At 56.4% G+C, this 52,587-nt stretch carries 54 protein-coding genes and 3 pseudogenes; 39 read left to right on the forward strand and 18 right to left on the reverse strand.

What is annotated here, in order from left to right:
• Positions 1-376 precede the first annotated feature (376 nt).
• On the forward strand, positions 377-1,066 hold the full coding sequence (locus tag NO877_RS17780) for an SOS response-associated peptidase (RefSeq protein ID WP_115864535.1): 690 nt from the start codon (positions 377-379) through the stop codon (positions 1,064-1,066).
• Positions 1,067-1,108: 42 nt separating this feature from the next.
• Here the strand turns inward: NO877_RS17780 and NO877_RS17785 are convergent, their stop codons facing one another.
• A complete protein-coding gene (locus NO877_RS17785; protein ID WP_115864491.1) occupies positions 1,109-2,134 on the reverse strand; it encodes a Cdc6/Cdc18 family protein in 1,026 nt (341 codons plus the stop codon).
• A 234-nt stretch (positions 2,135-2,368) separates the two neighbouring features.
• Between NO877_RS17785 and NO877_RS17790 the strand changes: the two genes are divergently transcribed.
• The 5 genes from NO877_RS17790 to NO877_RS17810 all read left to right on the forward strand — a co-directional run bounded on the left by NO877_RS17790 (position 2,369) and on the right by NO877_RS17810 (position 6,150).
• Positions 2,369-2,806 (forward strand): TRAM domain-containing protein, encoded by a 438-nt coding sequence (locus NO877_RS17790; protein WP_115864492.1) that lies wholly within the window; start codon positions 2,369-2,371, stop codon positions 2,804-2,806.
• 92 nt (positions 2,807-2,898) lie between these two features.
• Positions 2,899-3,729 carry a type IV toxin-antitoxin system AbiEi family antitoxin domain-containing protein gene (locus NO877_RS17795; protein WP_256397684.1) on the forward strand — a complete coding sequence of 277 codons (831 nt, stop codon included), beginning with the start codon at positions 2,899-2,901 and terminating at the stop codon, positions 3,727-3,729.
• 5 nt (positions 3,730-3,734) lie between these two features.
• The gene (locus tag NO877_RS17800; protein ID WP_010890439.1) at positions 3,735-4,538 is read left to right on the forward strand and encodes a nucleotidyl transferase AbiEii/AbiGii toxin family protein; all 804 of its coding nucleotides are present in this window, start codon (positions 3,735-3,737) and stop codon (positions 4,536-4,538) included.
• Between the two features lie 261 nt (positions 4,539-4,799).
• On the forward strand, positions 4,800-5,738 hold the full coding sequence (locus NO877_RS17805; RefSeq protein WP_115864494.1) for a ParA family protein: 939 nt from the start codon (positions 4,800-4,802) through the stop codon (positions 5,736-5,738).
• A complete protein-coding gene (locus NO877_RS17810; protein ID WP_115864536.1) occupies positions 5,731-6,150 on the forward strand; it encodes a DUF7970 domain-containing protein in 420 nt (139 codons plus the stop codon). The genes NO877_RS17805 and NO877_RS17810 overlap by 8 nt, the downstream gene beginning before the upstream one ends.
• Positions 6,151-6,235: 85 nt before the next feature.
• Here the strand turns inward: NO877_RS17810 and NO877_RS17815 are convergent, their stop codons facing one another.
• Together NO877_RS17815 and NO877_RS17820 are read right to left on the reverse strand one after the other, a co-directional pair.
• Positions 6,236-6,853, reverse strand: a complete 618-nt coding sequence (locus NO877_RS17815) for a class I SAM-dependent methyltransferase (protein ID WP_115864495.1) — start codon at positions 6,851-6,853, stop codon at positions 6,236-6,238.
• Between the two features lie 938 nt (positions 6,854-7,791).
• On the reverse strand, positions 7,792-8,148 hold the full coding sequence (locus NO877_RS17820) for a hypothetical protein (protein ID WP_115864498.1): 357 nt from the start codon (positions 8,146-8,148) through the stop codon (positions 7,792-7,794).
• A 489-nt stretch (positions 8,149-8,637) separates the two neighbouring features.
• On the opposite strand from NO877_RS17820, the gene NO877_RS17825 reads away from it, so the two are divergent.
• The 3 genes from NO877_RS17825 to NO877_RS17835 all read left to right on the forward strand — a co-directional run bounded on the left by NO877_RS17825 (position 8,638) and on the right by NO877_RS17835 (position 12,829).
• Positions 8,638-8,901 (forward strand): hypothetical protein, encoded by a 264-nt coding sequence (locus NO877_RS17825; protein WP_256397686.1) that lies wholly within the window; start codon positions 8,638-8,640, stop codon positions 8,899-8,901.
• Between the two features lie 656 nt (positions 8,902-9,557).
• Positions 9,558-10,640, forward strand: a complete 1,083-nt coding sequence (gene fni / locus NO877_RS17830) for a type 2 isopentenyl-diphosphate Delta-isomerase (protein WP_010904022.1) — start codon at positions 9,558-9,560, stop codon at positions 10,638-10,640.
• Positions 10,641-11,155: 515 nt separating this feature from the next.
• The gene (locus NO877_RS17835; RefSeq protein WP_379827622.1) at positions 11,156-12,829 is read left to right on the forward strand and encodes a transposase; all 1,674 of its coding nucleotides are present in this window, start codon (positions 11,156-11,158) and stop codon (positions 12,827-12,829) included.
• Positions 12,830-13,119: 290 nt separating this feature from the next.
• Here the strand turns inward: NO877_RS17835 and NO877_RS17840 are convergent, their stop codons facing one another.
• Positions 13,120-13,908 carry a TrmB family transcriptional regulator gene (locus tag NO877_RS17840; RefSeq protein ID WP_256397688.1) on the reverse strand — a complete coding sequence of 263 codons (789 nt, stop codon included), beginning with the start codon at positions 13,906-13,908 and terminating at the stop codon, positions 13,120-13,122.
• Positions 13,909-13,991: 83 nt separating this feature from the next.
• Between NO877_RS17840 and NO877_RS17845 the strand changes: the two genes are divergently transcribed.
• From NO877_RS17845 to NO877_RS17855, 3 genes are all read left to right on the forward strand, one after another.
• On the forward strand, positions 13,992-14,324 hold the full coding sequence (locus NO877_RS17845) for a DMT family transporter (protein ID WP_115864500.1): 333 nt from the start codon (positions 13,992-13,994) through the stop codon (positions 14,322-14,324).
• A 94-nt stretch (positions 14,325-14,418) separates the two neighbouring features.
• Positions 14,419-15,666: a digeranylgeranylglycerophospholipid reductase gene (locus tag NO877_RS17850; protein ID WP_115864501.1), complete on the forward strand. Its 1,248-nt coding sequence runs from the start codon at positions 14,419-14,421 to the stop codon at positions 15,664-15,666.
• 80 nt (positions 15,667-15,746) lie between these two features.
• Positions 15,747-17,183 carry a transposase gene (locus NO877_RS17855; protein ID WP_303647028.1) on the forward strand — a complete coding sequence of 479 codons (1,437 nt, stop codon included), beginning with the start codon at positions 15,747-15,749 and terminating at the stop codon, positions 17,181-17,183.
• Between the two features lie 308 nt (positions 17,184-17,491).
• Here NO877_RS17855 and NO877_RS17860 read toward each other — a convergent pair whose 3' ends face one another.
• From NO877_RS17860 to NO877_RS17870, 3 genes are all read right to left on the reverse strand, one after another.
• The gene (locus NO877_RS17860; protein ID WP_256397690.1) at positions 17,492-18,472 is read right to left on the reverse strand and encodes a DUF7983 family protein; all 981 of its coding nucleotides are present in this window, start codon (positions 18,470-18,472) and stop codon (positions 17,492-17,494) included.
• Positions 18,473-18,572: 100 nt separating this feature from the next.
• Positions 18,573-19,178 carry a site-specific integrase gene (locus NO877_RS17865; protein WP_256397691.1) on the reverse strand — a complete coding sequence of 202 codons (606 nt, stop codon included), beginning with the start codon at positions 19,176-19,178 and terminating at the stop codon, positions 18,573-18,575.
• A gap of 231 nt (positions 19,179-19,409) precedes the next feature.
• Positions 19,410-20,021: an HD domain-containing protein gene (locus tag NO877_RS17870; protein ID WP_010890466.1), complete on the reverse strand. Its 612-nt coding sequence runs from the start codon at positions 20,019-20,021 to the stop codon at positions 19,410-19,412.
• 373 nt (positions 20,022-20,394) lie between these two features.
• Between NO877_RS17870 and NO877_RS20040 the strand changes: the two genes are divergently transcribed.
• From NO877_RS20040 to NO877_RS17905, 7 genes and pseudogenes are all read left to right on the forward strand, one after another.
• Positions 20,395-21,198 carry a hypothetical protein gene (locus NO877_RS20040; protein WP_136361184.1) on the forward strand — a complete coding sequence of 268 codons (804 nt, stop codon included), beginning with the start codon at positions 20,395-20,397 and terminating at the stop codon, positions 21,196-21,198.
• Complete coding sequence (locus NO877_RS17880) at positions 21,195-22,439, forward strand: PD-(D/E)XK nuclease family protein (RefSeq protein WP_256397693.1); 1,245 nt, start codon at positions 21,195-21,197, stop codon at positions 22,437-22,439. Before NO877_RS20040 ends, NO877_RS17880 begins: the two co-directional genes overlap by 4 nt.
• Positions 22,429-25,908, forward strand: a complete 3,480-nt coding sequence (locus NO877_RS17885; protein ID WP_256397694.1) for a UvrD-helicase domain-containing protein — start codon at positions 22,429-22,431, stop codon at positions 25,906-25,908. Before NO877_RS17880 ends, NO877_RS17885 begins: the two co-directional genes overlap by 11 nt.
• A gap of 289 nt (positions 25,909-26,197) precedes the next feature.
• Entirely contained in the window at positions 26,198-26,407 is a 210-nt protein-coding gene (locus NO877_RS17890; RefSeq protein ID WP_256397695.1) for a hypothetical protein, read from the forward strand.
• Positions 26,408-26,899: 492 nt separating this feature from the next.
• A pseudogene (locus tag NO877_RS17895) lies at positions 26,900-27,082 on the forward strand (helix-turn-helix transcriptional regulator); the annotation flags it as partial.
• 107 nt (positions 27,083-27,189) lie between these two features.
• Positions 27,190-27,291, forward strand: a pseudogene (locus NO877_RS17900) (PadR family transcriptional regulator); the annotation flags it as partial.
• A 507-nt stretch (positions 27,292-27,798) separates the two neighbouring features.
• Positions 27,799-28,140 carry a hypothetical protein gene (locus tag NO877_RS17905; RefSeq protein ID WP_256397696.1) on the forward strand — a complete coding sequence of 114 codons (342 nt, stop codon included), beginning with the start codon at positions 27,799-27,801 and terminating at the stop codon, positions 28,138-28,140.
• A 65-nt stretch (positions 28,141-28,205) separates the two neighbouring features.
• Here NO877_RS17905 and NO877_RS17910 read toward each other — a convergent pair whose 3' ends face one another.
• The 3 genes from NO877_RS17910 to NO877_RS17920 all read right to left on the reverse strand — a co-directional run bounded on the left by NO877_RS17910 (position 28,206) and on the right by NO877_RS17920 (position 31,165).
• Positions 28,206-28,649 carry a pyridoxamine 5'-phosphate oxidase family protein gene (locus NO877_RS17910; protein ID WP_256397697.1) on the reverse strand — a complete coding sequence of 148 codons (444 nt, stop codon included), beginning with the start codon at positions 28,647-28,649 and terminating at the stop codon, positions 28,206-28,208.
• A gap of 480 nt (positions 28,650-29,129) precedes the next feature.
• Complete coding sequence (locus NO877_RS17915) at positions 29,130-30,533, reverse strand: sensor histidine kinase (protein ID WP_256397698.1); 1,404 nt, start codon at positions 30,531-30,533, stop codon at positions 29,130-29,132.
• A gap of 233 nt (positions 30,534-30,766) precedes the next feature.
• Positions 30,767-31,165, reverse strand: a complete 399-nt coding sequence (locus NO877_RS17920; RefSeq protein ID WP_256397699.1) for a hypothetical protein — start codon at positions 31,163-31,165, stop codon at positions 30,767-30,769.
• Positions 31,166-31,232: 67 nt separating this feature from the next.
• Between NO877_RS17920 and NO877_RS17925 the strand changes: the two genes are divergently transcribed.
• From NO877_RS17925 to NO877_RS17965, 9 genes are all read left to right on the forward strand, one after another.
• Positions 31,233-32,399 carry an ISH3 family transposase gene (locus tag NO877_RS17925; protein ID WP_211312975.1) on the forward strand — a complete coding sequence of 389 codons (1,167 nt, stop codon included), beginning with the start codon at positions 31,233-31,235 and terminating at the stop codon, positions 32,397-32,399.
• A gap of 379 nt (positions 32,400-32,778) precedes the next feature.
• On the forward strand, positions 32,779-33,156 hold the full coding sequence (locus NO877_RS17930; RefSeq protein WP_012289575.1) for a winged helix-turn-helix domain-containing protein: 378 nt from the start codon (positions 32,779-32,781) through the stop codon (positions 33,154-33,156).
• The gene (locus tag NO877_RS17935) at positions 33,153-33,434 is read left to right on the forward strand and encodes a DUF7521 family protein (RefSeq protein ID WP_049892643.1); all 282 of its coding nucleotides are present in this window, start codon (positions 33,153-33,155) and stop codon (positions 33,432-33,434) included. Before NO877_RS17930 ends, NO877_RS17935 begins: the two co-directional genes overlap by 4 nt.
• A 245-nt stretch (positions 33,435-33,679) precedes the next feature.
• Positions 33,680-34,906, forward strand: coding sequence for an MFS transporter (locus tag NO877_RS17940; protein ID WP_012289573.1), 1,227 nt, complete (start codon positions 33,680-33,682; stop codon positions 34,904-34,906).
• A gap of 315 nt (positions 34,907-35,221) precedes the next feature.
• Positions 35,222-35,602, forward strand: coding sequence for a hypothetical protein (locus tag NO877_RS17945; RefSeq protein WP_050033547.1), 381 nt, complete (start codon positions 35,222-35,224; stop codon positions 35,600-35,602).
• An 83-nt stretch (positions 35,603-35,685) separates the two neighbouring features.
• The gene (locus NO877_RS17950; RefSeq protein ID WP_006186968.1) at positions 35,686-36,123 is read left to right on the forward strand and encodes a DUF8025 family protein; all 438 of its coding nucleotides are present in this window, start codon (positions 35,686-35,688) and stop codon (positions 36,121-36,123) included.
• Positions 36,124-36,231: 108 nt separating this feature from the next.
• Positions 36,232-36,723, forward strand: coding sequence for a DUF7995 family protein (locus NO877_RS17955; protein ID WP_006186967.1), 492 nt, complete (start codon positions 36,232-36,234; stop codon positions 36,721-36,723).
• A 105-nt stretch (positions 36,724-36,828) separates the two neighbouring features.
• Positions 36,829-37,230, forward strand: coding sequence for a DUF6166 domain-containing protein (locus NO877_RS17960; RefSeq protein WP_006186966.1), 402 nt, complete (start codon positions 36,829-36,831; stop codon positions 37,228-37,230).
• Between the two features lie 23 nt (positions 37,231-37,253).
• Complete coding sequence (locus tag NO877_RS17965) at positions 37,254-37,532, forward strand: DUF7389 domain-containing protein (RefSeq protein ID WP_012289570.1); 279 nt, start codon at positions 37,254-37,256, stop codon at positions 37,530-37,532.
• Between the two features lie 126 nt (positions 37,533-37,658).
• Here NO877_RS17965 and NO877_RS17970 read toward each other — a convergent pair whose 3' ends face one another.
• Positions 37,659-37,910, reverse strand: a complete 252-nt coding sequence (locus NO877_RS17970) for a hypothetical protein (protein WP_012289569.1) — start codon at positions 37,908-37,910, stop codon at positions 37,659-37,661.
• Between the two features lie 184 nt (positions 37,911-38,094).
• On the opposite strand from NO877_RS17970, the gene NO877_RS17975 reads away from it, so the two are divergent.
• The 3 genes from NO877_RS17975 (at position 38,095) to NO877_RS17985 (ending at position 39,166) form a co-directional block, all read left to right on the forward strand.
• Positions 38,095-38,316, forward strand: a complete 222-nt coding sequence (locus tag NO877_RS17975; protein WP_256397700.1) for a DUF8129 domain-containing protein — start codon at positions 38,095-38,097, stop codon at positions 38,314-38,316.
• A 54-nt stretch (positions 38,317-38,370) separates the two neighbouring features.
• Positions 38,371-38,670 carry a hypothetical protein gene (locus NO877_RS17980; RefSeq protein ID WP_049892640.1) on the forward strand — a complete coding sequence of 100 codons (300 nt, stop codon included), beginning with the start codon at positions 38,371-38,373 and terminating at the stop codon, positions 38,668-38,670.
• A gap of 130 nt (positions 38,671-38,800) precedes the next feature.
• A complete protein-coding gene (locus tag NO877_RS17985) occupies positions 38,801-39,166 on the forward strand; it encodes a DUF7568 family protein (RefSeq protein WP_012289567.1) in 366 nt (121 codons plus the stop codon).
• A 27-nt stretch (positions 39,167-39,193) separates the two neighbouring features.
• On the opposite strand, the gene NO877_RS17990 is transcribed toward NO877_RS17985, so the two are convergent.
• Together NO877_RS17990 and NO877_RS17995 are read right to left on the reverse strand one after the other, a co-directional pair.
• Complete coding sequence (locus tag NO877_RS17990) at positions 39,194-39,328, reverse strand: hypothetical protein (RefSeq protein ID WP_256397701.1); 135 nt, start codon at positions 39,326-39,328, stop codon at positions 39,194-39,196.
• On the reverse strand, positions 39,325-39,945 hold the full coding sequence (locus NO877_RS17995) for an SDR family oxidoreductase (protein WP_012289566.1): 621 nt from the start codon (positions 39,943-39,945) through the stop codon (positions 39,325-39,327). The genes NO877_RS17990 and NO877_RS17995 overlap by 4 nt, the downstream gene beginning before the upstream one ends.
• Before the next feature lie 165 nt (positions 39,946-40,110).
• Between NO877_RS17995 and NO877_RS18000 the strand changes: the two genes are divergently transcribed.
• The 7 genes from NO877_RS18000 (at position 40,111) to NO877_RS18030 (ending at position 44,424) form a co-directional block, all read left to right on the forward strand.
• Positions 40,111-40,530, forward strand: coding sequence for a hypothetical protein (locus NO877_RS18000; protein ID WP_049987713.1), 420 nt, complete (start codon positions 40,111-40,113; stop codon positions 40,528-40,530).
• Positions 40,530-40,805 (forward strand): hypothetical protein, encoded by a 276-nt coding sequence (locus NO877_RS18005; protein ID WP_012289564.1) that lies wholly within the window; start codon positions 40,530-40,532, stop codon positions 40,803-40,805. The genes NO877_RS18000 and NO877_RS18005 overlap by 1 nt, the downstream gene beginning before the upstream one ends.
• Before the next feature lie 123 nt (positions 40,806-40,928).
• Complete coding sequence (locus NO877_RS18010) at positions 40,929-41,930, forward strand: DUF6610 family protein (RefSeq protein WP_012289563.1); 1,002 nt, start codon at positions 40,929-40,931, stop codon at positions 41,928-41,930.
• Positions 41,931-42,004: 74 nt separating this feature from the next.
• Entirely contained in the window at positions 42,005-42,352 is a 348-nt protein-coding gene (locus NO877_RS18015) for a DUF8013 domain-containing protein (protein WP_012289562.1), read from the forward strand.
• An 87-nt stretch (positions 42,353-42,439) separates the two neighbouring features.
• A complete protein-coding gene (locus NO877_RS18020; protein WP_049892639.1) occupies positions 42,440-43,366 on the forward strand; it encodes an ArdC-like ssDNA-binding domain-containing protein in 927 nt (308 codons plus the stop codon).
• Between the two features lie 131 nt (positions 43,367-43,497).
• Positions 43,498-44,037, forward strand: coding sequence for a hypothetical protein (locus NO877_RS19965; RefSeq protein ID WP_049892637.1), 540 nt, complete (start codon positions 43,498-43,500; stop codon positions 44,035-44,037).
• Between the two features lie 63 nt (positions 44,038-44,100).
• Positions 44,101-44,424, forward strand: coding sequence for a DUF6788 family protein (locus tag NO877_RS18030; protein WP_012289559.1), 324 nt, complete (start codon positions 44,101-44,103; stop codon positions 44,422-44,424).
• Positions 44,425-44,559: 135 nt separating this feature from the next.
• Here NO877_RS18030 and NO877_RS18035 read toward each other — a convergent pair whose 3' ends face one another.
• The 4 genes from NO877_RS18035 to NO877_RS18050 form a co-directional block, all read right to left on the reverse strand.
• The gene (locus NO877_RS18035; protein WP_012289558.1) at positions 44,560-45,954 is read right to left on the reverse strand and encodes a Cdc6/Cdc18 family protein; all 1,395 of its coding nucleotides are present in this window, start codon (positions 45,952-45,954) and stop codon (positions 44,560-44,562) included.
• A gap of 836 nt (positions 45,955-46,790) precedes the next feature.
• Positions 46,791-48,935, reverse strand: coding sequence for a type B DNA-directed DNA polymerase (locus tag NO877_RS18040; protein ID WP_012289557.1), 2,145 nt, complete (start codon positions 48,933-48,935; stop codon positions 46,791-46,793).
• Positions 48,936-48,940: 5 nt separating this feature from the next.
• Positions 48,941-49,258 carry a DUF8156 family protein gene (locus NO877_RS18045; protein ID WP_049892647.1) on the reverse strand — a complete coding sequence of 106 codons (318 nt, stop codon included), beginning with the start codon at positions 49,256-49,258 and terminating at the stop codon, positions 48,941-48,943.
• 2 nt (positions 49,259-49,260) lie between these two features.
• Positions 49,261-50,229 carry a hypothetical protein gene (locus NO877_RS18050; RefSeq protein WP_256397702.1) on the reverse strand — a complete coding sequence of 323 codons (969 nt, stop codon included), beginning with the start codon at positions 50,227-50,229 and terminating at the stop codon, positions 49,261-49,263.
• Positions 50,230-50,440: 211 nt separating this feature from the next.
• On the opposite strand from NO877_RS18050, the gene NO877_RS18055 reads away from it, so the two are divergent.
• The gene (locus NO877_RS18055; RefSeq protein WP_256397703.1) at positions 50,441-52,462 is read left to right on the forward strand and encodes a GmrSD restriction endonuclease domain-containing protein; all 2,022 of its coding nucleotides are present in this window, start codon (positions 50,441-50,443) and stop codon (positions 52,460-52,462) included.
• A gap of 19 nt (positions 52,463-52,481) precedes the next feature.
• On the opposite strand, the pseudogene NO877_RS18060 reads toward NO877_RS18055, so the two are convergent.
• Positions 52,482-52,587, reverse strand: a pseudogene (locus NO877_RS18060) (IS5/IS1182 family transposase); the annotation flags it as partial.

Genomic DNA, 52,587 nt, shown 5'->3' on the forward strand with positions numbered 1-52,587 from the left:
TAGCGTCTCGGTCTCCACGACATTGAAGAACGACTCTACCGAAGGATCATCTTGCAGGGTCGCTGAACTCATTCCACCTCAGCGTTCACCCTGCTCTTTGGTGTGTTACTCGTTCTATGACACCCTCAAGAGTACTAAACCACCTTCGGTTAGGGGCCGAAGAAACGCTCTCCAATATTCAGATTCTGACTCTCGGAACGTACCGTCTAGAAGCGGTTCAGGAACTGGATTTAGGTACACGGCAGCCACCTGTATTAACCAACACTCCGTAGGGTAACTCCTAACTGTTGGTTAACACTGTTGACGGCTTTCCTGCTCTCATTCTACGCCGCACAGCTACCATACTTTGATGCTCACTCTCCTCGAGAAGGGAGATATGTGTGGGCGAAACGCGCTGTTCGCCACCCAGGAGGACCTCGAGAAGCACCTTGAAGCGGAGGTCGTCACGGATGGCGGATACGTCCCGAGATACAATATCGCCCCTGGAGAGCAGCTGGACGTCATCACCAACCGGGCCGCCGACGAGATCGACCAGTATCATTGGGGCCTCCTCCCGTCGTGGGCGGACGACCCCGGCGAGGGAATTATCAACGCTCGCTCTGAAACGGCAGCCGAGAAACGAGCCTTCCGCGATGCCTGGGATTCGCGCCCCTGTCTCGTTCTCTCGTCGGGGTTCTACGAGTGGCAGACGCGGGACAGCGGGCCCAAACAACCGTATCGAATCTACCGCGAGGACGCCCCGGCGTTCGCGATGGCTGGCCTCTGGGAGGTCTGGGAAGGAGAGGAATCAGCCATCCCGTGCGTGACCATCCTGACGACCGAACCGAACGATCTGATGCAACCGATTCACGACCGGATGCCGGTAGTCCTCCCCGACGGCGCCGAGGAGACGTGGCTCACTGCTGGCTCGGATGAACGCGCAGATATGTGCCAGCCCTACCCAGACGGCGACCTCAAGGCGTACGAGATTTCGACGCACGTCAACAGCCCCGACAACGACGGTCCATCAGTAATCGAACCGCTGGGACACGAACAATCCGGATTGGGTGACTTCACATCTGGGTGAAGACTGGACGCACTGAAGATGTCTCTCTCAGCAAAGTAGTATTCACCCAGGGGAGGGTACGGCTGCATTGGCGAGCGCGTATTCCCGGTCACGACTCGTGCCCTCGGCAGTGAGGACGTTATATTGCGTCATCTTCGACAGATACGTGCGAATCGTACGTTTCGTCCGGGGATCATCGACTTTCCGCTTGTAGTGGTCGTGAATCTCGCTCGGCCCAAGGGGCCCGTGTTCCTGGACGACGTCGTAGACAATCCGCTGGTGCGGCGTGAGTGAGTCGAGATTCTTCTGCTTGATTTGTGCGCGAGCGTCTTCCGCAGCGTTGAGGAGGATATCATCGGTGATTCGCTCTCTGCTCTCGCGGTCGGCTTTGCTCGCGGCGGTCCGAAGGATGCCAATCGCGAGACGAGCATCACCAGCAGCGGCGTCGGCAATACGGTCGAGTTGGTTAGTCGTAATGACGTCCTGGTCGAGCCCTCCTTTCACACGAGCAGCGAGGATGTCGTGGAGTTGCTCGTCGTGATACTTGTCCATGCGGACGTGTTCGCTGGATCGAAGTCGACTCACGAGGCGGTCGTCGACGCGGCTGAAGAGGTCTTCTTCCTTGTTGGCGATACAGATCACAGCGAACTGCGGCAGGCTATGCAGGTCGTAGATAACGCCCGGATCTTCGAGCTGGTCGACCTCGTCGAGGATGATGACTGTCCGTGGCCCGTCGTACTGTTGGAGCCGATCGATGAGTTCGTCGTGGGGTGTCGACTGGCGGTGGATATCGATGGTTTCGCCGAAATCGTCGAGAATCTGGTAGAGTGTCCGATAGCGAGTATAGTTGCGCCAGCAGTTGACATAGGTAGCTTCGACGTCGAGGACCTCTTCGCGAAGGCGCTCGGTGACGAACTGCGAGATGCAGGTCTTCCCCGTGCCGCTCGGTCCAGTGACGATGGCGGTGTCGGCGGGCTCACCGTTTGTGATGGGCTCAAGGACGCTGGAAAGGTGATTGACTTCGGCGTCACGATGCTCGACTTCTCGAGGGACGAACCCGGCGCGGAGAACGCGAGCATCGCGTATCATGAAATTCGGTACAAAAGTGATTCTGCGGCAGGTCATATAAGAGTGACCGGGTCGTTTCCGGAAAGGAAGCACTTGTAATTGGGCTCTACCCGGATACTGTAACGCTGGCAGGCGATTCTGCTGGAATTGCACCTCATAGCTTTCCGGAAATTCCAGGAAACACGAGCCTTCCTGAATAGATACCTATCTTCGCGGAAGATAACCGATTAACTACTCGGGGCTGTAGGTCGGCGTATGGTTGAGGTTCCGGAGTCGCTCCAGAGTCTGTTTAGCGCAACTGTAGAAAAACAAGGCGAGACATATACGCTCGAAGTTCCGCAAACCGAGGTTGAACACGGCGCTATCTCTCCTGGTGAAACATATCGGATTGGCGTACTCACGCAACGACAATCCTCGACGAAGACAGCTGACGAACACACAGCACAGGAGCAGCCCGCTCCGTCCGAACGGAATTCTGGACCACCTACCCCACCGGTCACTGAAGGGGAAGTCCGTGACGTGACGATCGAGACAGTCGGCGATCAAGGCGATGGAATCGCGAAGGTCGAACGCGGCTATGTCGTTATCATTCCAGGTGCGCAGCCCGGTGACGAACCGACCATCGAAATCGATCAGGTCCAAGAGAACGTCGCATTTGCCAGCGTTGTCGATACCGGCCCTCAATCACTCTAACTAGGTTCATAATCCGGTGTCTGTCCGGCAGAGTGGAGGAGGCGCAACGTTGATGCCTGCCGGGCTTCATATTCTATGCACGAAACGCAGGTATGAGTTCCACACAAGAGACCCAAACTATACGGCAGGGACTTTCGACCCGTGAGAGCCGACTCCTCTCGCATCTCGCTGCTGAGGGCCACCAAATCATCTCGATCGACGACGTTGAGGCGACCCTCGAGGTCGCGCCGAATACCGCCCGCGAGATCGCCTCCCGCCTCATCGAGAAAGGGTGGCTGGATCGGCTGCTCCCCGGCCGATATCTCATCATCCCACTCGCTGCTGGCGAGGAGGCCGTGTACACGACCCACGAGTATCTCATCGCCTCGCACGTCGCTGAGCCGATGTACATCGGCTACTACAGCGCCCTCAGCCATCACGGGCTGACCGAACAGGTTCCCCGAACCGTGTACGTCATCACCCCGACGCGAGCCCAGAGTCGCGAGATTCACGGCGTCCCCTATCGCGTCGCGACGGTCACCGAGCGGAAGTTCTTCGGCTACGAGCCGACGTCCATCGAGGGAACTGTCGTGAACGTCGCCGACTTGGAGAAGACGCTCGTCGACTGTGCCGACCATCCCGAGTACTGCGGTGGCATCCGCGAACTCGCAACGGCGATGGTCGCGGCGGACGACCAAGACTGTTCGTGGGCGACGGTCGGCGAGTACCTCCAGCGGCTTGACAACGGCGCGGCGACCAAGCGAATCGTCTACTTGGCCGACCAGCTGAGTATCGACCTCCCAACGCGTGAGACGCTCGTCGAGTCGTTCACGAGCGGGTACTCGCTGCTCGACCCAACGCAGAGCGAGCAGGGATCATACGACAGTGAGTATGGCCTCCGAATTAACGTCGACCCGGGCACGCTCGGTCCGACGGAGTCCTGATTCTAATGATCAGTCAAAACCGACTCCGTGTCCTTGCCCGTGAGCTAGGTGTCCGCCAGGGCTATGCTGAGAAGAACTACGTCAACTCCTGGATTCTCTGGGGTATCTTCACGAGTGACTTTGGCGAGAACCTCATGTTCAAAGGCGGAACGGCGCTGAGCAAACTGTACTTCCCCCAGTCGTGGCGATTTTCAGAGGATCTCGATTTCGGCGTCGAAGGTCAGTACAACGGATCAGAAGACGACCTCCGTGATGTCCTTGACACAGTTACCGAGCGCTCCGGGATTGAGTTCACCATCAGCGAGCACCACGAGTCCCGCCAGCAACACTATCCGACACACTACGTCGACATGAGCATCCAGTATCGGGCGGTGCTTGACCATCCGAATACGACCAGTCTTGACGTGATGGTCGACGAGTACGTCGCATTCGACTCGGTTCACCATACGCACTCCTACGAGGATATCCCGGAGTTCGAACTGCAGGCGTATAGTGTCGAAGAGATCTTCGCGGAGAAACTTCGGGCGATCTTCCAACGGGGTGCTGCTAGAGACTACTACGATCTTTATCAGCTCTTAGAGACCGAATCTGTTGAGATTGAGTTCGACGTTGTCCTGCCTGCCTTCGAAGCAAAGTGCGACCACGACGACCTTGACGTCGATCTCACCACAGGTCTGCCGGGTGACCAGCGCGAGGACATTCAGCGCCAGTGGGAAACCTCACTTCCAGACCTGACCGGTGATCCACCGCTGTTCGATACTGTTTGGAAGAGACTGGACGAGGCCGTCATTGACAAAGGGACGGAGTAGGTACGAATCCTCTCGCCTGCGGCACGTACTAGCCCTGCACTATTAGGGGTATTCTGAAATCGGATACTATTCCAAGATAGCATCCTATTCATAGAGATTTTCTATCGATACTACTTATGCTATTCTAACAATTCAGGCTACCTTTGCTACTCATACTATTCATGCTATTCTTACTATTCAATCTATTCAGGCCATCTTGGCGATTTGGGCTATTCACTTCCCTTAGTTATAAGAGGGGATAGAGCACTATTCCAGAATAGCATGGCGGGAACGAATAGCGGGAATAGCATAGATAGCACGAATAGCCCAAATAGCCCGTACGAATCCGTGGATACAGCGGGGAATTCTCGGGCTGTCTCAGTCTGCATGCTGAAGGGTGGCGTTGGCAAGTCAACCATCGCAGTGAATCTCGCGCGTCAACTCGCCACCCACGACCATGATGTCCTCCTCATTGACCTCGATCCGAATGGACACGCTTCAGTCGGTCTCGGGTTCGATGACCACTATCACAATACAGACGAGGGCATCGGTGAGGTATTCTTCGATGAGGCAGATCCAACCTCAGTCGTCTACGATACCGAATATGAATTCGATATCCTTCCCTCGAGCGAGGATCTCGAGCAAGTCGAGCGAGAAATCGTCGTCGGTGACGTCTTCCAGCCGTCTGCTCTGTTGAAGCGCGAAGTCGTTGAGCCGCTGCTGGGCGACGAATACGACTTCATCGTCACGGACTCGCCCGCATATCGCTCGCGACTGACCGACAACGCTCTCGTCGCGACGTCTAATCTTGTTCTTCCACTAGCGCCCGGCAACGAGGCGATGTCCGGACTGGAACGCACTATCGAGCGCCAGATTGCTCCGCTGCGAAAGCACATGGACGTCGACGTCCTCGCACTCGTCCCGAATATGCTGGATGGGCGTATCGACCAGCAAACGCAAGATCGCCAGCTCCTCGAACGGCTGAACTCCCACAACAGCTTGCAGGACCGTATTCCGAACTTCGCTCGAATCACGGATTGGGAGGCTGTGGGCAGCGGCGACATTAGTCCGACACCAGGTATCCGAGACCGAACGAGTATCACGAAAGCGTACGGTGAACGCAAACCGCTGCTGGACTACGACGCCAACTGTGATCAACTGAAGAATTTCGACGAACTCGCGCACATCGTCGAGGCCGGTGAGGTGGTCCGGCATGGCTGACGACGGTGACCCGTTCGCAGATCTTAGTCAGACGCTGGATGACGATGCTGACGAGCAAGACGAGACGAAGAGTGAACAGGAATCGCGCGAGCCACCCGCCTCAGACACGACAACCGAACACGTCGACGAACCGGATGAGGGGGACGTTGAGGAACTGGACCCGATGACAGACACTGCCTTTTCATACGAGGCAGCCAATCAACGGCCGTTTTACGCACGCGAAGAGACTATCGAGAACTTCGATTCCTGGTTGAACTACGAATTAGAGCGCGAGCTCAGTACCCGCGGCTATCAGAATATCGTTGTCCGTGAGATGACTGACGCGTTGCTGCGCACGGTTGTAGAGGAAGACTTGGTTGACGAGGTTGCTGAACGGTTTGAGCAAGAACGAAAGAATGCGATTTCAAAATAGCTTGAATAGCATTCTATTTCCCTTTTAGGGAGGGGGACGGAGGGATGCCGATCTCTCTCCTCGGTTGTGGACATTCCAGGATCTGCTACTTCTGCGGAATTTCCAGTCGCTCGGCAACAAGTACGCCCACCTGGTCGTGAACGCGTTCGACCGCCGTCACCACGAATCCGGCGTCGGTGAGCTCGTCCACGAGCATGCCGACGGTCGTTGCGTCAACCCCGTGACCGAATAACGGCTCCTCGGGGTTGGGCGAGCCGAAGAACATCGCGTCGCCGAGGACGAACCGGCGTGGGCTGAGACTGGCAATGACCTCGATGGCCTCGCGTTTCTCCTCGTCGGGAAGGTGGTGCATGGCGAAGTTCGAGACGACGATGTCTACCTCGCCGTCGTACTGCGGATCGCGGAACTCGCCGTCGCCGAACTCCACGTTATCGATGCTGCCGTCGTCGGCCTTCGCGCGGGCCTTCTCTAACATCCCCTCGCTGATGTCGCGTCCGACGACGTGCTCAGCGTTCTCGGCGAGCGCGAGTGCAATCAGGCCCGTGCCTGTTCCGAGGTCAAGTACCACGTCGTCGGGACGTGGGTCGGCGTGGTCGATAACGAGCGAGGCGCATGCGTTGTACTCGTCGTTATGTTGCTTGTCGTCGTAGTCTGTGGCCATCTGCGAGAAGCGATTAGCGAGTTCCTTATGCTTCTTCTTCATATCTACGACATTCGACCCTTGGGGCGGTAAACGACTCGGATACCCGCTCGCAATTCCGGTCTGCGAGCCGACTCCACCTGCGGCATCCACACCGAACCTGTTCGGCCAAGAAACCGACGACTTTGTCGACCGCACGAGGACGAGTTCACTAGCTATCGCTCATTTCATTAGATCCACATGGTTCTTAACGGGGACAGTAGGTCAAACTTCCATCTATCGCTCAGTACAAGGGACTCAGGTATCGGTCAGTACAGGTGAAAGCTGTATCGTCCAATATAGAGAAAAACTATTATTTGGTAAAACGAATACACACGTATGCCCTCTACTCTCAAATCGAATTCACACGATGATCAGTCGATACTCTTCGGTCTTTTTACCATCATCTGTTTGAGCCTGTCATACAATAGTTCCCAACAAATATAATTCGCAAATTCTATTTTGAATATAACTATTGGGTGACGAGATTACGGGCTTAAGCGCGAAGTTGGGGATGGATAATCGTCATGCAGAGGGCGTGAGACGTATTCTATGACACGCTCTCTGTTTTGCAATTACTGGATGGGCTATCATAGACGGCCAAGCCTTGTTACGGTACTACTCTTGGGTGTGATGACGATGTATACACTTGGTAACACACTGCCTGCAGTCCAACGGCGTATTCCTCGGTTCGACCGACTCGCTGCATTGCCGCTCGGTGTCGTCGGTGCTATTGCGTATGCGATAGAGGTACCAACAGACCTTCCCATTTTCTTCATTTTTCTCGGTGTCGGGAGCCTTATTGACCTTCTTTGGGACCCAACTGGCAACGTGTACGAAGACGACTCGGAGTGACCCGCTATTCAGTTCGCACACATACTGAGCGGCTGTTTCACATCAGATCAGTTAGTAAGAACCCCTCTCGATGTGGTGAGTTGCTTCGGTAAGTACAGGGGATGTGTTTATCGGTCAAGTGCGGTGAGGAATCCGTAGAGAACGAATAGGCCCCCAAGGAGCACACCACCACCGAATCTGCCAATCGTAGTCGAGGAGACGACACCCAGCACCGCGAGACCGATTCCAACGAGTATCCAGAACAGACCAGTCCAGCGAGGCGAGAGACTCGTATACCACGGTAATACTCGGGGCGCAATGAGCTGTGCAACCCCAAGTGCGGCAAGGGCGACACTCGCTACAACGCCGCCAATGTTGATTGGGTCCGACGCGATCACGAACACGCCGACTGCCAGCACCGAGACGAGGATGGTGCTCAGTCCCTCCCAAATACCACCGAATTCGACTTCATCTTCCGTATGCATAGGAAGTAAACCCTCTACTGACAGCGGAGGCTACTCCAGATAATGGTTTACAACTAATGATTTTGAAACTGTGCGATAAGATGCTTATTGACCTGATGGTCGCTTACCCGTAAGGGAGAGGTAGGCCTCGCCAAGTAGGACAAAGGCAAGAATACCGACGGGGACGACCCATATTCCGCCAACATCTAATGTAGACAGTAGAACTACGACGGTAATTCCAGCGATAAAGAACAGAAGACGTGATTTGAGTGAATCGGGTTTGGAGGTTTTGTCGGGCATTGTGCTGGATATGGTGTTCAAGCATTAAAACGCTATGTCACATCGAAACCGAGGACCACATCCGAACTATACTTTCTGCGCTGACCGGGAACTACAGGGTCTGTACTGACGGTTCACTATGGAACCAAACGCTGTGACCGATTCTGTAACACGCTCCAGACTACAAGATGAGTACAGAACGCCCAAGGACGCCCGCCCCCGAGTATCCATATGGCCACGCCCTCCTCGCCCCCCGTGCTCGGCCTGTCGTTCGTCTTGTTGGCCGTGTTCGTCGCCTCCTGGCGCTACCAGTTCGGCGAACTCCCGCCGCTTCGCGCAACTGCGGTTGTCGGCCTCGGCGCACTCATAGTCGTCTACTCGCTGGCATCGATTCCAGAGGTTCTCGCTGACCCTCTGCATTACGCGGTTGTCATCGCAGGCATGCTCGTTCTGAGTGCTGTGTGGTCCCGGGTGCGACGACTGATACGCACGTAGCGTCGTCACCGCCAATTCATGTTCGTTTATTGAATCGCTACATTTTCTGAGGGATGACCTCAACAAAGACTGGTGTTTCTTTTCACTCTGTCTCACTTTCGATGGTGAGAGTGGCAGTCAAGCGCCAGCACGATTCATAAGCTGCGAGAGACGTCAGCATCACTGCTGTTTCCCTCCAACTCAGACCTATCACCTAAATTTTGATTTGTAGAAATCCAAACTGCGAAGTTGGGTCGCCAGAGCACGAGGACGTGTTGCGAAGATAGGGAATAATGCACAGGTCTGACGACGATCACTCGCAGGACTGAGTGGCCTCGCGTACCCCTGCTCACAAGTGGATAGCCTGATTTTATCAGAATAATGGGAGAATTTGTTTCCGCTAGCAGGGCTCTGTTGAAATCCTCTTCTTTAGAGAATTGTTCCCGTGAATGGCTCTGTTGAAATCCCATTCTTCAGATAGATTCTCCCCTGAAACAGCCGTTCGCTGAAGAGTGCGAACTTATCACTGGTATCTCTGTCAATTTACGTCGTATAGCAGCGCAATGCTGAATACAGACACATAGCGACCCCTGAATATTATCATTTCAAGAATAGTTAGGATGGGGGAGAGTCGATACAACAGTATTGTTTTCCCATCTCTTGTACAAACCCGACTAATGACGGCGCAGGACTCCACGCAGACTGAAGACCGAAAAGACGACCACCTTCAAATCGTCCAAGAGCGGGACGTCGAAACGACAGGCACGGGCTTCGACGACGTCCACCTCGTCCACAACGCGCTTCCGGAACTCGATTACGACGCGATCGACCCCTCCATCGACTTCCTGGGTCACGACCTCTCTGCCCCAATCTTCATCGAGAGCATGACTGGCGGGCACCACAACACGACGGAGATCAATCGGGCGCTGGCCCGGGCCGCCAGCGAAACCGGTATCGCCATGGGTCTCGGTAGCCAGCGAGCAGGCCTCGAACTCGACGACGAACGCGTCCTCGAATCGTACACCGTCGTCCGCGATGCCGCACCCGATGCGTTCATCTACGGGAACCTCGGCGCTGCACAGCTCCGAGAGTACGACATCGAAATGGTCGAGCAGGCAGTCGAGATGATCGACGCCGACGCGCTCGCGGTCCACCTGAACTTCCTCCAGGAAGCCACCCAACCAGAAGGCGACGTCGATGGCCGGAACTGTGTAGCTGCGATCGAACGAGTGTCCGAGGCACTCTCGGTGCCGATTATCGTCAAGGAAACGGGCAACGGCATCTCCGGGGAGACTGCCCGAGAGCTAACTGCGGCAGGCGTTGACGCTCTCGACGTCGCTGGCAAAGGCGGAACGACGTGGTCCGGGATCGAAGCCTATCGCGCAGCAGCCGCGAACGCGCCGCGACAGAAACAAATCGGCACCCTGTTCCGAGAATGGGGCATTCCAACCGCTGCAAGCACGATCGAGTGTGTTGCCGAACACGACTGCGTCATTGCGAGTGGTGGTGTCCGAACGGGATTGGACGTGGCAAAAGCGATTGCCCTGGGTGCCCGCGCCGGCGGGTTGGCGAAACCATTCCTGAAACCAGCTACAGACGGGCCAGACGCTGTCATCGAACGCGTCGGGGACCTGATCGCCGAGCTGCGAACAGCGATGTTCGTCACCGGCTCGGGGTCGATCGACGAGCTCCAGCAGGTGGAGTACGTGTTGCACGGAAAGACGCGCGAGTACGTGGAACAACGAACCAGTAGCGAGTAGTCCCGGATTCCCCAGTCTCAGCAGGACGGATAGAACAACAGCGGGAAAGAGAGAGCCGACTCCGATATCTGTCCAACCTGTACTTACCGAACTACGCACCACAACGAGGCGGGTTCTCACCAGCGAATTCGTCGTGAAATAACCGTTCAGTAGGTGTGCGAATGTACCGGGTATACGGAAGCAAGAACACCAGAATTTGGTTGTCAGGAACGAAGGTAGTCCCCGAGGAAATTTGAGAGATTGTACACAGTGTAAAGACCGTACCCGATTACGAGGACGGCGACAACAAGGAGAAGTGCCCAGCTCAGGTCCATGTGTCACAGAAGAATTTCTTGTAGAATAAGATTTGTCCCCTGTGACACAACGAATTTTCACTAACCGATATACTGTTCCTCTACATCTAACGATTAGCTGCATCACCCCTGCTCGCGATTGAGGAATCCAGCAGAGCCACAGAACTCTCTATACTGGTCGGTTGGACGAACTCTTGAGCGTCTCCGGGCTATTCTTCTGTAGTGGTCGCGACTCGCGAGTCTCGGCGCAGCGTCTTTCGACGAATCGCACACCAACATATCGAGTGGCCCGCATATGACTCGACACCGCTGTACGATCGCTCCTCACTCGGTGGGTTAGAATCGGACGTTCGAGTCGTCTCGAGTGTCTGGTTCACGCACCCAAATCATAACTCACTCGAACAGTGCGTCTGCGAACTTCCGATAGCCTACTTCAGATTCGAGGCCCACGACCGCTACGGAAATTCAACCCGTTATGAGATGGATACCCTCTTTCGCGTGTTCGTGCTGAAAGAACTCCACGGCTGGACGCACGAAACGCCTCTCTTCGAGTATCTCGATAGCCACCCCGCACTCTGCGAACGCCTCGAGTTGGGGACGGTTCCCAATCAGTCGACGCTCTGGCGTACCTGGAACAAGCGCTTCACGCGAGATCTTCGGGACACTGTCCAGAAAGCGGCTCGACTAATCTTGATCAAAGCGCAGAACGCGGGTGTCGCTGTACCACGCGAACCAGAACGAAACCTCCCGGGGCGAGGCGACGACGCTACTGAACCGGACCCTGACGACCAAGCCATCCTCGACAAGGCAGGGAAGATCACCGACCACATCAGTCGCGTCGTGTTCCCCGCGTTCTCGCTCAACCGGGGCGAGGGCTGTGAGATTCCTGAGAACGCCTACTGGGACTTACAGACCTATCTGGGGCTCCGTGAGAACTTGGCCGCCAACGAGGGCGCTCAGAGCTTCATCCACGAGTCGACGCGTGATCGAACACCACTCGGACACGGCCACCGCGACCAGATTCGTGACCTCCCTATCGAGCAGATCCGCGAGATGTACCGACAGGCCGTCCAGCAACTCACCAACGAACTTGCGGGGACGGAGGAGTTCTTCCGAGCTGGAATCGTCGCGATCGACATCACTGAGGACGATCCCTTCACGGGCGACCGAACCGGCCACGAGGACGAGATAATCGGAACGAAGGAGAAGAACGACGAGTACGCCTACCAATGGGCGACCGTCCAGCTGGTCGGCAACGCTGTTCCACTCGTGCTTGATGCCCGCCCAGTTCGACGAGGCGAGTCACGAAAGGAGATCGTCAAGGACCTGCTCAACTCCGCTGAAGAGCTCGTTCACGTCGATAACGTGCTAATGGACCGAGAGTTCGATAGTCAGCACCTCTTGGAGATGATTAGCCAGCGGGGACTCTCCTATGTTGTCCCAAAGCGGATGCAGGCTAGCGAGAAAGCCCAGGCAAAACGACTCCTCCAACGGGGGCAAGACCGGTACGAGACCGACCGCAAACTCCATCTCGGGAAGAACGAGTGGCACGAGACGACGCTGATCTACCGACGTAAAGAGAACTCTGAACACGACGATCACCGGCAGTACTCGGTGTTCATGTCCAACCGAGGTGGCGGCTTTCTCAGTGAGTACGGCCATCGGTGGGAGATTGAGAGTGGCTATCGGTCGATCAAGCGATTCATGGCTGCGACGACGTCGACGAATTTCGGGCTGCGGTTCTTCTACTTCGCGTTCGCCTGTTTGTTGTACTCCATTTGGCGAGCAGTCGACCTACTCGTCCAAGTCGAGTTGACGGGTGAGTACGAACACGCACCGATGGTGACTGCCGATAATACGCTGACGCTGCTGAAGAAGGAGACTGGAATTGGATAGGGCGGTACTCGGTCCGGGGCAATGCGGATTCCTGAGTGGCAACGCTGTCGGGGATCTCGGAAACTCACCGATCTGGTCGGTAGTACGACACGAGAAGATCCTCGAAAGAGGATTCGAAGCGTCCTCCCCTCACAAATTCGCCCGAAACCACGCATTACAGCCCCGCTAAACCCGCCGTAGTCTCACCTTCCACCCTAATCAGGAGTTGAGACTGGCCTTCTCAATGCACAGAGGCAATATCGGTTTGAGTCAATTACATCACACCACGTCTTCCTCCCATCATCACTGTCTCACTCAAGGAGGGGAACAGCATCGGTCCACAGTCGTTGGAAGTACTGCTCAAACTCGGAGACTACTTGCGAATCTTTGATCCCGATCACACCGATTCTGTCTTCACCAGATACTGGATGTAGCACATCGATCGTCGTCTCCACATTGTCCACGATATCAAACGAAAGCGCAATCTCAGGAGTCGTTCTGACAGTTATGTCTGCGGGCTGGTTTTCAATTAGATGTGGGAATCGGTCGGGGAGTACGGTAACTGCTTTTTCACTGAAGAGGAGGTCTACAGACAAATCCGTATTAGCACCCTCGAAAAAGCCTTCCACTTCAGATTGGAGTGTCTCCCACGTCGCATCCTCGTAGGGAGGCCCGACAGTTGCTTTGACAACATTCTCCGCGGTTCGCATATGCTGCTGGAGCGCTGTACTCATTTCGTCACTCCCGAGCGATCCAAGCCAGAAACTACTCTCTGTTGGTGGTGTCGGCAAAAGGTTCGAACGAACTGTTTCTGCTTTCTCGCGATAACGACCCCACTCTTGTTTCAGTTCATACGCTCGTTCAGCCAGAAGCCTGTCGACGACGGTTTCTGGCTGTACGGCCACGTACCGATTTGGGTCGCTTGACTGTCTCCAGATCAACTTGCGAGCTTCAAGGCCGTTTAGTACGTCGTAGATACGGCCTTTTGGGACTCCACTAGTATCAGAGAGTTCAGCTGCCGTCACTGCTCCTGTTACGAGAAGGGTTCGATAGGCCTTCTCCTCGTAACTTGAGAGTCCAAGCTCGCCCAATTCCGTCATGCTTTGTCATTGTGCCTCCAAACAAATTGTAAGTGCTGTTTTGTTTCAATAGTCGTATCTCGGGGGCTTCGAAACCTAACGATATGCATCCGTACGTACTGCTCGCTGGTGCAATACTCTCCGAATTATTCGGGACAACTGCCCTCAAACTCTCCGATGGATTTTCACAACCGGTTCCCAGTATTGGGGTTGTCCTCGGATATGGGGCAGCGTTCTATCTACTATCCCTGACGTTAGAAGAATTACCGATGGGTGTCGTCTATGGGACATGGGCAGCATTGGGTATTGTCGGTGTGGCAGGTATCGGGGCCGTTGTTTTTGATGAACCTGTTGATCTGGCAGGCCTTCTCGGAATTGGCCTCATTATCGGTGGCGTCTACTGCGTCAACGTGGTGTCACAGATGTCTGCCCACTAAGATGGTGGGCACTGCCCCTGTGTAGAAACAACCGAAAAGTGGCACTGTGTTCCAACATCTTGTTCGTCCGCTCTTGAGTAGTTGTTCTCCAACGATGTCAAACAGGTATGATGTAATCATCGCTGGGGCAGGTCCAGCGGGGGCGCAGTGTGCACGAGATCTAGCTGGCCGTGGGTACGATGTTGTCGTCCTAGAAACCGAAGCAGAAGATGAATTCCCAGCTCAAAGTAACAAATCTACCGGCGGAACGTTTGCGTCAATGATGACCTCCTTCGGCATCCCGGACGACGTCGTTATGCACGCGACTGGATCAGTCGTTCTTGAATCTCCAAATGAACACTTTATCCAGGACCAGCCGGGCTTTGTCTTGGACTTCGAGGCGTTCAAGAAGTTCCTTGTCGAGGATGGTCGTCACAAGGGTGCTGAGTATCGGTTTGATGCTCGTGTTCGTGACCCGATCGTCGAAGATGGTGATCTCGTTGGTGTCCGTTATAATCGTGATCAGGAGGTCTTTGGCGAAATCGTTATTGATGCTACGGGTCCGGCTGCGCCACTGGCTAAAGATCTGGGGATAGCCAATCTTGACCGGGAGAATCACGCGATTGGTATTGAATACTTATTCGAAGGCGTCGATCTCAATCATCCCGAGTTTGCTGATCTCACTGACGCGATGATGTTGCGGTTGGACCACGAGTACGCCCCTGGAGGTTATTCGTGGATCTTCCATACGGGTGACGACACAGCAAAAGTCGGCATCTGTTATATCCAGAATGAACGCTATCAAGAAAACGCCATTCACGATCGCACCGTCGACGGGTATCTCGAACATTGGCTTGATACTGACCCACGGTTCGAGAACGCCAGACAAATCGCAGAGAGTCCAGTTCGGGGATCAGCACATGTACAGCCCCCCGGATCGATGAGTACTGATTCGTTTATGGCGATCGGTGATACTGTCCCATCGGTTGATCCTGTCTGGGGAGAGGGAATCTACAAGTGTATGAAATCAGCTCGCGCAGCTGCAATGACAGCCGACCGCTGTCTGACGAGGACGAAAAACATCTCTGCTGAGGAGATGGGAGTCTACGACGACCTATGGAACGAGCAAGTTGCCCCCAGACAAGACCGTCGATTGATGATGACGAGGTTGCTATACCTTGCACCAAACGAACGGTACGACCGACTCATGCAAGATCTGAACAAGCTTTCTCGAGATACCCTTTCAGATATTAACGATGGGAGCAAGCGGGAAATTGTAAAACTGTTGTATCCTAGTGATATATCCTACCTCTGGAAATACTGGCGAGAAACACAGTTTGGGAGTGTCTCTTACTCCAGCTAACCACAACACTTCCGCTGATGAATCCAACTTCTATCAGATCTTGATCAACTGGTCTTGGACGTTTTGCTATCAGTACCCACATGGCTACGACCCCCGAGTCGCGTCGAACAGTCTTTCGCCAAATCGCTCATTGTTCCTATGTCGATTGGCCAACGTATGGGTCTAGCCCGCTGTTCGATCGTTCGTCGCTTCCCGCACTGGAGTCGGATGTCCGCGTGGTCGCAAAAACGTGGTTCCAACAAGACGAACACGAGGGCGTTGAACCATTCGTCCACACATTACCGCTTGCATACGTCCAGTTCGATCCCCACGACCGGTATGCAGGATCGACGAGCTACGAGATGGAGACACTATTTCGCTTGTTCCTGCTGAAAGAATGCCATGGCTGGAACCACGAGACTGCCCTCGTCGAATACCTCACCCAGCACCCTGATTTCAGCGAACAGATCGGCTTGGAGTCGGTCCCCGATCAGTCAACCCTGTGGCGCAGTTGGCACCATCGCTTCACTGCAGATCTCCGGAACACGGTCGAAACCACAGCGCGAACGATCCTCATCAAAGCCCAAAATGCGGGTGTCTCTGTTCCACGAGAACCAGAACGGCAGAGCCGCAGACACCATGACGAGAATGAAGAATCGGACCCCGCTGATCAGACCATATTAGAGCAGGCCGAGGCCGTCACTAACCGCGTCAGCGACGTTGCGTTCCCAGCGTTCTCATTGGACCGTGGTGAGGGCTGTGAGATCCATGAGAATGCCTACTGGGACCTTCAGACCTATCTGGGGCTTCGAGAGAACTTAGCTGTCAACGAAGGGGCTCGGAGTTTCATCCACGAATCGACCCGAGATCGAACACCTTTGGGCCACGCCCATCGCGAGCATGTGCGGGATCTCTCCATTGAGCAGATACGCGAGATGTACCGCCAAGCCGTGAGTCGTCTCTTAGATCGAGTCGCAGAGACCGAGGAGTTCTTCCGAGCCGGTATTGTCGCGATCGACATCACAGAGTCCGACCCGTTTACTGGCAATCGTGCGGGTCACGAAGACGAGATTATCGGCACGAAAGAGAACACCGATGAGTATGCCTACCAGTGGGCGACAGTCCAACTGGTCGGGAATGCCGTCCCAATCGTCTTAGATGCGCGCCCAGTCCGGAAGGGGGACACGCGCAAGGAGATCGTCACGGACCTCTTGGATTCGGCAGAGGCGGCTGTTCATGTCGATAACGTGCTGATGGACCGGGAGTTCGACAGTCAGCACATCCTGGAGATGCTGAGTCAACGCGGGCTGTCCTACGTCGTGCCGAAGCGGATGCAGACGAGTGAGAAAGCGCAAGCGAAACGGCTGCTCAAGAAGGGAAAAGATCGCTACGAGGCCGATCGGAAATTACACCTCGGCGACAACGAGTGGCACTCGACGACGCTGATCTACCGACGGAAAGAGAACTCCGAACACACCGATCATCAGCAGTATTCGGTGTTCATGACGAATCGAAATAGCGGGCTGAGCGTGTCATAGAATACGTCTCACGCCCTCTGCATGACGATTATCCATCCCCAACTTCGCGCTTAAGCCCGTAATCTCGTCACCCAATAGTTATATTCAAAATAGAATTTGCGAATTATATTTGTTGGGAACTATTGTATGACAGGCTCGCCTTAACTAAACACGACCGGATCTGCAGGCGGTGTTCAGATAAGGATTGAAAGGTGAGGTGGAGCGTTTTCCGTGTGTCCATAACCGAATGCGCTAGCCTCAGCCATTGTACGTAGCGATTCAACGGGAGTGTCCCCGCAGTCCGTGACCCGGTCTCGATCTCCTCGCGGTCACGAGAGCTCTGATCCGGTCCGGAAACTCGTCAGCTCATCGATCCGGCGTTCTAACTCCTCGATCTCCTCGCGGAGCCCCTCCGCGTCATCCTCCTCATTGTCTGTGGCCGCAAGTTGATCTTTGAGCCCCTGCAGACGACTCTCCTTCCGGTCCTCGTCTACCTCCGCCTTCCGGACGTACTCCGACTCCTCGACGTCGTACACGTCCGCTTCTGACAACTCCGTCACCTCCAGCACCTCCGCAACCTTCTCCCGGTCCACACCCACCACTCGCTCCCGCTCAATCCCCGCCTCCTCAACCAGTTCCAGAACCTCTTCGTCGTCTTTCAGTGACCGCCGTCGCCGCGTCGTCCGCTGGACGGAGCCGAACGGCCCGCTGACCGGCCGGTCGTGATGGAGCCGACCCAACAAGACATCGCCCACCGATTGGCGAAGTTCGTTGGCGTTCCGTTGCACATCCGAGAGCAGCGTATACAGATTCACCAACCCATCCGTCTCCAGCTCTTCCAATACATCCACCTCGTGGCGTTCGAGCGCGTCCACAAGCAATACCGCGTCCGCATACACGTCTAACTCCGGCTCCGTCCGTCCTTGGTTGTCCTCAACGGACGTGTCAGCGTCGACTCGCTGGCTGGCGGTCGATCCCTCTGTTTCGACGATCACACCCCGCTCCTCATCGATTTCAAACCGGGGATGCACGCTCAACACAGCCGAGTATGGGTCGGCGTCCGGCGGAAGTCGATCGAGGTCGAACCCGTCCGGCGCGTCGGTGACACGGGCATACAACGATTCGAACTGTTCCCGGTGGAGCGGCCGCGTCTCATCGATGTCGCGGTCGAGAAACTCGATGATGACACGGTGCTCCTGGACATCCGTAACCTGGAATTGGGTATGCGACAGCGGCGTGATGAGCGTTGCCTCAGCCGGCAGCGCGTCTAACTCATCCAAGAGCGTGTGCCACGAGACGCTGAAAGCCATACCTGAGCGTTAGCCCCCGGACCCAAAATCATCTGGGCTTCCCATCAGAGTCCGGAGTGACCACTCGGGCGTGGAGTCTCAAAATCGGTCTCGTCGTCAGTCATGCGAGGTCCGCGTTCTCGAACGCCTCATTCACAACCTCCGGTGTCGGCGCGTTCAGGTACGGCTCAATTGCTTGGAACGAATCCCAACCTCCAACCTGCATCACGACCCGGGGGTTGACTTGTTCGTCGACGAGAAGCCGCTGGGCGAACCGCCGCCGGAGATCGTGGCTGGAGACGTACTGGAAGTCGTCGTCGCCGGTCTCCTCAGCAGCTCGCTCGGCGGTGCGCTTGACGACGTCCCGGACACCACGCTCGGAGAGATCGACGAGTGACTCGTGGCGGTCGATGTTCTCGGCGTTGGTGTAGCGGTGGATGTCGCCCTCGACGTCGGCAGGTAGATAGGCGTCTCGCGGCTTGCCGCCGTTCCCGGTGGTGTCTTTGCCTTCGGGAACGCGGAGGCGGTAGTGGTCGCCGTCCTCGGTACGCTTGACGTGCTTGGGGCAGATCTGGGGGATCTCGAAGGCGCGGAGGCTGACGTAGCCGCCGAGTTGGATGACGAGATCGTCGCGGTGACTCGCGGCCGCCCGCCGCAACTCGGTGAGCTCCGCGTCGGTCATCCACACCTTGTACTCGTCTTCCTTTGCGGTCGCCTCAAGTCTCATGCAGACTTCTATAACAACCTTGCACTTAGTGGTGTGGGTGACACCGTGATCGAGGCGCTATAGGCCCGAATATCGGGTAATCGTTTCCGAGTTGTCCGACAAGTCGTCACTGAATCCTAGTTGCGTACTCAACGCACATTCCTTGGCCAGTTTCCAATTAGAGTGAACGGGTTGAGATGCTAAGTATAGGGTGTACACTGACCGAGGAACCTGTAAGTGACAAAGACTAATTCATAGTTGGCAAGGTCGTCCGATTTCGCTTTCGTATTCCGATTTGATTTGCTTAAACAGGTCCTGGCCGAATTCTGTCTGGAAGCGTGGCGCGGCGGTAGCAAAGAACTCGTCTAGATTCTCGAACTCGGTGAAGTGGTCAGTTGTTTCGGCTTCATCGTACCTATTTTGGCGCTCATACTTGAGCGCCTGGAGACAATTATCAACAAGATCCATGTCTTTGACGAACTGTGCCGTCGGGGTGTCACGGGCTTCGTACTCTTCCCAGAGCGACAGCAGTTCGGAATCGTTGAAGGGCCCGACGAGATCGGTTACCGCGCTCCGTTCAGCCGTCTCTTTCTCGGACGTGGGAATGGTCTGGCGTCCGTCCTCCGCACGGGTTGCAATATCGCCCGTGCGAGCTTCGCCGAGGTCGTGAATGAGGGCCATCGTCACTGCTTTCTGGCGGTCAACATCTTCTTGGTCGGCATAGAGCAGACAAAGCGCCGCTGTCCCCCACGTGTGGGCTGCGACCGATTCAGGCGAGTCGACATTCCGGAGTTCCCATCCCGTCCGAAGTTCGTCCTTCAGGTCGAACCATTCGAGCAAGGATCCGAGTTCGTCTGTCATCATATCGGGGAAACAGCAAGCGGCCAATTCAAAATATCGAGATGATTCCGCCGAGCACCCACACTCAGTCAATAAGTTCGCAACCCTACTGAGCGGCTGTTTCACTCCTAATCCGCGCTATGAAAACTCCGCTCGATGTGGTGAGTGGCTTCAATACATATGGGGGGTTAGTGAATCCACCCCCACTTGCGAAATATCAGACAAGTCGGTAGTAGAATGTTAGACTTGAGGGGGTCCAGCGAAACAATATTACTAGCGGGCTTTGAAAATATTATAATACAGATCACATCCTCCAATCACAATACGTGGCAAGGATTCGGTGAGTAGCGAGCTAGTCCCTCTTGGCCATCCCTCTTCCACTAACTCTGACACCTCAATGACTCAGACACAGCAAGAACAACTTCCGAAGAATCTGACTCTCCACGTAGGAAACGAAGCATCTCTCTTAGAACGTGCAGACCACTCAACCCAACAGACGGAGTTGGTGTTGGCTCCCGTGGAGCTACACCGTCGAAACATCCAACGCAGACTGCGAGAATCCCAGACCCCAAAAACAAGTTTCCAATTCAGCGACCCGACAACAGTTGGGAAACAGCTCCTTGACGTCGCTGGCCTGCCGACAACGACGGTCGACCGCATCGATCGTTTATCGATGATTCGCTCCATACTGTCGGACGAGGATGTGTCGATCGCGTCACCGGTTGTGCCGTCGGAGCCACAGAGTGTTGAGCAGATTCGGACGGAGATTGAGGCTGTGACCGGCTTCCATCCGGAGCGACTCGACATCGTCCAGGATGTCGTTGGTGGGCTTCAAGCGCCGATCGATGCGGATGGCGCTGAGTTGCTTGACGCCGCAGTCAGTATCGAACAGGCACTCCGCCAGGTGACATCGACATCGACGTCGGTCTCTGACGTGGCGTTCGTTCGCCGCGCGGCGCGGGAGGTTCTTGCGACTGATGGTGCGATTTGGGAAGACGCGTTTCCAGACGTCGAGCGTGTATCACTAGTTGGTGTGAGCAGTGTTCCCGCTGCCTACATTGACCTCCTGCACGCCGTCCTGGCGTCGGTGGCCGTGCCGGTGCACGTCCATTTCCGGCGTGGGACTGGCTCATACCTCACTCAGCGGGCCTCGGAGTTGTTCGACGTCGCCAGCCCAGGAATGGTGGTGTTCGAGTCGTGACCGCGTCCGGTCGGCTCGCCCTTGCTGAGCCACTCGATGGCGCTGATGTCCCAGTTGCGGAGGTGGTGACGACGACGCGCCGTGAGGAGGCGCGAACCGTGATGGCGACTGTAGCCGCGTTACGTGATGTTGGCGTGCCGGTCCGTGACATCGCTGTGGTTGCACGCGACATGGACCAGTACGAGGAGCCACTGTATCGGGCTGCGATCCAATACGGGATTGCGCCCGTGTTCTGGGTGCAGCTCAGAGTAACCCAGACGCGGCCATACGCACTCATTGAGTCAGTCTGCGACGTACTGGGCGCGGAGGAGGTGTCTCGGGAGGTCCTATGTCGCCCACTCGAACATCGCTGGTGTCCCCCATCGGAAACATCGCCGTCATCATCGTGGCCACTTGATTCACAGACAGTCCAGCGGTTGATGCAGGAGCTACCAGATGAACCACGAACACTCGAAGCGTGGCGGGACGATCTTGCCACAACTCAGGAGAGAGATGACTGTCTCATGACGTACATTACGTGGCTCACCGACTGTCCAGAGCCAACGCCGACTGTAGTCACAGATCGCCTCCTCAGTGTTGTTGACCGGTATGAGGAGCTCGGGCTGCCGGTGACGAAAACGCGTGATTGCCCGGCGCTTATTGAGACAGAACGGGACGCGCGAGCAATCATTCGCGTGAAAACGCTCATCCAGCAACTTCGCTATAAGTACGCTGACCGCCTCGATGAAGGATCGCTTGACCAGTCATGGAGTAGCGTCGCGGAGTTGAGTCAGTTGATCGCAACCCAGCGACCCGGTCGACGAGAACACTCGAACGCACATGCCGTGGATGTCTTCGAAGCGAACGACATCTGGCTGTTGGACATCCCGTACGTCATCGCCGTTGGATTAGTGGACGGTGAGTGGCCGGCGCAACCCGAAAGCGTTGTGCCCCCAGAACTTCAGGAAGAAATCCTTCGGGGAGAAGGGCGTACAGGAGCGCTTGCACCGCGGACGGCGTGGACGACTGGCCGAGACCGTGACCAGTTTGGGGACACCGTGCAGGCCGCTGGAGACGGGTTGGTCGTGACTCGCCACACCGAATCCACGTCTGGTGACGAGCGACGACCATCTCCGTTACTGGACCAGTTGAACACCACAGTCGTTCCAGCCGATGAGCGACGACAACTGGTGAGTCCCAGTCGAGACCTCCCAGACGCTGTCGAAGCGATGCTCAACGAGGAGGAGACCTATGCCAAGTGACGAGCCGATTCGACTGCGGAACGCACAACGAACCATTCGTGATGCGTACTTCCAACATGAGTCTGGATTGTTCACGCTCAACTGCGTTCCGGGCGCAGGGAAGTCAGAGGTCTCCGACCACATCGGTGCAGAGGACATCCTTCGTCGGTATGTCGCGGGGGATCCAACACCCGAGCAGCGAGTCGCAGTCATCTCATTCAACCGCAGCGAGGCGGAGAATCTCATCCCGGACATCTGTACCCGGCTTCGAGAACTCGTCGAACACGATCTGATCCCCGCCGCGAACGATGTATCTGACGAGGAACTGGAATACCTGATTCAGCGAATCAGACACGCTCCTTTCGTCGGAACGATTGACGGTGTCCTTCGGGACGTGCTGAGTGATATCGCTCCCGACATCGGTTTCGAGGAGATGCCAATCGTCGGAAACCCCGCTCGACAGAAACAGCTGCATGCCACCTGTTACCGGCGGATTCAGGAGGACTCCGACATCGTACAGCGGCTGGCGCGGCTGGAGGCTGCGTACCCCGCTGGTGAGCACGGTGACGACATGACCGAGATGCTTGAGACTGCGGTCACGTACTGCCGAAGCCGCCGACTCTCAACCGATGAGTTCCGGACTGGTCTTGAACAGACCGTTGACGACACCTACCCGGACGGCGCTCCAGACTCGTTCGGTGACATCATCACCGCAATCGAACGCTATGTCGGCGCAGACGTTGACAAGAATGCCTACGACGATATTGGCGGTGAGGAGCGCGACGCGATCTGTGACGCAGATGCGCGTCTCTACGACGCCTGGCGTGCTAGAGTCGACGACTTCTGCGCGGTCCTTGAGACGTACCGGCGAACGTACCGGCATGCCATCCGTGACGAGGAGGTCGTGTCACACACGGATGTTGCGTACCTCGTCGACGCGTACTTTGCTGGCCGACTCGATGACATTGATGACGCTCAGCGATCCCGCGTCCAACAGCGGTATCACACGCGGATTCGGAGCCTGATTATCGACGAAGCGCAGGACGTCTCTGCGATCCAGCACGCGGCACTCTCGCACCTAGTGACATCCAATACGCGGGTGTTTTGCGCTGGAGATCTCCTCCAGAGCATCTACCGCTGGCGGCACGCTGACCCAACTCTCTTCGAGACCGCGGCAGACGAAGGCGAGTATTTAGGAGTTGATTGGGATATTCACGAGCATCGGACTGCGACAACAACGTACCGATGTGTTCCGGACATCGCTAGTGCGATCAACGAAATCTCCGAGGCGACACTCACAGATCCTGCCCGTGGAAACCTCGGCGACGTAAATGTCCGATATCCGGGGCTCGAAGCGAGTCGGGACTCAACGACTGGTTCGAGTATTCATATCGCGGCCTTCGACCCAATTCCGGCACATCCTGATTCAACTACCTGGGTCAATCCTGACGAGGAGAGCGGGGAAGCGGCGAAGCTGGCAACGCTTATTGCCAATGGGCTCGCAGACGGAACGTTCACTGACGACAACGATGCCCCTCTCGGAATCACCGTGTTGTTCCGGTGGTCGGCGAAAATGGACGAGTACGAGGACGCGTTTGACGAGGAAGATGTGAGCGTGCGGACAGCGAGTGAGAACCTCTTCGAATGTCCGGTCGTGAATACGGTACTCGATGTGTGTGAATGGTTAGTCGAGCCGGCTGACCCTGAACAGACTCGCCAGCTTGTCACGGAGTCGAGTCTCGGACTTGAGTCGCTCAAACCTGCCTTCGAAACACATTGTTGGAGCCTTGATGCGGTGCTCAGCGACTGCGAACTCACGGACGCCCACCAAGACATCCTTAACAGTCTCATCGAGCTCCGCAACCGGCGTGAACGGTTCTTCTCGCAGCCTGCTGGAACATACGTCGAGGACATCATCAAGGCGCTTGCTCTCCGGGCAGACCCCCACGAACGCTTCGACATCACCCCGGCACAGCGAGTCGCCAACCTCGATGCACTCGTTGATACCCTCCAAGAGTGGGAAACGGACGACCACATAGACCTACGCGAACTTTCCGAGCTGATCGACCCGTTCCGCCAACAGGCCCACTTGGGCCCGAACCAGCCAAGCACCGCTGACACAAGCCACGATGTGGAATTTCGGACAATCCACGACGCAAAAGGCGACCAAGACGACGTCATAGTCGTAGCGAATCCTGGCTTCGACCTCTGGAAGCACGGGCCACAAGCGCAACGCTTCATTTCTCAAGGCAGTATCAACGCCCTCAGGCCACCAACAAACACCGACACCCCCGAAGACGTGTCGCTCCCACCGTTCACCAACGGACTGTACGAGCCAGAAAACCAGTGGGACCGCGACGTCGGATTACGATGGACGACAAGTCACTGGTGTAATAATATCGAGGACGCTGCAGACCCGACATCGTTGCTCGGTCCCGACCGACTCGTCCGAGCGGCGGCGAACAAGCGAGCAGAAGCATGGCGACTGCTGTACGTCGCTCTCACACGGGCACAAGACCACCTCGTTGTCCCACTCCCACGGTCACGCCCCTATGAACCACGGCCACGTGACCGGTGGCTCGACACGATTCGAGACGCCCTCAACTTCACCGGCGATCAGACAGGGACGTACACGGTTGATACAGAACCGCATTCCTTCGACGTCGGCGTCAACGACGTCGCCCTGGATGCAACATGGCGGAATACGTCCCGTTCCCGGGATGACGACGTCGCCGTGAACCCCCCGTGCCGCGCGGATCTCGCTCCCTGGGTGCCACGGTTCGTCAACCCGAGTACGATGTACCCACTCACCGAAGCCCCCGACACACACGTACTCAACCACCTCCTCGGGAACGCCCTACATACAGACGCGAACGACGTTCCGGACCACGTCCCCCTCCGGTTCGACACCCTCGGCCCAGACGACATCGGCTCCTGCTTACACAAGGTACTGACCACACTCGTCGACCGTGACGTACCGGAACCCACACTCCGCAACGCCGGCGACGAGGTTCGACACGTGTTCGACGACATCCTGAACGACCATGCTAAACGGATCGGCGACGATGAACGCGACGAACTGTTCACCTTCTTCGAAGAGGAGGTACTGGACGACTTCCTCGCGTCAGATCTATGGGCGCGAATCCAGCGGGCCGAGCGAGTTACCGTGGAGAGACCAATCGATGGCCTCGTGACGAACAACGACGTTGAGATTGAGGTCCACGGAACGAGCGATTTCGTCGTCGAGTCACCCTCAGGCGAGCAGCATGTGTCCGACGTGAAGATCACACTGACGAAGCCAACGGCAGAGACCCAACGGCGGTACAAACTTCAAGTAACGGCCTACTCGTACCTGTTTGAGCAGCAAGAACACTCGACAACCCCCGTAGACGGGACAGTGGAAACCTTCGGAGTTGCGCGTGACACGATCGACCCATCTTGGCCGGCTGATATTGTCGAACGGAGACTTTCAAATCTCATTCGACAGTAGCCGGCAATCGCATTGCAACACCCAGATTTGTAAAACGCTTTTTGTAGAGGATTGTTGGTGGAGAGCCTTCCGGCGATTTCGCTGTCGTTGTGTCTCACTGGTGGACGGGACCGAACAGGGGTGTCACCGTTTCTACCGAAGGTTCGATTGACCCAGACCGAGACGAGAGTTCGCTACCAACAAACTCCGCCACAAGAGCGGGGGTGGAAACAGATTTGACTGGCGACGGGAAACAGGAGACACGATGGCAGAGCGAGAGGCAGACACCGCGGACAGTGGAGCGTTGCCAGTGGACCCGAGGGACCTGCTAGCGGTGGCAACTGACGAGTCCGTCGACCCGTACCGACGGGAAGCCGCTATCAAACGCCTCGGGGAAGTCTCTGGACCCTCAGAACGCTATCTAGAGGCGTTGGCTAGCGGTGAGGCGTTGTCGCCGATTGAGCAGTCGTTGGCGACGACCGTCCTCGACGAGCGGTTGCGTGCGCGGACCAACGAGTAGCCCTAGGTGGGCCACCGTCGAGACAGTAGTGAGAACCCCGACCAGTGTTATCAGGCGTAATAGCTGCCCCAGTACGCTTATCTGTGCGGGTTGATGGGTCGTGATTGGTGGCCGCGGAGGTTGTCACACGCTCCACACCCGCCACCTGATACCCCTTCCTCACGTACCTACTGAGAACGGGAAGCCAGCGACCACTACGTTGGCGTGGATGCGTACAGCTGGGGGGAGACGAGAGTGCTCCGGGCCGCCGGCTGCTGGCAGGAAACATCCACGCGTGTGGGAATAAGTGGCAGTCATCTGACGGCGAGTCAGGTCGCTAATCTCCCAAGAGGCTATCTGGTACCAGCGACTGCCAACAGGCGTGTCGTCTGTGGCTGATCTAGGTAGACGAGGGCTCTGAGCAGTCTTCCTGTCTAGTTGCGCCGCTCATAGCAAAGGTACTACGGTCGAGGTGTTCCGAAGGCCTATATTTTCTACCGTGAACTAGGGTGTATGCACGATTTGACGGGGTTTCAGCGTGATCTGCTGTACGTCATTGGCGGGTTAGATGAGCCACACGGGCTTGCTGTGAAGGCTGAAATGGAGGAGTACTACGAATCCGAAATCCATCACGGGCGGCTCTATCCGAATCTTGATACACTCGTTGACAAGGGCTTGGTTGAGAAAGGCGAGCTATAGTAATCTCCAGAAGTGTCTACTCACATCTCTCACCAGATCCTCAAGAACCGACTAAGCTCGCCGATCTACGATGGGTGCCACTACAAAGACTTCCAGATTCTACTATAGACCAGCGCACAAACTCCTATGCGCTCACCCGGCGTGGACGCCGCGAGCTTACTGCTCGCCGCGAGTGGGAACAGCAATACGTGACACCCGAAGAGTAACTGTTCGCACGGGCTCGTCCTCTCTGCAAACGCTGGGGTGTCCTCTGTCTGGCCGACAGCAACGTCAACCAGAAATTGAAGGCTTAGTCGAGATTGCCGTCAGCCCCACTCACAAACAGATGAGTTCTGTTGATGCTCACTCCAAACGAGGGGTGGGGTACCGAAAAATTACGGAGCGATCTGAATATCGAGCCAAATCCTATATTGCCTTATTCTAGAGTATTAGCCAATAAGAACCCTCTCTCCATTTCGCACACGGGGGGTGTGGTCCAAACTGTTCTCCATTCGAAAGTGGGGACTGTATATTGAGTACGCCAGGGTATCATAGAACAGTTCGCACACTCCTTTGTTCTCCTGAATCGCTCAGTACAGACAAGCTACTAACCAAGTCAGCGTGTTTCGAGTGGCGAGAATCCTGAAACGGTATGTCTGGTCCCGTCGGGATGGGGTGATGGTAACGATAAGTTTCTTCGAATTGTTATGCTGCTATCGACTCACCACGTAAATATGACTGAATCCACGGCAATCAGGATAGCTGCCCGAGACCGGATGCTAGCCGTAGACCTGCTCGACCCTGATGAAAACCGGGTCGAAACAGGAATGTCCAACACGATTGACGGCGACACGAAAATTACCTATCAGGGGACGAGAATCCAGAAAGGAGTTGGCGGCCCCGAGATATCCGAATGGGTCCTACAATTCGGCACTAGTGTATCTGCAGGTCTCTTAGGGAACTGGATTTATGACCAACTCACCGGTCGGGACGTGGAATCTTTGGAGATTGGTGGTGAGGAAGTGGATGTGGACGAAGACTCGATTCAAACGAAACTGGAACAGTATCTCGATTAGCAGTAGTTGCCAATACGGGTTCTTTATTCAGTGGTAGCGATGAAACGCCCGTTCAGTATATCTGCTTATTGGTCTTCGGAGTTGGGGGTGAAAATGTTGAACTGTCGGCCGGTGATTGCGGTTGGCGTTAAGCGGTAGTAGTCCACTGTGAACTCATCGGGTGCCGTGTCGGGGTAGATGTTCAGGGTTGGAATAGAGGCGTTTTCCGTGATTGCTGTGGCGGCCTTGGTTTCCTCGTCTTCAAGAACCGGTTCGAGTGTTCCACTTACAGTGACGCTCTTTGCCGGCTGTTCCTCGTAGACCGTGAACGTCGCTGTCTCTGTTGTTTCGAGATACGCTATTTTCTTGCTCTCCGGTGTATAGACGAATTGGAAGTACAGTGCCTCACCGTCGTAGCCAAATGACATGGGCGTTGAATACGCTTCTGTCCCGTCAGTGAGCGCTAAAACACCCACGCCCGACTCGAAGAGTAATGTATCACTTTCTGCCCGTGATAACTCTGTAGTCATATCAGTACGCACTCCTTATGGACTCGAATATGTTTCGGTGCATACTTCAAGTTATTGAATGATAGTTCACCTGTATTCACTGATTCAACATCCAATATAGTCCGCTCCGACCCCTCCTCTGACCCCTCCAATTTCGACAACGGAGACTGCGGCGTTGACGGTCTACGACGAACAGCCAGCATAGAGCGTCCTTGTGCACGGTTCGATTGAGGCTGTCCTCAAAGACGACGAAATCAAGGCCACCACAGCAATCACGGAAAACGCCTCTATTCCAACCCTGAACATCTACCCCAAAACAACACCTGGCAAGGTCAGAATGGACAACTACCGCGTAACGCCAACCGAAATTATCGGTCGCCAATTCAACACATTCACCCCCATCTGGCGACCATTAACATCCTCTTCCTGCCGAAGCCGAAGGAATCCCAAGCGTTGGCACTGACGGTCGCTGTTCTCCCGTAAGGATTCAACCGTCGGTATCTATTGCACGCCGGTGATTTCGAATCGGGCACCGCCTTCGCTACTGTCGGTAGCGGATACAGTCCAGTTGTGGGCGTCAGCAATCTCTTTGACGATCGATAGCCCGAGCCCGGTCCCGGTTTCCGAGCTTGTGTGGCCGGCCTCGAAGACTTGGTCGCGCTCCTCGGCGCGGATTCCGGATCCATCGTCGGCAACATAGAAGCCGTTATTGAGGTCGCCGACGGTGATTGTGACGTCGTTGCCGCCATGTTCGATAGCGTTCCGGAAGAGATTTCCGAACAGTTGGCGCAGCCGATTCTCGTCGGAAGCCACTGTTTGCTCTGTCTCAATCTCTAAGTCCGCCCCCTGTGTCGCTACTGTCTTCCAGGTTCGGGAGACACAGTCGTCAAGCGACACAGGCTCCGTCTCATCGATGGTCTCGCCTTGGCTCGCTAGCATCAAGATGTTCTCGATGAGCTCTTCCATTCGTGCGTGTGCATTCTGTATCCGCTCAATTTGGGGGTTGTCAGACTCTGCAGCGATTAAATCGACGTGCCCCTTTGCCACATTAAGTGGATTGCGGAGGTCGTGGCTAACGACGTTCGCAAAGTCCTGTAATTCTTCAGTCCGATCGCGAAGTTCATCCTCAAGCTGTTTCCGATCAGTGATATCAATATATGTGGCTAGCAGTTCGTCTCGTTCTCCATCGAGCGGCGTCGCGTTCAAAATAAACGTCCGGTACTCGCCATCTGCAGCCTGACGCGTGACTTCCCGTCGAGCACGTTCCCCTTGGGTAAGCCGGTCGTTAATCTCCTGTGCTTCCGCCGTATCCGCGTCATCGACAATTAACCGATCAAGGGATGCACCACCTAATTCACGCCCCGTAAATCCGAATTTGTCTCGAAATGCCTGATTAGCTTGTTTGATTACCGGGTCGTCCTGTTCAAGATGGGTGAGCACGAGTGGAACAGGAACAGCATCGAAGAGGTCCGCAAAGCGATCGCGTTCGCGCTCAACTCGTTCTTGGGCCTCTCGAAGATCGCTGACGTCCTCGTTGACAGCGACGAACCGGGTGATGTCCCCCTCGTCGTCTGTAATCGGGGAAATCGTTTGTTTGACGACGTACCGCTCGCCGCTCTTTCGCTCGTTGATGATTTCGCCTTGCCACACGTCACCGGACAGTATCGTATCCCAGAGCCGTTCGTAGAACAAGTCACCGTGGACGCCAGACTGCAAGATGTTGGCGTTGCTGCCGATTGCTTCCTCGGCACTAAATCCAGTTTGCTCCTCAAATGCTGGGTTGACGTACTCGATTGTCCCAGTGGTGTCCGTCCAATAGATAGAGTGGCCCGTACTCTCGACTGCCGCGCGAAACGGCCGCATTACAGTTTGATCTAAATGCCTCTCCTTCTCCGACGCACACATAATAGAGACTGGTATTGACTTACGTTTAACAGTATCGCTGGCCCCCATACGCTGGTTCACTCAGGATTCGCTGGTAAGAACCCGCTTCGATGTGATGCGTAACTTCGGTAAGTACAGGAAATATACTGACAACAGCCAGCCGGAATGTGCCACTTCTTGAGAATTTCAACAGAGCCGCTTTGCTCAGAACAGCATTTCCTGGGCAGTTTCGCTGATTGGGGCAGTTGTGCCCGCTAATAACTCGTTACAGTATAGTTAGGGTTGACCCCCTCCAAGAGTTCATACAAAATGGCCTCTATTCGGTTGGCCTGATTCCTTCCACTAACTGACACCGTCTGAGGCTGTTGCGCGGCTACCTTTACCGTAATGCTATCTCTGAGAGTTAAACCGCTCCAAGATTCTACTCTTACTTCCGCATCAGTAGCGGTTGTGTTAACGGTGAATTCAACATTAATACTTTGGCCTGGTGGACCTCCACCCTGGCCCTGACCTCCACCCTGGCTTGTGACACTGATTATCGATATGTCCCCTTCTTTATTGACCCCACCGCCGTTATCCCTGCCACCGTTCATGGCTTTTCCACGGAAGATAACTCTGTGTTCTTCTCCACCACCAGGGATTGAGACATTCACATCCTCACCAGACCCATTATCAGTACATCACAAAGCCGCTTAGTTAGAACGTCTGCTTGCTGAAGGTGTGTCTACGACCCAGCAAGCAGACAGTGAGATTCACGAGGACCAGCTCCTTAACTTCCTCGTCAACTGCCTTGACGAGGAAGTTTCTCTGAATCTCGCCAACAACGCTGAAATCGATGCAGAGGACATCTACGAGGTCCTCGTCGGCGCGACCGCCGACGGGACCTCGATCTCCACGCTGTGCAACTCCAGTGAAGACTCGCTATCGGCGAACACGATTCTCTATCATCTACGGACGAAGTTCGAGCCGGAGCGGCTCGAACGAGTCGCTAACACGCTTCTTCGCCGAGACATCGTCGAACTGCTCCCCGAGCAGGTGGAGGTCTGCGCAGACCTCCACCTGCGGCCCTACTACGGTGATGAAGACGACACGGAGAACCTCTATCACTCCGAGGCGAAGCGTGGAACCACCGCATTCCACGCCTACGCCACACTCTACGCGCGTGTGAAGAACAAACGCTACACGCTGGCGGTGCGCCGTCTCGAAGACGGCGACACCGCCAGCAGCGTCCTCGCTGAGTTCCTCGGTGTCCTAGACGGCCTTGACACCGAGGTCAAGGCCGTCTACCTTGATCGCGGATTCTACGACAGCAAGTGTCTCACGCTGCTTCAGGCGCACAACTACGCCTACGTAGTCCCGATCATTCAGTGGGGAAAGACGATTCAGCAGGAACTCTCGGAAGGGTGGAGTCGCGTCATCCAACACGATCTGACAGGGAAACTCGACGGTCACAGCTGGACCGTCGAGTTTCCCGTCTACATCGACTGTACGTACCTGAACGGGAAGTACGACGACCACGGCGTGGCGCGTCACGGCTACGCCGCTGACGCGCCGTTCATCGAGAGTCCACGCGACGCTCGATACCACTACAGCAAACGGTTCGGTATCGAGTCGAGCTATCGGTTGTCCGAGCAAGCGATAGCGACGACAACGACGCGAGATGCAACGGTGAGACTGCTGTACGTCGTGGTGAGTCTGCTGTTGCAGAACGTCTGGCGGTATCTGCACTACGAATACGTGGCGACGCCGCGCCGAGGCGGGCGTCGCCTGTGGTGGTGGCCGTACAAGGAGTTCGTGAATATGGTTCGACGGGCCGCGTGGACGGCCCTCGCGGTGCGTCGGGCCGTCCCCGCGAACCGGCCACCGGATGACCGGTTCTACCGGTAGTCACCGACCGAGCAAGCGTCGTCGCAAGTGGCAACGCTGTCGCGTCGGCGGCTGAGCGCCGCCGACAGCGACAGCTCCGCCTTCGATCAGCGTTGCTCAACCGTGATCGACGACTCACCACAACAAAACAGGTGGCTCAGGTCACACTAACTGGCAATGCTTTGTGAGGTACTGAACCTGTGCTCGTCTACACGAGAAGGGATATATCCATTCACGCGGCCGAGGACGCTATGAGGTCACTGAGAATGGAGTCAGACAGATTTGAGATGGATGCGATTGATACTCTCGAGGAGCCGATTTCTGTTCCAGACTACGTCCACTCTCCATTGTTTGAGTTGTAATCGGATGCCATATCCCCAATACCGTCTAAAATTAGAGTATGGTGAGCGATCCCGCGTCATCTGAGGACTCTCCATCGTTGCAGAATGTCCTTGATGCGCTGGACGACGCCAACTGTCGAGCTATCCTCCGTGAAACAGCTGAACCCATGACCGCGAACGAACTCATCGACGCCTGTGACATACCCAAATCGACGTTGTACCGGAAACTAGAACTCCTTAGTCGAGCCTCCCTCGTCCGCGAACAGGACACAATCAATCCTGGTGGGGGTCGAACTACGCGATACGAACGAGACTTCGACGATGTGACCATCTCTATGGACGACGAAGACGACTTGTCGGTAGCCGTGAAACGCCCACCACGGAGCCCCGACGAACGCCTCGAAGATATTTGGTCGAAGATGGGGGATGAGTTATGATGTGGACAGGACCGGCCATTGTCGTCGTGAAGACGGTGATCCTGCTGTTGGGGAGCGGTATCACGTATATCGCGTACAAGGCGTATCGACGAACAGGCACGCCCTCACTGCGAGCGCTCGGGATCGGGTTCGGTGTTATCACGTTCGGCGCGCTGCTCGCAGGAATTGCACATCAAATCCTCTCCGTCTCACTCGAATTGGGCATTCTAATCAATAGCGTCCTTGTTGCGATAGGATTGGCTATCATCATGTACTCACTTTATCTCGAACGCAGGTGAAGACAGCTCCGCGACTACGAAGGCGAGTACGTAAGTTTGAAACTCAGTCTGACCCATTTTGGAGAAAGTACGGTGTATCGAGTATGCAACTGCGTTGGCACGCGGTTTCTGTCGGCCCGCCAGTACGCTGATTGTGGACCGGATAACGCTGACCGTTGCCTCGGCGGTATCTCACTCACGCCCCACTACCGTACACAGCGCTATTCGATGTAGTATCGGCAAGCGAATTTCGAACGACAACATCCATGAGAACAGCTCTATCCAACCCACTCACAGACATCCAGCAATCACAGACAGTCCTCATCATCTTTGCGAGTACGCTCGTGAGTGTGATGGGCGTCTCCCTCATCAGCCCAGCACTGCCGACGATTCAAGCAGCATGGAACATCTCGGCGAGTCAAGCGAGTCTCCTCATCTCGGCATTTACCTTGCCCGGTATCGTTCTCACACCGTTCATCGGTCTCATCGCCGACCGCGTTGGTCGCAAACGTGTGCTCGTCCCTTCGCTATTCTTGTTTGGCGTGAGTGGCATTGCAGTCGTGTTTGTCGACGAATTCACAACGCTTCTCGGTCTCCGCGTCGTGCAGGGAACCGCTGGCAGTGCCATCATGAGTCTCACCGTGACGCTGCTCGGTGACCTGTTCTCGGGGGAACAGCAGAGTCGTCTCATTGGACTGAACGCGGCAATCCTCGCCATCGGCGCGGCTGGCTACCCCTTACTGGGCGGTGGCCTTGCGCTGCTCTCGTGGGCCGCGCCGTTCGTCTGTTTCGCACTCGGTATTGTCGTCGCCGTTGCCGGCTCTGCGATTCTCCCTGAACCCGAGAGTAGCATGGATTCGTCCGGACTGTCGTACGTCGTTAACGCAGCTCAATCGGTCCCAACACGGACGGCTCTCGGGTTGTACGTCGCTATTTTCGGCATTTTCTTTGTTCTCTATGGCGCACAGCTCACGGTCGTCCCGTTCATTCTCGACGAATCCTACGGCCTTTCTTCTGGGATGATCGGGCTGTTGCTCGGACTCCCAGCGGTGACGATGGGGGTGACGTCCTCACAGTCGTCCCGTCTCATGCGCCATCTCTCACCCCCGCGGCTCATCACACTCGGTTTTGTGACCTACGGTATCGGGATGACGCTCGCTGCACTCGCCCACTCGATCACCGTCCTTGCCGGCGCACTGTTCCTTTTCGGTATCGGGCAGGGATTCGCGGAACCGATCACCGATACAGCACTGAATACACTCGCGCCCGATGCGTTCCGCGGCGGAATCATGAGTATCCGAACGAGCGTGCTTCAGTTCGGAACGACCCTCGGCCCGCCAGTGTTCGTTGCTGTTGCCTCAATTGTGGGCTACACCGATACGCTCCTCATCGCCGGTCTCGCTGCCCTCGCTCTCGGCATCTCTGCGTTCGGCCTTCTCACGCTTTCAGAAACTGGGCAATCAACTCAACGTCGCACATTCACAAATGAGTGATTGATCTGTTCCATGAGCTTGTCTCTATCCCGAGTACGGTTGCCCCGCACCCACGAAAAGAGGGTGTAGATGGCTTCGTTCAGCGAGTGTTCTAGGCCCATATCTGCCCCTCGGAACGTAGGCCAATAGACCGAAGGCCGGTATCACAACAGATCTCGATACGTGCGTGTACTTGCTTGGGAGGTCTTCTAAACGCTTTCCGCACATTCGAGAGGAGCGAATCATCCACCGTCCCGTTCCAGAACCCAGTAACCGCAGTACGTTTGTTACCCCCTGAGGAGTGCGGGGGTAGGAAAGCGCCCTCGAGTACAACCTATGGCAACACTCCAAGCAGCGACGACGTCGACCGGCACGATTGTATCGGACGCACAAGCAGTCCGTCAGCTCTGTGAGAGCTATTGCTTCGGGACCCTCAACTGGGAGGTAGACGAGGAGGGCGAACTCATCATCTGGGGCTACGATAGCTTCGAGGTGTACGAAGCGCGTGAGAACGGTCTCCCCGATTATGACGGTGGGATCGTGACCCACGAGTTCCTCCGGCAGCTCGCGGAGTACATCGATGGCGACCAGGAACTCGACATCCAGACGGCCGGGTATACGAAGTGTCGATTTCCGGTCCTCGCCAAGCGGTACGTCATCCGCAATGGTGAGGTCCTTCACGCCGATCTGACCGGACTCGACCCGATCGGCGAATAACTGGTGATCATCCCTTGGCAGGTGAAGAGGAGTCGTTTATCGGGGGCTGACGGACTGAGCCCCACGTGGGGCTTCGTGATACCATGTCCGAGCAATCTACTGACGACTCGTTCGAGGACTGTGAGCTAGGCCCCGAGGCAATCCTCGGTACGCAGACGTTCGAAGACGTCCTGTTCACCGAGGAGACAGAGACCCCGGTGAATGTTCTTACTGGCGAGACGCCCGAGCATTCGCAAGCGAGCGTCGACGAAGCTCGGGCCTTTGCCGCCGGGATCGACACCGATACGCCGCAGATCGCGCTGCAAGCATCGGTCGAATCGCAGATCGAAACCGCGAGCAAACCGTACACGGCAGCCGCGTTCTTCCACTTCAAAGCGACTGGAACACTCGCACTCCACCGCGCCTACCACGCAGCGTACGAATCGGCGGCGTTCGCGGTCGATTTCGACGCCGACTACGAAACCGGTGACCTGACGATCACCGTCGAGGAGATCACTGGGTCGGAACGAGACGACGCCTAGCGAGCGCGTATTCCGGCGGTGTTTATCGAGCGCCGGCGATGGGTGCCGGCGCACCAAGCAGTGATGCGGAGCGGAGTCGCGTGCGTCGGCAGACCGAGGTGACAACCGATGCACATGGTCATTTACACGCTAGTTGAGGCATCGACACGAGATGATGCGCTCGCCACCGGAAAGACGGTGTTCGATCGACTCGTCGGCGCCGTGCCACACGCAGGTGCTGTCTTCGATTACTACGTGTGCTTTGACGAGGAGGACACGACGGTCGCTGGAACGGCCCGTTGGGGTGATCTCCCGGTTGCAGCTTCTGTGGAATCCGATGAGGGCGAGGAGCTGCTCGAACGCGGCTGGGAAGCCACGAAAGAGGAGTTTCAGCGGAATCTCGACCGGGTGAAGGAGGCACTCGACGAACACAGCGACGAGGAGATCATGCGCGATGCGGACCTCGCCCGGCACGCATTCCACCAGGTCGGTGCGTACGACGGGCCTTCGGTCTGCCTGTATGACGAACATGGCAGCGGCATCCGGCATCGAGGCCAGTTGGAGCGAATTCTCGACGAGAGTGACGATCTCTGGATTGTGCCGGCGGACATCCACTTCTGAGGGAACAAACCGGCCAGCTGCTCCGTGGTGCAGTGACCGCAGAGCATTTTTTTCGCCCCCTGAGGGGTGCGGGGGTGCTCGAACGAGCACACCTCGAATAGAACGATGAGTGGAACTATCGACTCACAATCAGTCGAACAGACACGCCCGAGAAGTGACCGTGACGTCGTCTACGTCGGCTATCGACAGCGAGGCCGCGCCATCGTGGAGAAACAGCCCGGTCAGGAACGGCTCACTCCAAATCGGAGTCTCGAGTTGGCGAGTCACAGTCCCTCTGGCTTCGAATGGGGATACGGGGGCAGTGGCCCGGCACAACTCGCGCTCGCGCTCCTGCTCGATTACTCCGACGACGAGGAGGTTGCGCTAGCGCAATACACGGAGTTCAAAAACCAGGTCGTAAGCCAGTTGGATTGCACTGGTCCCGGCGGGCGCTGGCGACTCACCGGCAGTGACATCGACGCAGTCCTTCGCGAGACATCCGACGAAGCGGCCGCACCGTCTATCTGAGCACCAATCACTGAGAGTAACATATGTCGGAACACAACCAGCCGTCTCGTGCGGATGTCGAATCGATAGAGAACAGTGAGCGGCCGTCACCAACGGAATACGTCGAACGCAGCGACGTCGGTGTCTCGCTGACCGTGAAGCTCAAGCGCGGAACCGGGACACGAGATGAAGACCAGATCAAAGCCAAGGTGAAAGCGAAAACGCTCGAAGACGCCCGAGAGGACATGGAGATCCTTCGAGCGTACGTTTACAAACTCGCCGAGGACGCCCGCCAAATCCAACCCGAGGAAGAAGACGAGTGAGCAGTCTAGCGGGTCTCACAAAACGATTTGGCAGGCCACAAATTTCGACTCGTTTTGACTGAACTATCTGTTCAATGTGTGTGCGAATGGGGCGAGTCGATTCAAAAATCGTAGTATCAGCTATTGCTAGGCCCAGTGAAGGAGATAAAGGAGATAGATGCTAGCGCCCGTAACGAGTATACCGACCGCTGCAAAGGCCACAACAGCCAAACCAGTTGTGTAGAATGCCATTTGAACCGCTTGAAGGCCAACGAGGATCGTGAATGCTGCCAGTATCGTCCAAAAGACAGTTGAGAGAACTGACCGTCCCGCTCTTGACATCTCCTCCCTCACGGCACGCCGAATTTCGGATTCAGTGAGGTTGTCGGAGTCAGCCATATCAAGTCCTACGCTCGCCATCCATTATATATTTAGCTTGTACCGAGCGATAAGTGTACTACCTGTACTGAGCGTTCAGCCTATTCGCCACACGACGCGAAACGAGGATGCACAAACTACTCTCTGACATTCTCAGTCCGGCGCTGTTTTTTCGTCGCCTCAGCAGGAGCGGAGGCGACACTCAGTGAGCAACTCCTCAGAGCAATCCACGGAATCGAGCGGCCTATCACCGGAACAGCGTCTCGAACCATCGAATACGGGACTTCTCAACGCCGGCATCGTGACGATTCACGACATGGAGACGCTGCGGGCCTGCGTTGCCTACGAGAACACCCACCAGAATCGGGTCCAGATTCTCCGGCGTCTCGAACACAGAGCCAGCGAACACCGCAAAGAAGAGGGCTGAGACAACGCTCGTGGAAGTTTTTCGGAGCCTCCAGTGGGTGGAGGCTCAATTCACATGAGCAATCGACCGGAAATCGAGATTCAACAGCAGACCGCCTTCGGAGACGATGGCCAGCTCGAAGTGACCGGGACGAGCGTCGAAACCTCCCTCGAGGACTTCGGTGCGGACGTGGACCACCGCGACCGTGATTCACGGCTCGATCGGCCCGAGGCGAGTGAGTTCGGCGTCGACGACCGTCCGGAGGTAGAACAATCGTCCGAGAGTGATCAGTCGAACCTCTTCGCCGATACTACCGAGGATCAGCAGACGCTCGCCGGCGACGATGCATCCGATCGCTGTCTCTTCGAGGAGTAACCAACAACCAGTTCGTTCGACTGGCTGTGTTGGGTAAGTGATGGTGAGAAGCGAGATATCGACTCGCGAGACTAGTCAATCCCCGAATCAAGCGACTGCGAGCCTCCCGAACGCGGGGGCATCAGTACCCATGCCACGAATTACAAATTGGACGCGTGAGAGCCGTACCCCGAAGCTAGCGTATCGCAACACAGAGACCAACGCGCACGCGGTGTTTCACCGAGCGCCGGACTCGTATATCCACAAGTGGCGTGCCGCGATCCTCGTCGACGGCTACCCGGTGTGGTCGCGCGGATTCGAGACGAAAGAAGCTACCTCGCTTCGCGATGAACTCCGAAAGCGACCCCACCCTGAGTTACCCTGTCCAGAGTGTCCGAACGACGACGTCGTCGTCGGCCAGAAGAGTGCTGACGGCGCGAAAGTCCAACGGTGGTTCGAATGTCGAGAGTGCGGCTACGAAAGCCGGTCAGCAATCATCTACGGCCCTGAACGCTGAACGAGAGTTCGGAAGGACACGTGCTCGTTAGCGGAAGGTGTCATAGAATAGTCCCTCCGAGATGAATTTCGGGATGATGCCGATGCCGTTCGCTGTGAGGAAGTCGGCGACGAGTGCAGAAAGGCCGTCGCACCAGCGCCAGAGGAAGGCGAATCTGATCAAACGGTTTCGAGCGCGCTCTCGATTGGTTCGTCGCCTTCGATCATCTCGAAGGTCTTCCCGTAGGTGTTCTCCGTGTCGAGTGCGGTACCGAGCGTGCGGGCAACGTCGGCGCGGGTGACTTGGCCGCGTTCGACCCGACGGGCTGCCTCAATCCGCCCGGTTGCGGACTCGTTGGTCAACTCCCCTGGTCGGACGATCGTCTCCGTGAGTTCGCTTGCTTGGAGATGCTCATCAGCCGCCAGTTTGGCTTCGAGGTACGGCCGAAGCGCGTCGGGACTCTCCTCAGGGTTGTCGGCATTGATCGCACTGAGCATGACAAAGCGCGGGACACCGTGCTCTTCGGCTTCGTCGATTAGCCTGATTGCACCGTCTCGATCGACGCCTTCGACGTCCTCGCCACCAGACCCCGCCGCGAAGATGATCGCGTCGCTTCCGTCGACGGCGTGGGAGACGTCCTCGGTGAGGTCCGCGACGACCACCTCGACGCCGAAGGCCTCCATCTCCGAGACCTGTGACTCCTCGCGCACCATCGCTTGGACTGTGTGATCGCTTTCGCTCAGCACCGCAGTAATATGCTGGCCGACCCCGCCGTGTGATCCTGCGATGAGTACGTTCATGGCGTCGTAACGGACGTGCGATAGCGCCAAAAGAATTCGTACTCGGGGAAGCTCCTGATCCGGCAGAGAGGTCATCAGAGACCACCACTGGCCCTTCACGAGGTAGTTTTTGAGCGCCCGAGAGGGGCGCGGGCGCAGGCGAATGTGCCCCCAGAGGTGACCAGAATGGACGATACAACCCAGACGATAGCGTACCGGCTGACGATCACCGTCGACGGCGTCGAGCTACCCGTCGATGAGGAAATGCGCCATGCACTCCTGGACGATCTTCGCGTAGCAGTCCGTGACCGAATCGGGGAGCGCCACGGCGTCGAAGTGGACCAGGACGACATCACCATCGCGACGGGGTATCGCTACGCGCAGGTGCCAGCAGAGTGTCCGCTCTGCAGCGAGCGTCTCGATCTCCTGAGTGTCCATCTGAACAACGAGAATGGCGCGTACGCGAGCGCGAAGTGTTCCGATGAAGACTGCGAGTGGAGCGGCGACGCCGTCTATCGCATCATCGACCTCGAAGGCGGCGAGAGCAACGCCATCGAGAGCAGCGTCCTGACCGGCGATATCACGCCGAGCTACGACCCTTACTGATGAATTCAATGGAAGACACGCCCACATTCACGCGTATCGAACCGATCTGCCCTCGCGACGGCTGCGACTCGCAGCTTGGTATTGGGAAACCCGTCTATGCAGGCGAGCAGACCGACATCGCCTACGCCGACGTCTGGTGTCAGAACGAGGCGTGTTCGTTCACTGCCTGCGCGCAGTTCGCACTCGTCGATCTTCTTCACGAAGAGGCGGACTCAGAGACGAGTCTCGTCCACGCCGGAGAGATCGACCCACTCGAGGCTCGATACCACCGATGAGTTAACCAACATCAGAAGCGGCTAGCTCTTATTGTTGGTTAAGATTGGCGTCTGCTCGTGGTTTTTTCTCGCCCCGAGAGCGAGCGCGGGGCGATCAACCCTGCATCTTCTGGGTGATTCGAGATGGCGCTCTCAGCACGTCCGACCAGCAGCATCGCGACTGAAATTACAGCCGCTCGGCAGGCTGACCACCTGGCGTTCCTCCACCGGGTTCCATTTGCGCTTGACGCATTCCGGCTCGGCTTTCTCACGGGCTTTCGCGAGGACTGTACCTACCAACAACAGCAGTACACAGACCTGGACCTACCGGTCGGGATGCTCGACAACGATTTTCGAAATCCCGACCTCGATCGGTATATCGAGCGCTTCTTCGAATACGAACCGGAGGTCGGTGTGATTGGCGACGCCTACGACGTCGACGAGGTCGACGAATACGTTGCTGCTGCCTGCGAGATCCAGGGAAGTTACCCGGACGCAGACCCCGTGATCGTCCCGAAGTGCCAGGCAGCGATCCACGCTGTCCCCGATGACCTCGTCGTCGGGTACTCCCGGGGATACGCTGATCGACTCGCTCACGAGTTCTCTGATCCTGCTGATTGGCGCGGGCGGCGCGTCCATATTCTCGGTGGCAGTCCACCCAAGCAACTCGATGTGATCGAGCAGCTCACCCGACCGACGCTGACGGGTGACCCACCTGCCGACATCGTCGGCCTCGACTGGAACGGGCTGCATCGTGGGGCGCAGTTCGGCGAGTTCTGGACGTCGGACGGCTGGGACGACAGCGGTCGCGACGCCGAGCACATGACAGTTCGGAAGACCGTTCGCCATGGCCTTGCCCAGATTCGCGAGTTCTGGCAGGCACACGGCGTCTGGCCCGAGTCGACGCCCCAAGAGGATGGACTTGAACTCGAGTATCATGGCCCGTCACCGACCCATCTCGATGGTGCTGCATGTACTGAATGTGAGGCGAACGTCTGGATGACCCGGCGCAGCCCCTACATCGCTGAGTACGACACGGGCGAGATCTGTGGCTACTGCAGCTATGATTGCTACTTCGCACATCGTCATCGGAACAATCTCGAGGAGCTCGCCGGCGAGCAGAGCGTGTACCTCCCGCCCGCATGACGCCACAAGCGGTTTTTCGTGCCCCCGGAGTGGGCGAGGGCTCGAAAAAGGCCTTCACACTGAGGTGAACTCCTGTGAGTCAACAACAGAGTACGAACGACGTCTCGATTGATGAGATTCCAGTCGATGTCGCGAACACCCAATCCGGCGAGGTCGATTCCGGCGAGGTGCCCGAGGAAATCCGATCGGTTACTCGTGAGCTAGCCGGCGAGCAGCCACCGACGAATCCGCTAGTCGTGTTGAAGGCCGCCCGCTGGTGGTACATCCACGGAAAGGGCGGAGCCGATCCCGCGTTCCAGTGGGCCATCGAGTGGGTACGACACCTCGCGGCCGACACCCCCAGCGACGTGGAACAGTTCGATGAGTTCCTCGAGTACCTCGTGGCGGTCGGCTTCGCTGACGAGAAAGCAGCCTTGCGGTGACCGCCGCCGCGAGTTTTTTATGCGCCCCAAGGGGTGCGGCGCGTCCTGAACTGACGCAATCGCCGTGAATTCGATTCGGTGAACACTATGGCTACGACCAGTGACCCGTCGGTCTCATTCGAGGAGACCGACACTCGACATGACGAGATGCACAGTACCATCGAAGCGTGGATCGACGAGCTCGTCGACCACGTTGACGATGCGCAGGCGAGCGAGGAGTTCCAGGAGTGGCTCGACGTCCAGAGTCGCTTCCACGACTATTCCCATCGAAACACGCTCCTCATCAATCTCCAGTGTCCCGAGGCGACGAAGGTCGCCGGCTACAACACCTGGCGGAATGAGTTCGACCGGCACGTCCAGGAGGGCGAACAGGCCATCTGGATTTGGGCCCCGATCATCACCAAGCAGTGTCCCGAGTGCGAGAACTCGCCTAGCTACCATGAACAAAGCGACTGTGAGTACGACGAGACATCGCCTGACGAGTGGTCGAAAGGGCTTGTCGGCTTCAAGCCAACTGCTGTCTTCGACGTGTCTCAGACCGAGGGTGAGCCGCTTCCTGAGCTGGAGACTGAGGCGACTGGCGACGCCGACGACCTAGTACCCGCACTCGAGGATGCAGCCGCTGAGATCGACGTGACGGTCCGCATCGTCGACGCTGTCGACTGGGAGCATAGCGACGCCAAGGGCGTCTGCAAATACCGGAGTAAGCGTGATCTCCAACCAGTCGTCGAGGCGAAAGCCCGTACGAATCAGGCTGATCTCGCCGTGACACTCATCCACGAGTACGCTCACGCGCTCCTCCACGCAGACGTCACCGACGAGACCGAGCGGGCGAAACGCGAGGTTGAGGCCGAGGCAGTCGCCTACATCGTCGGGCGGTATTTCGAACTGGATACGAGCGGGTCCGCGTTCTACCTGGCCGCGTGGCAGGACGACGACGCAGACGCAGTTCAAGAACGGCTTGGTCGAATCGGATCGACTGCGAAGGAACTCATCGAAACCGTCGATGGGTAACGAGTCTGTGTCTCTCCGGCAGACGAAGTAGCGGAGGTATCCGCGCTGGCGCGTTTCAGGAGTTGTTTTTCCGCCGACGAAGAGTGGCGGCGTGACCGAGTTCGTCACGCCGGACAGACCCAGACCAATCCATGTCCGGACGAAATGAGACAAGCGAGACTGAAGAGATGGATCGAGACGAACACGAACGAGATGGATTAGCCGCCGATGGCGGCGTTGTTGCTGCCACCTCCACGACCACGACTCCCGGAGGAGATTTGCAGCAGCCGTCGATTAGCGATGAAGACCACCAGGAAGACAGCCAACCCCGTACCGAGCGCGCTCGAACTGAGGAGATGGACGTCTCATTGCTCAGGAAAGGTGGTGTGTACGAGGTGCAGTCGGCGTCGGGGAACACCTACGAGGTCGACGTCGCGAGCAAGACGTGTACGTGTCCAGACTTCACGAAGCGCCGGCCGAGCGGTGGCTGTAAGCATCTACGGCGGGTCGACATCGAGATTCGGAGCGGAACCGCCCCACGTCCTGATGGACGGCTTCCGGCGACTGGAGACGTGACGGAGCAGCTTTCGGAGCGGATTCTCGAACTAGAGCAGGAAATCGACGAACGAGAAGCCCGGCGGAGGGAACTCGAAGCAACAGTAGCGGTTCTCGAAGAGCTCTCGATTCGATAAATACCCAGGTTAACCAACAGCACTAAGATTCCAGTGCCAGTGTTGGTTAACACGCCGTAATCCATGTCTTTCTCGTCACCAACCCCACCGCAAGAAATCCCCGACGACGTCGTGGAGATGCTCAATGAGCAATCACCGGAGGTGCTCCAGCATATCGCCCAGTACGCCGAGGGGCTCGCCGAACATCGCGAACGCGAAGCCCGACTAGCCGAACAGGACGAGGAAGAACAGATCGAGGAGCGACCGGAGGATCTTCCGGACGACGTCCCCTCGAAGGCTACAATCACGATCAAGGAGATCAACGACAACCGCTACTACTACTGGCAGTGGCGGGAAGGCGAGAAGGTGCGCTCGCAGTACAAAGGACCGGTCAGTCCAGACGATTAGCTAACTTGGTTCTCTCGAGAACAACCCCCCTAATTCGAAGTGAGCTTGTTCACTTCTCAGAAGATTTGACACCCCTGATTCGGAATGAGCTTCAGCAGAAGGGTTCTAGGTAGAATGAACCCTCATGATGCTTAATCAAATCTCGTAGGTGCCGTTGTGAAGTTCTGAAAGCCGTTCATCACTCTCTACAACTGCCTTCATCACTACATCTTTGTCCTTGATAAGCTGGTGTTCCAGGTAGACACCCTGTTTGTGTCCGCCACCGACCTGATGTGACTCAGAAATCCCCATTAGCGCGAGCGTGCTGAGAATTTGGCTCACTCGATCATATGAGAGAGGATCAGCACCGACGTCGCCACAGGTCGTCTCGTATTGACTGTAGATACCAGAGGTGCGGAAGCGGCGATTATTCGAGCCAGTCAAGCGACCGAGAGTGTAGAGAACGAGTTTAGACTGGGGTGAGGTGCTCTCGATCGTCTCCTTGACTCGATTGACCTCTGCTCGCTTGACTGCTTTGTCGACATGTTCTGGACTAACGACCTCTGCATCGGCGTCGTCAGCGATATCACCAGCAATCCGCAAAACATCGACTGCCTTTCTCGCATCACCGTGTTCATCCGCCGACCGGTCGGCAGTCTCGGTTATGACGCCGTCTTGAACGACACCATCATGGAACGCGTCTCGTCGATACTCCAGGATCTGTTCGATCTGATCGCTTTGGTATGGTTCAAAGACGAAGTCCGTTGTCCGCATCGAACTCTGAACGCGTGCGTTGAGTTTTTGTCCAAAATCGATGTCGTTGCTGATAGCAATGATTCCGATATAGGCGTCGGTGTGACCAGCTTCTCGAGCCCGCGAGAGTTCATGGAGGAGGCCCTCAGCGTTATCAACCATGTCGATTTCGTCAAGGATGACAATGAGCCCATCGTAGTACTCGTCGATGATGTCGTAGGCGTAATCGTAGTACTCGGCGGAACCTAAACCGATACGAGGGATATCTATATCAGAATCAGATTTGTCGCTTAGCGCACGAGCGATTGTTCGGGCTACTCGTGTTTCGGTATTATTCTTCTTGCACTCAACGTAGACGCTAGCAGCGGGAACGTTACGTGCCGTGGCAGTATCAACGAGACGGTCGGACACGTGTCGGCTGACAAGTGATTTTCCAGTTCCGGTTTCCCCATAAATGACGACGTGGTTTGGTTGTGATTCGTGAATGAGATGTCGGATTTCTCCAGCAACCGATTGGATTTCCGTGTCACGACCGACGATGCGATCAGGGCCAGGAACTGTTCCAATTGAGAGTAAATCCCGATCTGCCCAGATATGAGTTGAAGAACCGTCTTCATCGCCCTCCCGAACGAACAACGGGTCATTTGCCGGATCGTTCGAGTCTTGTCGTTGGATTTCCTCCGAGGTCGACGAGATTTCAGAAGCAGAACTGCCCTCCCTGTTTGTATCGAAATCATCCAGCTGTTGGTCCGCGATAGACGAGTCACCTCCACCATCTGGTTCCTCGTTGTCTGTCATAGATTCATCCTGGGAAGGAACCTACTTAGTCGTTACCCCCCTGGTTCGGAATGAGATTCGTTGGATATCGGTGCTAAACAGCGGAAGATCGATAGGTGGCACCGCCATACCCGATGATACCCGATTCAGAGTGAGGTGTCGTTCAAATCTGCGTCTCCTGATGACCTCACCCTCCTAATTCGGAGTGAGCTATTTCCTAGAACGAGAGGATTGCCAGCAGCTCAAATGATCAGCGGGTTCAGATCAACCCCCCTCGTTCGGAATGAGGTAGTACGAGTTGGTCCATCAGCCAAGAATCGGGAATGCTAAAGAGACCCCCCTGATTCGGAGTGAGCTGTTCCCCGAACTAATGGACGATATTGATGCCAGCTTAAACAGGATGGATGGAGATTGGAGTTGGAGGGACACACCCCCCTGATTCGGAATGAGATCCCGTAAGACTGACCGTATGGGCGCGATCTTCCATCAATCAACTAGGCGGTTCTTAACTAGGACGAGCCATTCTCTCCAAACCGCAAGATAGCGTAGACTTCGAAGGATCACTTGTCTAGTTACTACCCTAGCTTTATTACCTAGTTACGCTAAGAGCCCACTAAGTAGAATACGGCACTAGTTAGAAGTATTCGTGAATACGCCTAACACTGGAAGTACAGCTATTCTATCCTTTGAATCGAAGCAGTAGACCATACGTCGAGGGCGTATACCCAACGAATCCATTACTGCAACCTTCTCATCGGGTGGAAACTCAGCTTCTAATCAGGTGGTATGGAGGGTATAATCTCATTCCGAACGAGGGGGGTGTGTGGTTCCAGCTGTATCTTGTTGCAACCGCAGGGTCAGAACGAGGTGATCTTAGTCGTTCGTGTCTTTGCTAACCTTCGTCGGATATCCGACCGATCCCATCCCAAGGGTGAGATAATACTCTCGACAGCTCGGACCAGCTGCGTCTCATAGTACGATGGATCATACTGGTCCGTCTCTTCGTGAGCAAGGGCGACACGTTCTCGTGATGCCTTCTCGTCGTCGACGACCACGTACTCGACATCTTGACCGGGATGGACAGCGAGATCCTGGTCCCGAGCACGCTCGAGTGCCGCCACGTTCTGGGTGTACTGCGTGTACGCCTCGACAGGCTTGGAAACACGGTTCCGTTCGACGAGTCGGTCGGAATCGACATCGCCAGCGTGAAGCTCCGAAATCGCCCGTTCCAAGCGATTAATTACCACATCCGGAGATTGCGTTTGACCGAGAATCTCGAGACAGTCGCGCTGGACGTCTTCGATGAATCCGGGCGTCGATCGTTGCCGGGCTTCGATGCCGCGTATCTTGAACTCGTCCTTGCCCGCAACCTTCCCGAAATATTTCGTCAGCGCGCCGGCGTCGCTCTCGCGCTGTGGCACGAACGCTACCCACTCGTACTCGGCTTCATATTCGAGACGGATATCGACGGTGTCCGTAATCTCGGCGGCCAACGTCTCCAGTGATCCTCGTTCGTCGTCGCTGACGTCCGGGTCGGGCGTCACCCAGATCGAGTCGACGATCCCGTGAACGACGCGCCATCCGCCCGCTTCCAACCGCTGTTTCGCGATGAGCAGGATCTCCCGAGCGAACGCGTTAATTGCTTCGTGGCACTCGATTCGGCCGAATTTCGCGTTACTGAATCCCTGATACCCAAAGCACGCGACGAGAATCCACTTTAGCGCGGCCGACCGCCCCTCGAGTTCGTCGAGACAGTCTTGGTCGGGGTTCTCCCGCTGTTCTTCGCGACGGATTGCGGTCTTGATCTCGTCGCGCGCATCGATGATTGGTTGGAGGACGTCGACGAGGTAGCCGCGGTCGTCACAGATCGCGTAGCCGAGGCCGGGCACATCGTCGCGGTCGCTGTGGCAGTCACACCGGATGACATCGGGCGAGACGTTCCGCGTGCAGATGATATTCGGATAGAGACTCGAAAAGTCGAGTTCGTGGACGTCCTCGTGGAGGCCGACTTCGGGCGCGAAGATGAAGCCACCGCGGTCAGCGTCGTGAAGCGTGGTCATCGGCTTGTAGAACTCGTGTCGCCAGGAGTTCCATGGCGTCAGCACACCGCGCTTGTGTGCTTCACAGATCTGGATGGCAGTGAGGACGTTCCCAATCGACGCCCACGCGAGTTCCTGGATTGGCTTTTTCGACCGAGTGACGAGGTCGAGGATGCCGTCGAGGTTCGTCTCACCGAAGAAGAACGCGTTCGACTCATCGATGATAGCCCGTCCCGGCACGTTGTAGCGGGCAGGGGAGTGTCCCACCCGGCCGTAACTCGAATACGTCGACCGACCGGCGAGCTGCTGGTAGTCGACGTTGGGCCACCGACTCAGCGTGAAGCCGTCGACGCCGGCGTCGCGAGCCATCGCGTAGAGCGTCGGGATGATCTCGCTCGTCGAGCACACAAGGACATCCGGGTCGCGTACGTCGAGCGCGTCCTGCACAGCAGCGAGGAGTTCCTCCGGCGGGCCCGTGACGGTCTCGCCGTCGACGCCGAGTTCGGTGTAGGTTTTACTGTTCGTCTCGGTCACCGGGATACTGAGGTGGAGCGTCGACAGCTCGTTCGCCGGCGTCGGATTGACGTTGTTCTCCAGACAGTAGCGGAACTCCCGCGAGAAGTCTACGTTGAAACAGGCGATATCGCCGATGGGGTATTCGGAGAGTTGGCGCGTCTGGCGGGCGAGCGCCGTCACCCGGTCGATGTGTGAAACGTCGACGGCAAGGACCCGCTCCAGGTCACGACGAAATCCAGGGTGTCGGTCGACGTACTCGGTCGCGACGACGTCCGGATGGCGCTCGTAGAACGCCTGAAGTCCAGAGAGATCGACGTCAGTCTCTGGCGAGCGAGCGGCGACATGGAACCGCGGTGTGTAGTCCCGGCGCTCAGTGGCCACGGCGCCGTCGGTCGTCGCTTCCCATTCGAGGACGCGGTCGTCGAGGAAGTCGATTTTGAACGGCATCGGTATCAGTCGTCAGCTGGCTGTGGCTTGTCGTCCATTTCGTCGTGCTGCTTTCGTAGCGCCTCGATTGCATCCTCGATATCGTCGAGGCGCTCGTCATGTGCGTCGAGGCGTGACTCCTGTTCGAGATCGACGCTGAGAAGCGACGGAAGCATGGGGTTCTGGTGGTTCAACAATCCGCTCGCGTCGGCGTGCTCGCGGGCGTACGTGAACAGCTGGTCGAACCGAGGTTGGTCGCGGCGCCGGAGCGCACGGCGATACTCTCCCCACCGCTCTTCGATAGCGCGAAGCGCATCCCGGAACGTCGGATTCGTCCGCCCCACCGTCACCGACCTCCTGTGTTGGCCCACGCGTCAAGTAGTGGGTTCGTGGTGAGTGTCATACTCGTGCCGTCGGCCATGACGCCGGTCCCGATATCGGTAGTTCCGCCGGAATCTCCTGGGGTAGGGGGTGACGCCGGCTGGAGGCCCACCTGGTCGGCACGGGCAGTGAGCATCTTCCGCCAGTACGCGAATGTGGTCTGGTAGTACGCGCCGCCGTCGACGGGATAGACGAGCGTCTCGAACTCGTCGCCAACGAAACGTGGCCCCATCCGCGTCTGTTCACACTCCAGATGATGATCGGCGGTCGTTTCGATCGGCGCCGTGAACTCGTTGGCAGTCGTGCGCGTGACGAGGACGGGGACATCGTAGCCCCGTGCATAGGTACTGAGACGAGCGAGAGCTCGCGCCTGGAGCGTCTGCGCGTGTTCTTCCCCCAGGGTATCGTCGTCCCAGTACTGGGCATCGAGCGCCGGGACAACGATGAGCGACGGCGTGTGTGGCGAGGTCTCCTGCTCGTGGCTCTGCCGTTCTCGGTGCGTTGCTACAGCGTCCGCGGCCGTGGCTTGCTGGACGTGCTGGTTGACGGCGTCGGGCAGGTCACAGAGCGCGCCGTAGTGCTGGTAGGCGGTGAAGCCGCGGGCGACGTGAATCCGGTCGAGTAAGCGCTGGCTGGGCGTGAGGCGGGCGAGTGAGGTGGTTGTCGCGTGGCCGTGGGCGTCGATCCAGAAGGCCGGTCCGTCGCTCAGCAGGAGGTGGTCGAGCACAAGCGACTGGAGAATGGGGACGCCACGCCCTCCCTCGATATCGAGGAGCGTGATGCCGTTATCGAGTGAGGGAAACAAGAACTCGTCAGGCGGCTGGTCGGCCGTCCCGGTGAGTGACTGCTGATTGCGGTCTGCGCCACGCGTCGGCTGGTTCACCGCCAGCTCGCTCTTCGTTGATCGCGACCTCGATGGAGATCCCTCGGACATATCTCACTAGACGGAGAAGTGTCCGATAAGGCGTGGCGTGTCGTTTCCACGTTTCATAGAACGATAGAGCTGGTAGTCTAAACGGCGTGCAGTATTCGGGTTATAGTTCTCTGAACCCACGTTTCCGGGTTGTTTCAAGAATACGCTGGCTGACGGGGCGGAAAAGGGTCAACCACACAGATTTATAACTCGACTGCGAATGTGATTCTCTATGCGGAATGTGAGCTTGGACGTCGATGACCGACGTCTTGACGACGTAATTACTCAGGTCGGGAAAGGAAAATACCGCATTCCAGAGTTCCAGCGAGAATTCGTTTGGGACCGAACCGACGTCGTCGATCTCTTCGACAGTATCTACAAGAGTTACCCCATTGGGAGTTTCTTCTTCTGGCGAGTCCCGCACGATATGTGGGACTTCTTCCGAGATGTCGACGAACTCCAGCAGCCCTCACTTGAAGAAATCCAGCGGTCCGAATTCCCCGAAATCAGTTTCGTGCTTGACGGCCAACAACGGCTAACCTCGCTCTACGTTACGCTCAACGGAATGAAATATGCGGACACGGACTACAGCCGCATCGTCTTTGACCTTGACGAAGAGACGTTCAAAGTTGCAGAAGGCAAAGCCGACCACCTTGTACGAGTCTGTGACATCTGGGACGACAAACGGGAGGTTCGCGACGAGTTAGAGGGCGATCGATATGAGGCGTTCACTGATTGCAACGATGCGCTGACGAAATACGAACTCCCGCTTATCATCGTCAAGACGAACGAAGTTGAGAGCGTCATAAACATCTTCGAGCGGATCAATCAGAAAGGGACGCGACTCAGCCGCTTCGATATAGTTAACGCCAACATCTGGTCAAGGGATTTCAATCTTCGTAGCCGCATCGACGAGGATATTTTCGAGCACTTAGACCAGATCGGGTTCGGGGAGATTGACAGAGGTACCGTGACCCAGACCCTGGCTCTCAACATTGATGGAACGTGCAGCACGGACGCTCAGAAGAATCTCGATCCCGATGATGTCAGAGAGAACTGGGAGGATACCAAGGAGGCTATGATCTCCGCGATTGGCTATCTCAGAAAACAACACGGAGTGAAACGGTCCGAGTTCATTCCGTACGAAGGAATGATTCCTGTGCTCGCATATTATATGTATGAGACAGATCGCAGGAATGTCGACCCAGACCACCAGGAACAGATAGACCGCTGGTTCTGGCGGGTCGCTCTCTCGGGTCGGTACAGCAGTTCTGCACAGACCAGAATGACTGAAGATAGCAAACTGATCGACAGGATCATCGCAGGAGAAGATGTTGAAATCAACTTCACGCCGCAGATTAGCACAGAACGCCTCAAAACGACCAATATCAAGCGGTCCACTTCAGGCCTCAGGAATGCATTCCTCTGTCTCCTTGCACGGAACCGACCTCTTCACTTCGAGGACGGCTCAGAAATCGACCTAACGGAAAACGAGTACGCTGACTTCCGTCTCAACAAGCATCACATCTTTCCGAACGCCTATCTTCGGGGGTTAGACTACTCGAAAAAGGAGCGGAAGAGCATTATGGACATTACCTTCATTCCTGCCGAGCTTAACCGCCGTCTCTCGGACACCTCCGCAAAAGAGTACTTTGGAAGACTCGCAAATGATGTAAATGAGTTTGAGCGAATCATGGATTCGCACCTTATCCCCCATGACGAGGACTCGGGTATCTGGGACAACGATTATGATACGTTCCAGGAACAGCGGGCGGAACTCGTATACTCCGAATTCATGGAACTAATCGGGGAGTATTCTGCTCTCGAGTCTGATCTCCGAAATGACCCTCAGAGCGCCGTCAAAGAGACGGAGGTTTTGGTTCGGGACTTCATTGATACAGAACTCACTCTAGCAAGCGATGGAGGCACGTTCTGGGGTGAAGTCCCGAACGATGTGAACTCGAACGTTCAGCGGCGTATTAGCGAGGAGCAAGACAGTAATCCCGAGTTCACTGTCGACTCTGATCGAGACAAACTTGACTTCTGTAACGTGATGGACTACGCAAAGATTATCAACGCTCGCTGGGACGTTTTTGGGGATTATCTACCATCGAAATCAGCGGTTCAAACCCGGTTTGAGGACTTCGCAGAATTCCGCAACGCCATCGCTCATCATCGAGAAATCGATCGATTCACCGAAATGGATGGCCAGGTCGCTATCGAATGGATAAACAGCTGCATTAGCGAAGAGTGAGGGTGTCATAGAAGAGTTCTCACACCGTGATGATCGTACTTCCTGGATTGTCTCCGCGTTCGTAGTTGGTGATAGCGACGACGAGGCGAAGGCACAGGGCAAGAAACACCTGCGCTCGTGCGTGG

Source organism: Halohasta litorea, assembly GCF_024494645.1.
GTDB classification, from domain to species: Archaea; Halobacteriota; Halobacteria; order Halobacteriales; family Haloferacaceae; genus Halohasta; species Halohasta litorea.

Excerpts from the sequence above, each read along its gene's own strand:
- NO877_RS17780 (WP_115864535.1), top strand. The coding sequence starts at position 377 with ATGTGTGGGCGAAACGCGCTGTTCGCCACCCAGGAGGACCTCGAGAAG.
- NO877_RS17785 (WP_115864491.1), bottom strand. The coding sequence starts at position 2,134 with ATGATACGCGATGCTCGCGTTCTCCGCGCCGGGTTCGTCCCTCGAGAA.
- NO877_RS17790 (WP_115864492.1), top strand. The coding sequence starts at position 2,369 with ATGGTTGAGGTTCCGGAGTCGCTCCAGAGTCTGTTTAGCGCAACTGTA.
- NO877_RS17795 (WP_256397684.1), top strand. The coding sequence starts at position 2,899 with ATGAGTTCCACACAAGAGACCCAAACTATACGGCAGGGACTTTCGACC.
- NO877_RS17800 (WP_010890439.1), top strand. The coding sequence starts at position 3,735 with ATGATCAGTCAAAACCGACTCCGTGTCCTTGCCCGTGAGCTAGGTGTC.
- NO877_RS17805 (WP_115864494.1), top strand. The coding sequence starts at position 4,800 with ATGGCGGGAACGAATAGCGGGAATAGCATAGATAGCACGAATAGCCCA.
- NO877_RS17810 (WP_115864536.1), top strand. The coding sequence starts at position 5,731 with ATGGCTGACGACGGTGACCCGTTCGCAGATCTTAGTCAGACGCTGGAT.
- NO877_RS17815 (WP_115864495.1), bottom strand. The coding sequence starts at position 6,853 with ATGAAGAAGAAGCATAAGGAACTCGCTAATCGCTTCTCGCAGATGGCC.
- NO877_RS17820 (WP_115864498.1), bottom strand. The coding sequence starts at position 8,148 with ATGCATACGGAAGATGAAGTCGAATTCGGTGGTATTTGGGAGGGACTG.
- NO877_RS17825 (WP_256397686.1), top strand. The coding sequence starts at position 8,638 with ATGGCCACGCCCTCCTCGCCCCCCGTGCTCGGCCTGTCGTTCGTCTTG.
- fni (WP_010904022.1), top strand. The coding sequence starts at position 9,558 with ATGACGGCGCAGGACTCCACGCAGACTGAAGACCGAAAAGACGACCAC.
- NO877_RS17840 (WP_256397688.1), bottom strand. The coding sequence starts at position 13,908 with ATGACGGAATTGGGCGAGCTTGGACTCTCAAGTTACGAGGAGAAGGCC.
- NO877_RS17845 (WP_115864500.1), top strand. The coding sequence starts at position 13,992 with ATGCATCCGTACGTACTGCTCGCTGGTGCAATACTCTCCGAATTATTC.
- NO877_RS17850 (WP_115864501.1), top strand. The coding sequence starts at position 14,419 with ATGTCAAACAGGTATGATGTAATCATCGCTGGGGCAGGTCCAGCGGGG.
- NO877_RS17855 (WP_303647028.1), top strand. The coding sequence starts at position 15,747 with ATGGCTACGACCCCCGAGTCGCGTCGAACAGTCTTTCGCCAAATCGCT.
- NO877_RS17860 (WP_256397690.1), bottom strand. The coding sequence starts at position 18,472 with ATGGCTTTCAGCGTCTCGTGGCACACGCTCTTGGATGAGTTAGACGCG.
- NO877_RS17865 (WP_256397691.1), bottom strand. The coding sequence starts at position 19,178 with ATGAGACTTGAGGCGACCGCAAAGGAAGACGAGTACAAGGTGTGGATG.
- NO877_RS17870 (WP_010890466.1), bottom strand. The coding sequence starts at position 20,021 with ATGATGACAGACGAACTCGGATCCTTGCTCGAATGGTTCGACCTGAAG.
- NO877_RS20040 (WP_136361184.1), top strand. The coding sequence starts at position 20,395 with ATGACTCAGACACAGCAAGAACAACTTCCGAAGAATCTGACTCTCCAC.
- NO877_RS17885 (WP_256397694.1), top strand. The coding sequence starts at position 22,429 with ATGCCAAGTGACGAGCCGATTCGACTGCGGAACGCACAACGAACCATT.
- NO877_RS17905 (WP_256397696.1), top strand. The coding sequence starts at position 27,799 with ATGACTGAATCCACGGCAATCAGGATAGCTGCCCGAGACCGGATGCTA.
- NO877_RS17910 (WP_256397697.1), bottom strand. The coding sequence starts at position 28,649 with ATGACTACAGAGTTATCACGGGCAGAAAGTGATACATTACTCTTCGAG.
- NO877_RS17915 (WP_256397698.1), bottom strand. The coding sequence starts at position 30,533 with ATGTGTGCGTCGGAGAAGGAGAGGCATTTAGATCAAACTGTAATGCGG.
- NO877_RS17930 (WP_012289575.1), top strand. The coding sequence starts at position 32,779 with ATGGTGAGCGATCCCGCGTCATCTGAGGACTCTCCATCGTTGCAGAAT.
- NO877_RS17935 (WP_049892643.1), top strand. The coding sequence starts at position 33,153 with ATGATGTGGACAGGACCGGCCATTGTCGTCGTGAAGACGGTGATCCTG.
- NO877_RS17940 (WP_012289573.1), top strand. The coding sequence starts at position 33,680 with ATGAGAACAGCTCTATCCAACCCACTCACAGACATCCAGCAATCACAG.
- NO877_RS17945 (WP_050033547.1), top strand. The coding sequence starts at position 35,222 with ATGGCAACACTCCAAGCAGCGACGACGTCGACCGGCACGATTGTATCG.
- NO877_RS17950 (WP_006186968.1), top strand. The coding sequence starts at position 35,686 with ATGTCCGAGCAATCTACTGACGACTCGTTCGAGGACTGTGAGCTAGGC.
- NO877_RS17955 (WP_006186967.1), top strand. The coding sequence starts at position 36,232 with ATGCACATGGTCATTTACACGCTAGTTGAGGCATCGACACGAGATGAT.
- NO877_RS17960 (WP_006186966.1), top strand. The coding sequence starts at position 36,829 with ATGAGTGGAACTATCGACTCACAATCAGTCGAACAGACACGCCCGAGA.
- NO877_RS17965 (WP_012289570.1), top strand. The coding sequence starts at position 37,254 with ATGTCGGAACACAACCAGCCGTCTCGTGCGGATGTCGAATCGATAGAG.
- NO877_RS17970 (WP_012289569.1), bottom strand. The coding sequence starts at position 37,910 with ATGGCTGACTCCGACAACCTCACTGAATCCGAAATTCGGCGTGCCGTG.
- NO877_RS17980 (WP_049892640.1), top strand. The coding sequence starts at position 38,371 with ATGAGCAATCGACCGGAAATCGAGATTCAACAGCAGACCGCCTTCGGA.
- NO877_RS17985 (WP_012289567.1), top strand. The coding sequence starts at position 38,801 with ATGCCACGAATTACAAATTGGACGCGTGAGAGCCGTACCCCGAAGCTA.
- NO877_RS17995 (WP_012289566.1), bottom strand. The coding sequence starts at position 39,945 with ATGAACGTACTCATCGCAGGATCACACGGCGGGGTCGGCCAGCATATT.
- NO877_RS18000 (WP_049987713.1), top strand. The coding sequence starts at position 40,111 with ATGGACGATACAACCCAGACGATAGCGTACCGGCTGACGATCACCGTC.
- NO877_RS18005 (WP_012289564.1), top strand. The coding sequence starts at position 40,530 with ATGAATTCAATGGAAGACACGCCCACATTCACGCGTATCGAACCGATC.
- NO877_RS18010 (WP_012289563.1), top strand. The coding sequence starts at position 40,929 with ATGGCGCTCTCAGCACGTCCGACCAGCAGCATCGCGACTGAAATTACA.
- NO877_RS18020 (WP_049892639.1), top strand. The coding sequence starts at position 42,440 with ATGGCTACGACCAGTGACCCGTCGGTCTCATTCGAGGAGACCGACACT.
- NO877_RS19965 (WP_049892637.1), top strand. The coding sequence starts at position 43,498 with ATGTCCGGACGAAATGAGACAAGCGAGACTGAAGAGATGGATCGAGAC.
- NO877_RS18030 (WP_012289559.1), top strand. The coding sequence starts at position 44,101 with ATGTCTTTCTCGTCACCAACCCCACCGCAAGAAATCCCCGACGACGTC.
- NO877_RS18035 (WP_012289558.1), bottom strand. The coding sequence starts at position 45,954 with ATGACAGACAACGAGGAACCAGATGGTGGAGGTGACTCGTCTATCGCG.
- NO877_RS18040 (WP_012289557.1), bottom strand. The coding sequence starts at position 48,935 with ATGCCGTTCAAAATCGACTTCCTCGACGACCGCGTCCTCGAATGGGAA.
- NO877_RS18050 (WP_256397702.1), bottom strand. The coding sequence starts at position 50,229 with ATGTCCGAGGGATCTCCATCGAGGTCGCGATCAACGAAGAGCGAGCTG.
- NO877_RS18055 (WP_256397703.1), top strand. The coding sequence starts at position 50,441 with ATGCGGAATGTGAGCTTGGACGTCGATGACCGACGTCTTGACGACGTA.